The sequence below is a fragment of the Vibrio sp. 14N.309.X.WAT.E.F5 genome, assembly GCF_030397615.1.
GTDB lineage: Bacteria > Pseudomonadota > Gammaproteobacteria > Enterobacterales > Vibrionaceae > Vibrio > Vibrio lentus.
In genome coordinates this window covers 57,672-115,342 of the sequence record NZ_JAPNXR010000013.1, presented here as the reverse complement: position 1 = coordinate 115,342, position 57,671 = coordinate 57,672, and the positions used below count along the sequence as shown (strand labels likewise).

At 43.2% G+C, this 57,671-nt stretch carries 48 protein-coding genes (2 of these 48 cut by a window edge); 31 read left to right on the top strand and 17 right to left on the bottom strand.

What is annotated here, in order from left to right; translation table 11 throughout:
• From trpS to OW495_RS15260, 9 genes are all read left to right on the top strand, one after another.
• Window positions 1–997 carry the 3' portion of a tryptophan--tRNA ligase gene (gene trpS, locus OW495_RS15300; protein WP_099166706.1) on the top strand. The gene continues 26 nt to the left of window position 1, outside the view, so 997 of the gene's 1,023 nt are visible here — the last part of the coding sequence; its start codon lies beyond the left edge, outside the window; its stop codon occupies window positions 995–997.
• A gap of 222 nt (window positions 998–1,219) precedes the next feature.
• Window positions 1,220–1,576: a hypothetical protein gene (locus tag OW495_RS15295; protein ID WP_102513345.1), complete on the top strand. Its 357-nt coding sequence runs from the start codon at window positions 1,220–1,222 to the stop codon at window positions 1,574–1,576.
• Between the two features lie 393 nt (window positions 1,577–1,969).
• Complete coding sequence (locus OW495_RS15290) at window positions 1,970–4,006, top strand: M4 family metallopeptidase (protein WP_289887287.1); 2,037 nt, start codon at window positions 1,970–1,972, stop codon at window positions 4,004–4,006.
• Window positions 4,007–4,199: 193 nt separating this feature from the next.
• Window positions 4,200–4,577 carry a VOC family protein gene (locus tag OW495_RS15285; protein WP_102352203.1) on the top strand — a complete coding sequence of 126 codons (378 nt, stop codon included), beginning with the start codon at window positions 4,200–4,202 and terminating at the stop codon, window positions 4,575–4,577.
• Between the two features lie 133 nt (window positions 4,578–4,710).
• On the top strand, window positions 4,711–5,184 hold the full coding sequence (locus OW495_RS15280; protein WP_289887286.1) for a hypothetical protein: 474 nt from the start codon (window positions 4,711–4,713) through the stop codon (window positions 5,182–5,184).
• 379 nt (window positions 5,185–5,563) lie between these two features.
• Entirely contained in the window at window positions 5,564–6,424 is an 861-nt protein-coding gene (locus OW495_RS15275; protein WP_102513342.1) for a delta-class carbonic anhydrase, read from the top strand.
• 255 nt (window positions 6,425–6,679) lie between these two features.
• Entirely contained in the window at window positions 6,680–7,306 is a 627-nt protein-coding gene (locus OW495_RS15270; protein ID WP_102513341.1) for a LysE family translocator, read from the top strand.
• Between the two features lie 504 nt (window positions 7,307–7,810).
• Entirely contained in the window at window positions 7,811–9,337 is a 1,527-nt protein-coding gene (locus OW495_RS15265) for a methyl-accepting chemotaxis protein (RefSeq protein ID WP_170960670.1), read from the top strand.
• A 360-nt stretch (window positions 9,338–9,697) separates the two neighbouring features.
• On the top strand, window positions 9,698–10,258 hold the full coding sequence (locus tag OW495_RS15260; RefSeq protein WP_102513340.1) for a type II secretion system protein: 561 nt from the start codon (window positions 9,698–9,700) through the stop codon (window positions 10,256–10,258).
• Window positions 10,259–10,354: 96 nt separating this feature from the next.
• Here the strand turns inward: OW495_RS15260 and OW495_RS15255 are convergent, their stop codons facing one another.
• Window positions 10,355–11,737 carry an MATE family efflux transporter gene (locus OW495_RS15255; RefSeq protein ID WP_102513339.1) on the bottom strand — a complete coding sequence of 461 codons (1,383 nt, stop codon included), beginning with the start codon at window positions 11,735–11,737 and terminating at the stop codon, window positions 10,355–10,357.
• Window positions 11,738–12,122: 385 nt separating this feature from the next.
• Between OW495_RS15255 and OW495_RS15250 the strand changes: the two genes are divergently transcribed.
• Together OW495_RS15250 and OW495_RS15245 are read left to right on the top strand one after the other, a co-directional pair.
• Entirely contained in the window at window positions 12,123–12,569 is a 447-nt protein-coding gene (locus OW495_RS15250) for a hypothetical protein (RefSeq protein ID WP_076670255.1), read from the top strand.
• A gap of 428 nt (window positions 12,570–12,997) precedes the next feature.
• Complete coding sequence (locus tag OW495_RS15245) at window positions 12,998–13,831, top strand: alpha/beta fold hydrolase (protein ID WP_102514559.1); 834 nt, start codon at window positions 12,998–13,000, stop codon at window positions 13,829–13,831.
• Window positions 13,832–13,976: 145 nt separating this feature from the next.
• Here OW495_RS15245 and gcvP read toward each other — a convergent pair whose 3' ends face one another.
• The 3 genes from gcvP to OW495_RS15230 all read right to left on the bottom strand — a co-directional run bounded on the left by gcvP (window position 13,977) and on the right by OW495_RS15230 (window position 18,669).
• Window positions 13,977–16,856 carry an aminomethyl-transferring glycine dehydrogenase gene (gcvP, locus tag OW495_RS15240; RefSeq protein ID WP_289887278.1) on the bottom strand — a complete coding sequence of 960 codons (2,880 nt, stop codon included), beginning with the start codon at window positions 16,854–16,856 and terminating at the stop codon, window positions 13,977–13,979.
• A gap of 88 nt (window positions 16,857–16,944) precedes the next feature.
• Entirely contained in the window at window positions 16,945–17,325 is a 381-nt protein-coding gene (gcvH, locus tag OW495_RS15235) for a glycine cleavage system protein GcvH (protein ID WP_004730871.1), read from the bottom strand.
• Between the two features lie 51 nt (window positions 17,326–17,376).
• On the bottom strand, window positions 17,377–18,669 hold the full coding sequence (locus tag OW495_RS15230; RefSeq protein WP_017105928.1) for a serine hydroxymethyltransferase: 1,293 nt from the start codon (window positions 18,667–18,669) through the stop codon (window positions 17,377–17,379).
• 440 nt (window positions 18,670–19,109) lie between these two features.
• Here OW495_RS15230 and OW495_RS15225 point away from each other — a divergent pair, with 440 nt between their 5' ends.
• From OW495_RS15225 to OW495_RS15215, 3 genes are all read left to right on the top strand, one after another.
• Complete coding sequence (locus OW495_RS15225; RefSeq protein ID WP_102294852.1) at window positions 19,110–19,733, top strand: XRE family transcriptional regulator; 624 nt, start codon at window positions 19,110–19,112, stop codon at window positions 19,731–19,733.
• A 492-nt stretch (window positions 19,734–20,225) separates the two neighbouring features.
• On the top strand, window positions 20,226–21,359 hold the full coding sequence (gene gcvT, locus OW495_RS15220) for a glycine cleavage system aminomethyltransferase GcvT (protein WP_029225803.1): 1,134 nt from the start codon (window positions 20,226–20,228) through the stop codon (window positions 21,357–21,359).
• Window positions 21,360–21,623: 264 nt separating this feature from the next.
• A complete protein-coding gene (locus OW495_RS15215; RefSeq protein ID WP_102514557.1) occupies window positions 21,624–22,682 on the top strand; it encodes a trypsin-like serine protease in 1,059 nt (352 codons plus the stop codon).
• Between the two features lie 100 nt (window positions 22,683–22,782).
• Here OW495_RS15215 and OW495_RS15210 read toward each other — a convergent pair whose 3' ends face one another.
• On the bottom strand, window positions 22,783–23,109 hold the full coding sequence (locus OW495_RS15210; RefSeq protein ID WP_102514560.1) for a hypothetical protein: 327 nt from the start codon (window positions 23,107–23,109) through the stop codon (window positions 22,783–22,785).
• Between the two features lie 201 nt (window positions 23,110–23,310).
• Between OW495_RS15210 and OW495_RS15205 the strand changes: the two genes are divergently transcribed.
• On the top strand, window positions 23,311–23,628 hold the full coding sequence (locus tag OW495_RS15205; RefSeq protein ID WP_102514556.1) for a helix-turn-helix transcriptional regulator: 318 nt from the start codon (window positions 23,311–23,313) through the stop codon (window positions 23,626–23,628).
• A 95-nt stretch (window positions 23,629–23,723) separates the two neighbouring features.
• Here the strand turns inward: OW495_RS15205 and arfB are convergent, their stop codons facing one another.
• Entirely contained in the window at window positions 23,724–24,134 is a 411-nt protein-coding gene (gene arfB, locus OW495_RS15200; protein ID WP_004730912.1) for an alternative ribosome rescue aminoacyl-tRNA hydrolase ArfB, read from the bottom strand.
• 87 nt (window positions 24,135–24,221) lie between these two features.
• Between arfB and OW495_RS15195 the strand changes: the two genes are divergently transcribed.
• A complete protein-coding gene (locus tag OW495_RS15195) occupies window positions 24,222–24,827 on the top strand; it encodes a beta-phosphoglucomutase family hydrolase (protein WP_102514555.1) in 606 nt (201 codons plus the stop codon).
• Between the two features lie 91 nt (window positions 24,828–24,918).
• On the opposite strand, the gene OW495_RS15190 is transcribed toward OW495_RS15195, so the two are convergent.
• From OW495_RS15190 to OW495_RS15175, 4 genes are all read right to left on the bottom strand, one after another.
• Window positions 24,919–26,823, bottom strand: coding sequence for a diguanylate cyclase (locus OW495_RS15190; RefSeq protein ID WP_017105921.1), 1,905 nt, complete (start codon window positions 26,821–26,823; stop codon window positions 24,919–24,921).
• A 223-nt stretch (window positions 26,824–27,046) separates the two neighbouring features.
• Window positions 27,047–28,795, bottom strand: coding sequence for a formate--tetrahydrofolate ligase (locus OW495_RS15185; protein WP_102514554.1), 1,749 nt, complete (start codon window positions 28,793–28,795; stop codon window positions 27,047–27,049).
• Between the two features lie 294 nt (window positions 28,796–29,089).
• Window positions 29,090–30,394: an inosine/guanosine kinase gene (locus OW495_RS15180; RefSeq protein WP_289887273.1), complete on the bottom strand. Its 1,305-nt coding sequence runs from the start codon at window positions 30,392–30,394 to the stop codon at window positions 29,090–29,092.
• A 116-nt stretch (window positions 30,395–30,510) separates the two neighbouring features.
• Entirely contained in the window at window positions 30,511–30,987 is a 477-nt protein-coding gene (locus OW495_RS15175; RefSeq protein ID WP_017111959.1) for a CreA family protein, read from the bottom strand.
• A gap of 248 nt (window positions 30,988–31,235) precedes the next feature.
• On the opposite strand from OW495_RS15175, the gene OW495_RS15170 reads away from it, so the two are divergent.
• The 3 genes from OW495_RS15170 (at window position 31,236) to OW495_RS15160 (ending at window position 34,616) form a co-directional block, all read left to right on the top strand.
• Complete coding sequence (locus OW495_RS15170) at window positions 31,236–31,730, top strand: hypothetical protein (RefSeq protein WP_289887271.1); 495 nt, start codon at window positions 31,236–31,238, stop codon at window positions 31,728–31,730.
• 60 nt (window positions 31,731–31,790) lie between these two features.
• Window positions 31,791–33,587, top strand: coding sequence for an HD domain-containing phosphohydrolase (locus OW495_RS15165; RefSeq protein ID WP_289887269.1), 1,797 nt, complete (start codon window positions 31,791–31,793; stop codon window positions 33,585–33,587).
• Between the two features lie 300 nt (window positions 33,588–33,887).
• Entirely contained in the window at window positions 33,888–34,616 is a 729-nt protein-coding gene (locus OW495_RS15160; protein WP_017111961.1) for an HAD-IA family hydrolase, read from the top strand.
• Window positions 34,617–35,097: 481 nt separating this feature from the next.
• Here the strand turns inward: OW495_RS15160 and OW495_RS15155 are convergent, their stop codons facing one another.
• Both OW495_RS15155 and OW495_RS15150 read right to left on the bottom strand, forming a co-directional pair.
• Window positions 35,098–36,522 (bottom strand): methyl-accepting chemotaxis protein, encoded by a 1,425-nt coding sequence (locus OW495_RS15155; protein ID WP_065112968.1) that lies wholly within the window; start codon window positions 36,520–36,522, stop codon window positions 35,098–35,100.
• 148 nt (window positions 36,523–36,670) lie between these two features.
• Complete coding sequence (locus OW495_RS15150) at window positions 36,671–37,894, bottom strand: aromatic amino acid transport family protein (RefSeq protein WP_102514551.1); 1,224 nt, start codon at window positions 37,892–37,894, stop codon at window positions 36,671–36,673.
• 446 nt (window positions 37,895–38,340) lie between these two features.
• Between OW495_RS15150 and OW495_RS15145 the strand changes: the two genes are divergently transcribed.
• From OW495_RS15145 to OW495_RS15135, 3 genes are all read left to right on the top strand, one after another.
• Window positions 38,341–38,469 (top strand): hypothetical protein, encoded by a 129-nt coding sequence (locus OW495_RS15145; RefSeq protein ID WP_017059831.1) that lies wholly within the window; start codon window positions 38,341–38,343, stop codon window positions 38,467–38,469.
• A gap of 222 nt (window positions 38,470–38,691) precedes the next feature.
• Window positions 38,692–39,303, top strand: a complete 612-nt coding sequence (locus OW495_RS15140; protein WP_102311973.1) for an ACP phosphodiesterase — start codon at window positions 38,692–38,694, stop codon at window positions 39,301–39,303.
• A 57-nt stretch (window positions 39,304–39,360) separates the two neighbouring features.
• Window positions 39,361–40,632 (top strand): DEAD/DEAH box helicase, encoded by a 1,272-nt coding sequence (locus OW495_RS15135; RefSeq protein ID WP_065105705.1) that lies wholly within the window; start codon window positions 39,361–39,363, stop codon window positions 40,630–40,632.
• 128 nt (window positions 40,633–40,760) lie between these two features.
• On the opposite strand, the gene OW495_RS15130 is transcribed toward OW495_RS15135, so the two are convergent.
• Entirely contained in the window at window positions 40,761–41,495 is a 735-nt protein-coding gene (locus OW495_RS15130; protein ID WP_102513945.1) for a TetR/AcrR family transcriptional regulator, read from the bottom strand.
• Window positions 41,496–41,651: 156 nt separating this feature from the next.
• Between OW495_RS15130 and OW495_RS15125 the strand changes: the two genes are divergently transcribed.
• Genes OW495_RS15125 through OW495_RS15115 form a run of 3 tightly spaced genes read left to right on the top strand, consistent with a single transcriptional unit; the run spans window position 41,652 to window position 46,851 of the window.
• Window positions 41,652–42,740, top strand: coding sequence for an efflux RND transporter periplasmic adaptor subunit (locus OW495_RS15125; RefSeq protein ID WP_102513942.1), 1,089 nt, complete (start codon window positions 41,652–41,654; stop codon window positions 42,738–42,740).
• Complete coding sequence (locus OW495_RS15120) at window positions 42,740–43,795, top strand: efflux RND transporter periplasmic adaptor subunit (protein WP_102513941.1); 1,056 nt, start codon at window positions 42,740–42,742, stop codon at window positions 43,793–43,795. Before OW495_RS15125 ends, OW495_RS15120 begins: the two co-directional genes overlap by 1 nt.
• Complete coding sequence (locus OW495_RS15115; protein WP_289887263.1) at window positions 43,792–46,851, top strand: efflux RND transporter permease subunit; 3,060 nt, start codon at window positions 43,792–43,794, stop codon at window positions 46,849–46,851. Before OW495_RS15120 ends, OW495_RS15115 begins: the two co-directional genes overlap by 4 nt.
• Window positions 46,852–47,024: 173 nt before the next feature.
• Here the strand turns inward: OW495_RS15115 and OW495_RS15110 are convergent, their stop codons facing one another.
• Together OW495_RS15110 and OW495_RS15105 are read right to left on the bottom strand one after the other, a co-directional pair.
• Complete coding sequence (locus tag OW495_RS15110; protein ID WP_102383175.1) at window positions 47,025–47,762, bottom strand: EAL domain-containing protein; 738 nt, start codon at window positions 47,760–47,762, stop codon at window positions 47,025–47,027.
• 597 nt (window positions 47,763–48,359) lie between these two features.
• Entirely contained in the window at window positions 48,360–48,995 is a 636-nt protein-coding gene (locus OW495_RS15105; RefSeq protein WP_017105905.1) for a hypothetical protein, read from the bottom strand.
• Between the two features lie 285 nt (window positions 48,996–49,280).
• On the opposite strand from OW495_RS15105, the gene OW495_RS15100 reads away from it, so the two are divergent.
• The 3 genes from OW495_RS15100 to OW495_RS15090 all read left to right on the top strand — a co-directional run bounded on the left by OW495_RS15100 (window position 49,281) and on the right by OW495_RS15090 (window position 50,785).
• On the top strand, window positions 49,281–49,526 hold the full coding sequence (locus tag OW495_RS15100; protein ID WP_017059821.1) for a DUF2164 domain-containing protein: 246 nt from the start codon (window positions 49,281–49,283) through the stop codon (window positions 49,524–49,526).
• 153 nt (window positions 49,527–49,679) lie between these two features.
• Window positions 49,680–50,219 carry a cytochrome b gene (locus OW495_RS15095; protein WP_102513939.1) on the top strand — a complete coding sequence of 180 codons (540 nt, stop codon included), beginning with the start codon at window positions 49,680–49,682 and terminating at the stop codon, window positions 50,217–50,219.
• A complete protein-coding gene (locus OW495_RS15090) occupies window positions 50,216–50,785 on the top strand; it encodes a YceI family protein (protein WP_029223680.1) in 570 nt (189 codons plus the stop codon). The genes OW495_RS15095 and OW495_RS15090 overlap by 4 nt, the downstream gene beginning before the upstream one ends.
• Before the next feature lie 293 nt (window positions 50,786–51,078).
• On the opposite strand, the gene focA is transcribed toward OW495_RS15090, so the two are convergent.
• On the bottom strand, window positions 51,079–52,530 hold the full coding sequence (gene focA / locus OW495_RS15085; RefSeq protein ID WP_102339173.1) for a formate transporter FocA: 1,452 nt from the start codon (window positions 52,528–52,530) through the stop codon (window positions 51,079–51,081).
• A gap of 274 nt (window positions 52,531–52,804) precedes the next feature.
• On the opposite strand from focA, the gene OW495_RS15080 reads away from it, so the two are divergent.
• Window positions 52,805–53,710, top strand: a complete 906-nt coding sequence (locus OW495_RS15080; protein ID WP_017105900.1) for a LysR substrate-binding domain-containing protein — start codon at window positions 52,805–52,807, stop codon at window positions 53,708–53,710.
• Between the two features lie 467 nt (window positions 53,711–54,177).
• Window positions 54,178–54,672: a DUF1097 domain-containing protein gene (locus OW495_RS15075; protein ID WP_017105899.1), complete on the top strand. Its 495-nt coding sequence runs from the start codon at window positions 54,178–54,180 to the stop codon at window positions 54,670–54,672.
• 180 nt (window positions 54,673–54,852) lie between these two features.
• Here OW495_RS15075 and OW495_RS15070 read toward each other — a convergent pair whose 3' ends face one another.
• On the bottom strand, window positions 54,853–56,619 hold the full coding sequence (locus tag OW495_RS15070) for an ATP-dependent endonuclease (protein WP_102513938.1): 1,767 nt from the start codon (window positions 56,617–56,619) through the stop codon (window positions 54,853–54,855).
• 238 nt (window positions 56,620–56,857) lie between these two features.
• On the opposite strand from OW495_RS15070, the gene OW495_RS15065 reads away from it, so the two are divergent.
• Window positions 56,858–57,671, top strand: partial view of a bifunctional UDP-sugar hydrolase/5'-nucleotidase gene (locus OW495_RS15065; protein WP_102513937.1) — the 5' portion only. The gene runs 926 nt beyond the window's last position; 814 of the gene's 1,740 nt are visible here — the first part of the coding sequence; its start codon is at window positions 56,858–56,860; its stop codon lies off the right edge, out of view.

Sequence of the window (57,671 nt, the reverse complement as noted above, 5' to 3'; positions counted from 1 at the left end):
ACCTGAAATTATCTTAACGGGTGACCGCGCGACAGGACCACTGCATCTTGGTCATTATGTCGGGTCATTACAGCAACGCGTGTCTCTTCAGAACCATCACGACCAAACAATACTGGTCGCTGACATGCAGGGCCTTACCGACAATGCTCATAACCCAGCAAAGGTTTCGTCCAACATTCTTAATGTCGTCGCTGACTATCTTGCGGTAGGTATAGATCCGACAAAGACAACCATTTGTCTCCAATCACAGCTGCCAGCATTGGCTGAGCTCACTATGTTCTACAGCAACCTTGTTTCTATTGCTCGCTTGGAACGCAATCCCACTGTTAAAAGCGAAATTCAGAATAAGGAATTTGGCCGCTCAATCCCTGCTGGCTTTCTGACTTACCCCATCTCACAAGCGGCTGATATCACGGCGTTTAACGCAACCTTGATTCCTGTTGGCGACGATCAATTGCCAATGCTAGAACAGACCAATGAGATTGTGAGAAAAGTAAACTCACTCGCGGGCAAGCCCATCTTAAATGAGTGTAAACCGCTGCTTAGCAATGCTTCAAGACTTCCGAGTACTGACGGAAAAAGTAAGATGTCTAAATCAATGGGCAACGCTATTAACCTTGGCGCGACAGAAAAAGAGATTCGTGCAGCAGTCAAATCCATGTATACCGACCCAAATCATCTAAGAATCGAAGACCCGGGCCAAGTAGAAGGGAACATCGTGTTTACTTATCTTGATGCTTTTCACACTGACGCTGACTATGTCAATGAACTAAAAGATCACTACCGCAGAGGCGGGTTAGGTGATGGTCAAACTAAGAAGGTGTTGGAAGAATGCCTACAGGATATGATTCGACCGATTAGAAAGCGCCGAACTGAACTGTTAGACGACAAGGCTCAGCTGATTGATATCTTACGCAAAGGCACGCAGGTATCGAGAGAAAGAACAGCAAATGTATTATTTGATGTAAAGGGCGTGTTTGGGCTGAATATACTCTGATTGCAAGGCTATTTATAGCACACAAATGCTGGTGCTTAACATTCAAATTATCAATGGTTTTGGTGTGGGTTATATGTAAATAAAGTCAATTACGTTGAATGGGAATAGTGATTAATTTATAACATCGCTTTTGTAACGGCACTTGTTACTCGCTTGCTGATTTTTTCATGCTTTTATGGCTGGGCGAGTGAATGAGGCCTTTTCTTCAAATGATGGAACTAAATGAAAACCAAATTATTACTCCCAATCTTACTTCTAGCCTCGGGCTGTTCTGATGTGGTCAGTGACGAGTACGCAACTTACCAATTGGCTCAACAAGATCGTTTGTTTGATAGAGGTTGGTTGCCCGACATCTTGCCTAGCTCAACGTTGCAGATTGAAGTGAATAACGACTTAGACATCAACACCTCTGAGGGGAGTTTTCGTATATCCGAGCCTCAGTTATCCGAGTTCATCGCTAAGCTGACGCAAACCCCGTCCAAGGATGAGTATCTGTTTACCGACAACGATAATACTTGGATGTTTAAGATAGCGGACGATAGCTTGGTCACTTACACGCTCAACAAAACTAAACACTAAGTCCGAAACACCGCCAACACACCCTCATCATTATTTTACTCGATACCATCTTTTGTGACTGCGGGAGTTGAATCTTGTGAGGGTGAGTTGGTGCTGCTAATTAACAATCGATATCGATACTGAATCTCGTAACGATTTGAAGCATGAAATTTGTGCATATCATCGAAAATTAGATACCCCTCCATATTTTAGGTCTATTTGTTGAGTTGTTGATAAGTATAAGAAATTATTGATTTTTGACTGCCATTCTCATTTTTAATTGTACTAGGAACTATGTTCTGAATCGATATCACATATGCAATTAGGTGTATTTATTTATATGGATTTTCTATCGTTAAGATACGCGCTCATCCAGTGGATGAATTTATAAAAACATAATTATAAAGGTGACGTATGCGTGGTGCACATTTACTAATGCTATTTCCGATAGCGTTTACTTCTCAAGCTGCCAATGTTGTCGACTACTCGCAAGTCGATTTATCTACAGTACTCAATCAAACAACACAGGGTTTTACCGCTGTAAGCCAACCACTTGCTTACCAAGATGCAAGTCGTGTGGATACTGGTACAACAACACTCCTACGTAAGAAACAACTCCACTATGGGATTCCGGTTTACGGTCAATCGGTAGTGGTTGATCTTTCCCAGAAGGGCATTGCTAAAGCAGTAGATGGACAAGTGTTAACGGATATCGAAGCTGATATCGGCTCAACATTGCCAATGATCAACGCTCAGCAAGCACTCGCTATTGCTAAATCACAATATCAAGGTGTAGCGGCAGCGACCATTCACAGTCCAAATACTGAACTTGGAATTTGGCTTGATGAACAGCAACAAGCCCGCCTTATTTATAAGATTGACTTCCTACAAACGAAAGGTATGGCGCCGTCACGACCGATTACACTCGTTGACGCGAAATCTGGCGAGTTGCTCGACCAGTGGGAAGGAATTGCATTCATTGAAGCAGAAGGGCCTGGAGGAAACCAGAAAAGTGGCCGTTATTACTTTGGATCGAATACGCAGTTTGGCGGATTCCAAGTCAACTCGTATTGCCAGATGGACAGCCAAGACGTAATAACGCTTAACATGAACAACCAGCAGAGTTCAGGTCAAGTACATCAATTTAGTTGTAACGATAATGGTGGGAGCAACGTTAATAATTATCGTGCCGTCAACGGTGCGTATGCGCCAATGAACGATGCACATTACTTTGGTCAACGTGTGTTCGACATGTACCAAGATTGGTTGAACACACGTCCTATTCAGCAAAAGCTTACTATGCGTGTTCACTATGGTTCGAACTATGGAAACGCATTTTGGGATGGTCGCCAAATGACGTTTGGTGATGGCAACCAATCCATGTATCCATTAGCGACGTGGGACGTGATTGCTCATGAGGTGAGTCACGGCTTTACTGAGCAAAACTCGGGTCTTGAATATCGTGGCATGTCGGGCGGAATGAACGAATCTTTCTCGGACGTGGCTGCAGCAGCGTTAAGTGAATATGTGCACGGTAGTTTCAATTGGAAGATGGGCGAACATGTAATGAAGCATAGCGATGCAATGCGTTATTTCATTAAACCGAGCCAAGATGGTATGTCTATCGGTCACGTCAACCAGTATTACAATGGCATTGATGTTCACCATAGTTCAGGGATCTTTAATAAAGCGTTCTACCACCTAGCAACAAGCAACAGTTGGGACATCAAAAGAGCCTTCAAGGCTTATGCAACGGCTAACCAACTTTACTGGACACCAAACTCAGATTTTCAACAAGGTGCCAACGGGGTGTGCAAAGCCGCTGAAAAGCTAGGTTATGAGACCTCTGCAGTGAAATCTGCGTTTAGCGAAGTGGGTATTGATGTACAAAACTGTGGTTCTGGTCAGCCAAACCCGAATCCTAATCCACCAACACCTGGCGTCGTGGATCTAGAGATAAACATGCCGACACCTATTCAGGCAGAAGGTGATGATCAGCAACAGTTTGTACTTAAGAACGTACCGGCCGATGAAGTTTGGGTTCAAACTTACAATGGATACGGTGATGTAGACATGTACGTTGCAGTCGGTCGACCAGCATCACTAAATGATTACGATTGCGCCTCTACCAATCAAGGTAATCGTGAATATTGTGGTCTAAATGGCGTGCAGGGTGCTGATATATATGTGATGGCTTCTGGCTCTAAAGGCTCGATGGATGCGTATGTTGCGGTTAGTGCTGACTTAGAATTACCACAGCCAGAGCCTCAACCAGAACCTGAGCCACAAGGCTTGTGCGATAACGTTCAAGAGTGGAACCCAAACTACTATTATCCAGCAGGTACGGCAGTTCAATACTATGGCAACAGATTCTCAGCGTCTGCGGATAACTGGGGAGCAGACCCGTTCAATAACTATTGGTATTGGGTATTTGAAGGTGCTTGTTACTAGTTAAAACGACTTAAAGTGATTTAAGTGAGCTAAAACCGATGAGAAGGGAGTGCAGTTTGTGCTCCCTTTATTCGTTCAAAGTGAGAGGTGAAGATGTATGCTGACCTTGTGTCAGCACGTCCAACATTAGAATATGTGCCTTAGGCTTATTCAGCATGCAATATCTAGTAACGACGAAACAAGGATGAATAAATTGGAAATCAGTCATTTAGATCACTTGGTGTTAACCGTTAAAGACTTAACCGTGACGGTGGATTTTTATCAGCGCGTGTTAGGCATGAACCCCATCCAATTTGGAGAAGGTCGCTTAGCTTTATCATTTGGTAGCCAAAAGATAAACCTTCATCAACGAGGTAATGAGTTCGAACCAAAAGCGCAGCACGTGCAAGCGGGTAGTGCTGATCTTTGTTTTATTACCAACACACCAATGGCAAAGGCGATAGAACATATTGAAGCTCAAGGAGTCACTATAGAAGAAGGGCCAGTACAACGAACAGGTGCGACGGGGAAAATTGTCTCCGTTTATGTTCGAGACCCTGATGGCAATCTGATTGAGATTTCGAATTACTAGGTTTCAGAGTCAAACTCCATTTTTTGGTTTGTTTACGAGCAGATAACTTCGCACTCAAAGCCGCTTGAGCTAGATGTTGCAAGGCAAATAAATTACAATTGAACAATGTTTTATTAATTCGAGCCTTATCGTCATGGTGCGCAACCTAGTCACATTCATCGTTAGTCTGTTTTTCTTAACCGCTTGCTCCACAACGAGTAATGAACAAATCGATGAAAAGACATTGAGCAACGAAGACACTCAATCTAACACTATCGAAGAAGAGACGAATCTAAACGTCATTGCTGAGTCTACTGATGAGACAAATGCTGATTTAGTTAAAGAATCCAATATAAACGGCAAGACACAAACTGAACCAGTTGAATCTTCTCAAGCTAATGCTATTCAAGGAAGTGCACCTCAAACTCACGCTTCTGAAGTAAATGTTTCTAAAGTAGCAGCTAAACAAGTGACTGAAGATAAAGTCGAGACCGACAATGAGAAAGGGCTTGGAAGTTACCTATTACTTAACAATGAGCCGACTAAGAAAGTCATTAAATCGTTAGAGGGTGTGACAGACACATTGAACATCTTGACCTTTGGAATATTTGCCACAGGTCATGGTTGAGTGAAGAGCTCAGAACGAAGAACATCGAACCAGTCAATAAGGCGAGCCAAACGGTTCGCCTTTTTTATATCAGAAGCTTACTGTTAGCTCTGGTCGTAGCTCTGGTCGTAGCTCTGGTTATAGCGTGTCGTTCGCTTGTCTGTCGGCTTGAGTCAAGAGACAGTCAGCAAAGTAGGTATTTGTTTTTTCTGGAATGGACACGCCGTATTTACCGTAGTTGACTTGTTATATGCATCAAGGGTTTTAATACTCTCCCCAAAGTAAGCCGTGAAATCTAATCTTACAAAGACAATGTCTGATATTCACTTGTGAGCATAGTAGTATGTTTGCGGTTAAGTCCGTTATTTAGGTTTTGTTATCAATATTCTAGGGAAGAGATATGAAGAATAAGAGTGCATTTTTAAGCGTCGCGATGGTTATGTTAGCTGCTCAAGCGAACGCATCTGAGGGGAGCCATGAGTCTGTAGCAGACAGTTTTATCGCTGAGCAAAGAGCGAATCTATCTGAAAATACTCAAGGAAAAGGTTTTGGCCCACAAGCTCCTCGTGACTTGGGTTCACTTGAGGGTACTAATGCTCGCCTGTTTTCGGATGCGCCAGATTCAACTGCCATGAACTTATGTAATATTCACTTCCATAAGAACGCAGAGCATAAAGGTGGCGAGTTTACTCAATACGCTGGCAACGGTGACGGGAAAGGTTTCCAGAGTGGCTTTAAATACACAGGCAAGCTAAGTTCTGCTGAGCTGAAACCATTTGAGGGCAAGGTTTGTCCGAGCGATCATGGTTCTTTGCATTCGGGCGACACCATCGAGGTGCATTACGTGTATTCAACCGCACAAGTCGAACCGGGTGAAACACTTGGTGCTTGCTTCAACGATGCGATTACCAATCCGCAATTGCGTGTAGAAACCCAAGTTTACGTATTGGTGAATGACGACAAAGCACTCGATTTTGAAGCACTGGCTAAGCACTCTAAAGTCAACGGTTTGCACCAAGCACCAAATATCCCACAAGATACTGGCTCAGCGATTCAATACGCAGGTTCTACAACGGGCCCAGGTTACAACGAGCAAGGTTCGCCATTCCAAGTGACTTGGAGCGTGCGTCCACAAGTGGCGAAAGTGAATATCGCGACGGTTGGTAACTGGTGTGAAGGAAACGATTTTAACGAAGACCATGCACACGGTGTGAGAAATATAGTCGTAAACCCTGAACTGTTGTCACCAATAGCGAACTAATCTTGTTACGTTGATTTGTAGTCAATATTTTGCAACGGCGAGCCACTAGGTTCGCCTTTTTTATGTCTTAACGAAAAACACGTTGGGTTTAGCTTTTAGCTTTGCGGGTCATGCTTAGCGGGGAAATTACGTGTGACACTTGTTCAAAACATGAATCGTTTGAATCGCTCCTGTTAAAAAGCGTTCTTTACTCGAATCAAGGCTCCATGATACGTTCGAAACTAATAATGTTGAATGATATTTGAGGGTAGGCGGATGTCACTAGAAGGGGCTGTTACATTCTTTATTGCCATGTTTATATTTGGTATTACTCCGGGGCCTGGCGTATTCGCCATTTTGGCTCGCGGTATGGTTCACGGATGGCGTAAATGCATCACTCTTTCGTTAGGAATGATATGCAGTGACCTTATTTATCTTGTTTTAGCCTGTTTTGGTCTAGCGACGATTGCTGATAATTGGTCTTTTGCGTTTGAGGTGATTCGCTACGTTGGTGCAGCTTATTTGATTTACTTGGGCTACAAGATGTTTAAGAGTCTGCCTGAAGTGCAAGGTTCAGCGGAGCTCGCTGCCAAACAAAGTCAGAAATCGGCACTTGCGAGTTTCGCACAAGGCTTTTTGATCTCTGCATCAAACCCTAAAGTGATTCTTTTTTATATTTCGTTCTTACCGACTTTCGTTGATCTGACGGTTTTACGTTCACAAGATATCGTCTTGGTGTCCGTTTTAGCGTCTGTTGCGCTGATGTCCAGTTTAATGTTGATTGCTTTGGGCGCGGGCAGAATGTCTGCGTTACTTAAAACGCCACGCGCACATAAAAGATTAAACCAAAGTGCTGGTGGGATAATGATTGCGGCTGGGTCTTATCTCGCGATAAACAGATAAACACGACTTAATTTAACTAAAAAAGCGAACCCAAAGGTTCGCTTTTTTGTTATCGCATCAACTAGAGGCGAGAATATTAAGTACTCACAAGTGAACGATTTACATCAAGCCCCCCAACATTTCACAAGGTACTGGTTCTGCGGGTCAATACGCGAAACCTACTCTTTATTTTCTATCCTCTATTTTCTATTCTCTATTCCGTATTTTCTACTCGCTATTCACCTACACCTCTTAAGCAGGGATGTTATTTGTTAATCAGATTTCCAAGTGCTCGTTTCGCGTTGAATGCACTCACATGTTAAATAAGTGTGATTAACATATGTTTTTCGTATGATTTAGCTAAAGTTATCGGGATTTTTACAGATAAAGGGCTAGTGGGGAGCTCTAACACGAGATAAAACGTGCGAGCTTTGGTTTCGCTTTTTGAAACCTTTAGAGAACTTTTAACAAACTTGCGTCGAGACAACCTAAATGAAGAAAACAATCCTATTTGCCGTTTTTATTATGTTTGGCATTGCAGTCGCTGCGAGTATGGCGTCAACCTATTTCATTTCAAGCGAAAAAATTGATGAGATAATATTAAACAAATCTCAAGTTCAAGCCGAATTTTTGGCTGGAAACGCTGGGTATATCTTAGAGAATTCGGATAATCCAGTTCAGGACTTACAAAAGTTGGTGGGGGAGCTGAAACAGCGATCTGATGTTACTTATGCCATTGTTATTGATAGTAACGTAAGCGCTGTTGCACACAGCGACAAAAATAAACTGAATAAAGTTTATGAAGATAGCTATACCGTTAAAGGCGCAACCCAAGGCGTCCAACAGTATTCAAAATGGTACGCGGATGTTCAACAAGTGTGGGTGTTTGACATTATGGCACCTATCTATGTCAACGGTCAGCTGTACGGTACCTTTGATATCGGTATTCCGATCACGGAAGTGAGCCAAGCAACGAATGGTATTATTAGCTATCAGCTCGCTTCAATGGTTTTCATTTTTGTTGTCTGCCTCATTGTTTTATCGCTTCTTCTTAGCAAACTGATGCAACCTCTCTTGGTGTTGAAAAACACATTACACGATATTTCTGAAGGTGATGGTGACCTATCAGTACGTCTGCCGATCAAAGGGAATGACGAAGTCGCTCAAATCTCATCGGCTTTCAATGTGTTCGTTGGCAAGGTACACGAGATAATTACACAAACAGTGAATACGGGTGTTGAATTAAACAGCACCGCGATTGGTCTTCGTGAACAGTCACAACAAGCGTTGCAAAGAGGGCAAGAGCAGAATCAACAAACTATGTTGGTCGTGACGTCTATGAATGAAATGATTTCTACAGTTAATGAAATTGCGTCTAGCGCGGCAGGTGCAGCAAGTGCGGCAAACATGGCCGCGAGTGAAACTCAAGAAGGTCACAAGACAATCGAGAAGACCACAACTTCGATTGCCAACCTTGAAGCCGAGATGAATAGTGCTTCTAACATCATCGTGAGCCTTGCTGATAATACTCAGTCGATTGGCACTATTCTTGACGTTATTCGAGGTATCTCAGAGCAAACAAACTTGCTTGCACTTAACGCTGCAATTGAAGCAGCGCGTGCTGGTGAAGCAGGCCGAGGCTTTGCTGTCGTTGCTGATGAAGTTCGTAATCTTGCGACAAAAACAGCACAGTCGACCGATGAAATTGACACCATGATTAATCAACTTCAAACCGAAGCTAAGAACGCAGTCAGCTCGATGAGTAACAGTAAAAGCTTAATTGAAGAGGGTACGTCCGAAACGGAAATGGCTCGCCAAGCTTTGGAAAAAATTTCTACACAAGTATTGGCTATTCTTGATATTAACACTCAAGTCGCGACGGCAACTGAGCAGCAATCAGCGGTTGCGAATGAGATAAACATGAACATGGATACGGTTAATAGTTCAGTCAAAAATGGCTTGAACGCAAGTGAGAAGTTAGAGCAATCAAGTCAGAAATTGGCTGAGTTATCACAAGTTCTCGACCGTTATGTTGGTTCATTTAAAATCTAGATTTCCCAACACGCATCTTTAAGAGATGTGTGAATATCCAGTTGTTTAATAGCGCTTATGTCATACATAAGCGCTATTTTTTTGCGACATGCCGACGTAGACACACCAATAGCGAACAACAGAAATGAATAATGTCACCGCATCGCTACATCGTGACAATTTAGTTTATTCAAAACAATGTGAATAAATAAGACAGTAACAATGAGCTACTTACCTTTACCTCACATGCGCAAGTTCAAAAAATCGACTAAACAGCAGCTTTGACGCGACACATAAGGTGTTACGCATCTCATCGCGATGTATAGTTATTGATAGTTTATTCAGTAATTGTATCTATAGCTGTCATTTGATGTGGGTGTTATGAAGAAAAACGGTTTTACGTTAATGGAGTTGATCGTCGTTATCACCATACTCGGGATTCTTGCTGTTACGGCAGCTCCGAGGTTTCTTAATATCCAAGAGTCAGCGAGAGAAGCGGTACTTGAGGGCGTCGCTGGTGCGATGGAAGGGGTCATTACTCAGGTAACCTCTAAGGCCATTATCGCAGGGCTTGATCCTGACGCAACAAACCCAGGTGATCAGAGTAACTATGTGATTGACTTTGGTATCGGTAGTGTTGAAGTTGACTGGGGAACGCTATGCCCTGAAAGTCAAGGAGAGTCTGGTGATAAACCATTAAAAATGCTCGATTTTCTTACCTTGTCAGACGATGACAGCTTAACGTCTGACTTTGCTAATAGATATACAGTGATTGGTTATGAATACCCGTTTACCACTGGAGATCTTGGCGGCGCGATAATAGACGATCTTCCATCCGGTTGTTACGTTCTCTATGATTCTTTTGGTGGTAGAACAAGTGGAGATACATGCCCAGTTAATGGTTGTGTATGTACAGTTCAAGTAGTTAACGATGAGTGTTAAACCAAACACATTAACTGATTTATAGAAATTCAATAAAAAGCGCGTTATTACCGGTTGGTAGTAACGCGCTTTTTTGTATTAGTTTATTGGTCTGTCTTAGTTTGCTATTGCAGCATCTGCTGGTGGCAAGTCACGCTTCTTAATCACGTATCGTAAGCGAATTAACATCAACGTCGCTGAAACGCTCAAGCCCGTTAGAATACCAATCCAAAAGCCTTCTTCACCCATTGCAGGAACAATGTGGTCTGTTAAGCCTAACACCATACCCAGTGGTAGTGCCAAGCCCCAGTATGAAGCGATAGCTAAGATCATCGGGATCTTAGTGTCTTTATAGCCACGCAATGCGCCGTTAGTAGACGTTTGCAATGCATCGCTGAATTGATACATAGCTGTAAAGGTCAACAATACCGCTGCCGTTGCGCTTATCGCAGGGTCGGTGGTGTAAAGCCTAATGATCCACTCAGGGAACAGAAGGAACATCGCAACCGAAAGCAACGATATCAACGCCGCAACCAAGATACCGACTTTGCTGCGTTCAATTGCGCCTAGTTCGTCTTTCTCACCTAATGCATGTCCAACACGAATCGTAATGCCAAACGAAATACTCATAGGAATCACGTAAGTCAGGCTCGAGATGTTAAGTGCAATTTGCGCTGCTGCCACGTTCTCTGCACCAATACGGCCGATCATAAGAGCGATAACCGCAAAGATACTGCCACACACCGCGATATTCATCCCGATAGGTAAACCTAATCTTAGAAGGTGAAGCATCTCTTTTGCTTTTGGTTTTGCATCTGCAAAGCTGATAATGGTTTTGTAGTGATGATGGCCTTTAATGTAGGAATACAGCATTCCCGACATTAACCAGTACACCAAGCTTGTCGCCCAGCCACAACCTACAGCGCCCATTTCAGGGAAGCCGAACTTACCGTAGATAAGCACGTAGTTGACCGGAATATTTACCAACAGACCAACAACGGAAATGATCATTGGAACTTTGGTGTTGTTCATCCCTTCACAGAAGCCGTTCAAAGTGTAGAACAGGGCAATACCTGGCACACCAAAGGCTAGGGCAAACGCATAGTCACTGCCGATAGGGATGATCTCAGCGGCTACCCCAATCCATTCTAAGATCGGTTTAGCACTCACCAAGTAAGCGATAAGTAGCACACTCGCGATTAATGCCAACCAAACCATCTGGAAGAATTCAACAGAGATACTCTGGAAGTCACGTGCACCGCGATGGTAAGCAACAACGGGCGTTAACGCCATAATCACGCCACGCAGTAGCAGTAACACTGGGATCCAAAGGCTAGTGCCAAGTGCAATAGCAGCAAGATCGGCAGGGCTTACTTGTCCAGCCATTGTCGTATCGACAAATCCCATCGCTTGGGTAGCTATTTGAGTCAAAATGATTGGAATCGAAAGATGCATAAGCGCACCCGATTCACGAGTAAAAGGACGAAATTTCGTTAGCATGGAAGTTCACAACACCAATATAAATACACGAATGATGGCAGGATGGCCGGTGTGCATTTTAGGATGTGCCCCGTTGGGCGGGCGATAATATAAACACCTTACTGTATAGGGTCAAGCTTTGGGTGAAGTTAGTCGGATTGTTCAAATATAGAATTAAATTCTATGAATGCTACACAAAGTTCAATCATATTAATCAATGATTGATAACGCTCTGAACTGGACTAAACGCTTATTTTTAAAATGAATATTTATAAATTTGATATCATTCTATGTTATGTAATTACAAGTGAGTGTACAATCAGTAGCATAAGATTTTCAGAAGAAGTCTTTACCTTCAAGCACAGAGATTCTGTGGCTGTTCATTACAATTAGATTAAGGGTAAAAATGAAAAACAAAAAGGCGCTTGTCGGCACTCTGTTAAGTGTTCTAGTTTCTGGCAATGCTGTGGCTGGTGTTTATACCGATGAACTTACGAAATGTTTGGTGAGCTCAACAACTAAAGAAGACAGGGTTGAGCTTGTAAAGTGGATGTTTTTAGCTGTGTCTGCTCATCCTGCTGTAGACAAAGTTTCTGCAGCTACTCCCAGTCAAATGGATGAGTCAAACAAAAATGTCGCTAAGTTATCTATGCGCCTGACAACTGAAGCTTGCTTGGAGCAAACGAAAGATGCAATCGCTTATGAAGGAGATGTTGCGTTGGAAAAAAGTTTTCAAATCTTGGGTGAAGTGGCAGGTAAAGAGATGTTCTCACATCCTGAAGTAATAAAAAGCATGGCGGGACTAGATAAGCATTTAGATAGCCAAAGAGTAATGGCTCTTTTGAAGTTGTAATAACTTAAAGAGGATATCACCAATAAAAGTATTCTAAATGAGGTGTGGGTAATTATTATAAGCCCTCCTATGCGCGCCCGGAGAAGAGTTAATTTATCACCCGGGCAATAAACAGTTAGAAGCTATAATCTGCAAGCTTTTTGTAAGTGAAACATTTATCTATTTACTGCCACAAAGCCAGCAGAAACACGAAAAGACCAATCCCAAGCGTGACTTTTAAAAGTAAGCCAAGAGGGGCTCCACCTTTTGGCGCTTTGTTACAACATCCCATAATTGATTCCTAATTCAGTGTTGGTTTAGTTCAACCTTAAACCTTTCCCTTACGGTAAGGTCAATGAATTTATAAAACTTCACCAAATTAACCTTTATTATCTTGTTGGATTCGTTAAGATAAATTCAAATTCTGCGATTAGACGTGAGAGGGTAAGTTGCTGATAGAAAAGCGGTTAGAGATTGATGGTGACCAGCTTTATTGCTTGTCGACCAACATCAAAGAATCTCAGGAAACACTGGTGTTAATTCATGGGTTGGGTGAGTCACATGTATGTTTTGCCGACGCGTTAGATTGGCTCCCTAATTACAACTTAGTCATGTTCGACCTTTGTGGTTATGGCTATTCTCCTGCTTCGAATATATCCCACTCAACAGAAACTCAAGCAAATCGAATATTGAAAGCACTCGACCTATTGAGCATCCATGATTGCTTTCTACTTGGGCACTCTTGGGGAGGCGATACATCGACGTTGGTCTGTGAATACGATACGAAAGGTATCGTGCGTGGTTTCATTAATGCTGAAGGCGGGCTGCATGAAGAAAGCATCATCCTATCCCAGATTATTGCAGACACATACTCTGAACTAAGCACTGACAAATTTGCGAACTGGGTGAAAGGAGAAGGTTTCGCAAAACGTTTTGCCATGGTTTGGGGGCACGGAGCGGGTGTTAAGTATCTTTCGTCAGTTAGACGATGTGAGCCAGAGGTTCTTGGGCAAACCGCCAGTGAAATCTACGGGCAACATGCGACTCAAGATATCCGTGGCGTGGTTGGCTGGGGACAAATCTTCGAAAACTTATCCATACCTAAAGTATATTTTTGGGGTACTGACAGCCTAGAGGGTTGTGAACGTGCGAAAGTGTTTATTAGTACGTTAGACAATGTTTCATTTGAGGGCGCAAACCACTGGGTGCAAAACGATCCGGCCAAGTTCTATACGGAAGTAGATAAGTTTATTACTGGCGTTACAAATAGCACCAAAACTTAGATATTCAACAACGATAATAGAAAGTTGATATGTGGATTGTTGGTTAGCTGGCGCGATCTTTACCTCTCAGCTTGAAATGATTGATTCTCCAAAAACAAAAAAGCGAACCAAGTGGTTCGCTTTTGTTTAGCCAAAATCTACAAAATTAGTCTTCGTAGTTGTCGATGCTTGGGCAAGAACAGATTAGGTTACGGTCGCCGTATACGTTGTCTACACGGTTAACAGTAGGCCAGTACTTCGAGTTCTTGGTTGCTTTCGATGGGAAGCAAGCCAGTTCGCGAGAGTAAGGACGATTCCATTCTGCGCCTGAAAGGTCAACTTGTGTGTGTGGTGCGTTCACTAGAGGGTTGTTGTCTAGTGGCCATTCACCGGCTTTCACTGCTGCCATTTCGTGACGGATTGCGATCATCGCTTCACAGAAACGGTCTAGCTCTTCTAAATCTTCTGATTCGGTTGGCTCTACCATTAGTGTGCCAGCTACTGGGAAAGACATAGTAGGCGCGTGGAAACCGAAGTCCATTAGACGCTTAGCAATATCTTCTTCGCTGATGCCTGTGTCTTCTTTCAGTGGACGAATATCGATAATACATTCGTGCGCTACGCGGCCGTTAGTACCACGGTAAAGAACAGGGTAGTGAGGACGTAGTTTCTCCATCACGTAGTTCGCGTTCAGAATTGCTACTTTCGTTGCGTCTGTTAGGCCAGGTTCGCCCATCATTGCGATGTAAGCCCAAGAGATAGGTAAGATTGAAGCACTACCTAGATCTGCAGCTGATACCGCGTAGTCAGAACCTTGTACACCGTTTTCGATGTGACCTGGTAGGAAAGGTGCTAGGTGCGATTTAACACCGATAGGACCCATACCCGGACCGCCACCACCGTGTGGAATACAGAATGTTTTGTGTAGGTTCAAGTGAGATACGTCTGAACCGATGAAGCCAGGTGAAGTTAAGCCTACTTGAGCGTTCATGTTCGCGCCGTCTAGGTAAACCTGACCGCCCGCTGCGTGTACTTGTTCACACACTTCTTTCACTTGCTCTTCGTATACGCCGTGCGTAGAAGGGTAAGTGATCATGATGCTTGATAGGTTTTCTTTGTGCTTCTCGATTTTCGCTGCTAAGTCTGTCATGTCGATGTTGCCATCTTCATCACACTTAACAACCACTACCTTCATTGACACCATTGATGCTGTTGCAGGGTTAGTACCGTGCGCAGAGCTTGGAATCAAACAAACGTTACGGTGACCTTCACCTCGGCTTGCGTGGTAACGTTGAATCGCAATTAGACCTGCGTATTCACCAGATGCACCAGAATTAGGCTGTAGTGAGAAATCGTCGTAACCGGTGATTTCACATAGCTTCTCTTTAAGATCTTTCGCTAGCGCAGTGTAACCCGCTGCTTGATCAAGAGGTGCGAATGGGTGAATTGAACCAAACTCAGGCCATGTTACTGGAATCATCTCAGCAGCAGCGTTCAGCTTCATCGTACAGCTACCCAGTGGGATCATGCCGTGCGTTAGTGAGAAGTCTTTATTCTCAAGCTGTTTCAGGTAACGCATCATTTGCGTTTCGCTGTGGTGCGTATTGAATACTGGGTGAGTTAGGAACTCTGATTCACGACGGCAGTTTTCTGGAATTGCTGCAAACTCGTTTGATGCAATGTCAGAAGAGAGTGCTTGAACGTCTTCTTTCACGTCGAAGATTGCAAACAGTGAGTTCACGTCGTCGATCGTTGTTGTTTCATCTAAGCTGATACCGATCTTACCCTTAAGAAGGCGAAGGTTGATGTCTGCTGCTTGCGCTTTCGCGTACAGTGCATCTGTCTTCTCTTCAGAGTTGATCGTGATGGTATCGAAGAAGCTGTTATTCGTTAGCTCGTAACCCGATTTAGTCAGGCCAGCTGCTAGGATAGCTGTCATGTGGTGTGTACGACGAGCAATAGTACGTAGGCCTTCTGCACCGTGGTAAACCGCGTAGAAAGACGCCATGTTTGCTAGAAGTGCTTGAGCTGTACAGATGTTCGATGTCGCTTTCTCGCGGCGGATGTGTTGCTCACGAGTTTGCATTGCCATACGTAGCGCTTGGTTACCGTGAGTATCGATAGATACACCGATGACACGACCTGGCATTGTACGCTTATGCTTTTCACGAGTACCCATGAATGCAGCGTGTGGACCGCCGTAACCCATAGGAACGCCGAAACGTTGCGCTGAACCGATAACTACGTCTGCGCCCATTTCGCCAGCAGGCTTAAGTAGAGCAGAAGCAAGTAGGTCAGTAGCCACTGTAACCAGTGTTTTGTTAGCTTGAGCTTTCGCAATGATGTCTGTTAGGTCACGAACTTCACCCGTTGTACTCGGGTATTGAAGAAGCGCACCAAATACGTCTTGCTCTGGAAGTGTTTCAAGAGCACCAACCATGACTTCAAAACCGATGTACTCAGCACGAGTTTTAACAACTTCTAGTGTTTGAGGGTGTACATCATCAGCAACGAAGAATACTTTGCTCTTGCTTTTGCCAGCACGCTTACACAGTGTCATTGCTTCGCCAGCCGCTGTCGCTTCATCAAGAAGGGACGCGTTCGCGATTTCCATACCGGTAAGGTCCATTACCATTTGTTGGTAATTGAGTAGAGCTTCAAGACGACCTTGAGAAATCTCTGGTTGGTATGGTGTGTAAGCTGTGTACCAGCCTGGGTTCTCTAAAACGTTACGTAGAATAACGTTTGGAGTGAATGTGTTGTAGTAGCCTTGGCCAATGAAAGTACGTTTCACTTGATTTAGGTTAGCGATCTCTTTAAGAGAGGTCAGCATGTCCATTTCGCTCAGTGGCGCAGCAAGTGTCATTGGTTTTTCAAGACGGATTTGTGCAGGAACCGTTTCGTCGATCAGTGCGTCTAAGCTAGTCGCGTTGATCGCTTCAAGCATTTTCTGCTGGTCTGCTTTATTTGGGCCGTTATGACGAGCAACAAACTCGTTTTGAGTACCCAAGTCTTTTAGTAATTGGCTTTGAAGTAATTCAGTCATGATATGTTCTACTTTCTCTTTGGAGCCGTGAGCTAGCCCCTAAAATTAAGCTGCTCCAAAGAGCAGCTTTATCGTAATGAGGAACCTATTAGTCTTCTTCGATAGAGCTTAGGTATTCTTCCGCATCTTTAAGGTTGTTTAGTTCAGACGCATCAGACATCTTCACTTTTACAATCCAACCACCTTCATAAGATTCTTCGTTAATTAACTCTGGGCTATCTTCTAATTCTTCGTTGATTTCTACAATTTCGCCAGAGATTGGTGCGTAGATATCAGAAGCTGCTTTCACTGATTCAACTAGAGAGAAGCTTTCGCCAGCTTCGATTTCGTCTCCAGTGTCAGGCAGGTCAACAAACACAACGTCACCTAGCATCTCTTGAGCGTGCTCAGAAATACCGATAGTTACAGTACCGTCACCGTTGTCTTTTACCCACTCGTGGCTGTCTGCAAACTTTAGTGTATTGTCCATTGCTTATTCTCCAAAAATTTATGAGGTTTTAATTTAAATCTTAAAAACGGTTTAACGATAAAGAGGGAAGCGTTTGCAAAGCTCTTTAACTTGCTTGCGAACACGTTGCTCAACTTCAGCGTTGCCTTCAGGGCTTTCAACTAAGCCATCAAGTACATCGCCGATCCATTCACCGATAAGTTTGAATTCTTCAGTGCCAAAACCACGACTGGTTCCAGCTGGCGTACCTAAACGAATACCCGAAGTAATCATAGGCTTCTCTGTGTCGAATGGTATGCCATTTTTGTTACATGTGATCCCTGCACGCTCTAATGCTTCTTCAGTTACGTTACCTTTCAAGCCCTTAGGACGAAGGTCAACCAACATTAGGTGCGTGTCTGTTCCGCCAGTCACAATGTCACAACCGCGAGTTTGCAACACTTCAGCAAGAACTTTTGCGTTGTCGATCACTGAATCAATATAAGTATTAAATTCTGGGCCAAGTGCTTCGCCAAACGCCACTGCTTTAGCCGCGATAACGTGCATTAGTGGGCCGCCTTGAAGGCCAGGGAACACTGCAGAGTTGATTTTTTTGTTGATGTCTTCGTGGTTCGTAAGAATCATACCGCCGCGTGGGCCACGAAGTGTTTTGTGCGTTGTTGTTGTAACAACGTGTGCGTGTGGTAGTGGGCTAGGGTGAGCACCTGTCGCGATAAGACCCGCGATGTGTGCCATATCAACCATTAGGATAGCGCCAACTTCGTCAGCAATTTCACGGAACTTAGCGAAATCAATAACACGTGGGATAGCACTACCACCAGCAATAATCATTTTAGGTTGGCTTTCGATTGCTAAAGCGCGAACTGCTTCGTAATCGATTTCTAGAGTTTCGCGGTCTACGCCATATTGAACAGCGTTGAACCACTTACCAGACATTGCAGGGCGCGCACCGTGTGTAAGGTGGCCACCAGCGTCAAGAGACATACCTAGGATCGTGTCGCCAGGTTGAAGTAGGGCAAGTTTAACTGCGCCGTTTGCTTGAGCGCCAGAGTGAGGCTGTACGTTTACGTATTCACATTTGAACAGCTGTTTAGCACGTTCAATCGCGATAGCTTCAACGGTATCTACGTGCTCACAACCACCGTAGTAGCGACGGCCTGGGTAGCCTTCTGCGTATTTGTTGGTTAGGCAAGTGCCTTGAGCTTGCATTACTGCTTTAGAAACGATGTTCTCAGAAGCAATAAGTTCGATTTGTTCGTTTTGACGAGTGTTCTCTGCTTGGATTCCAGCAAATACTGCGTCGTCAGTACCAGATAAGTTCGTAGTGAAAAAACTGTCTAAGCTATGGTTTTGGTAAGCGTTCATTGTCGAGACCTTTCATTAAGCTAATGGTGATTGTTTTTATAGTCCATTAGGTCTTAAGTTGATTTCTGCATCGGTATCGTTTGCGCTATATAGGTATAGATAAACGTGAATTGCGTTATAAATATACTCTTACAGCGTCTAAGCGATCGTTGTAGGGTCAATGCAGCACGAATTGTTTCCCAAAAGTTCGGGTAAAAAACAGCTCTTACAAATGTTAAATCTATCATTTGCTGCAAGCTGAAGTAGCATCTCTTCATCTAACAAGTCGATAACATAGCTCCGATAAAATCAATTTTCAACAAAAATTTCCAATAGGAAACAACTTTTCTTGTTTTGCTACGGGGAGCACGCTTTATTTCTCTGCGTGCTCTTTAATCAACAAAGCGCTTCATGCAACAATGAAATTAATAGACAGGAAGCAAGAAATTAATGAGGGACCTATGTCAGAAGACATTTATGATGAGTACCCATCTTTAACGTTGGCGAAGGAAACGTTAGACCAGAATATTGAACCACTTAGGCTTGGCCAGCGCATTAAAGATATCCGCGGCAAGCTTGGGATTACGCTAGAAGAAGCAAGTCAAAGAACAGGTTTAGCGCGTTCTACGCTCAGCAAAATTGAGAACGAACAAATCTCGCCAACCTTTCAGGCTATGCAAAAACTGGCGATGGGCTTGCAAATTGATATGCCTCAACTCTTTGAACCACCAAGGAAAAAAGTTGCAACGGGACGTCGTGACTTAACCAAAGCAGGGCAAGGGAAGCCACACCCAACACCGACTTACGAACATGAGTTGCTTGCCACAGAGCTTTCTAATAAGAAGATGATGCCGTTTAAGAGCCGCGTGCGAGCACGTACTTTTGAAGAGTATAATGATTGGGTTCGCCACGACGGGGAAGAGTTCTTAATGATCATATCTGGCGATGTGATGTTCTACTCAGAATTTTACGAACCCGTACCGATGAGTGAAGGTGATAGCATGTATTACGATGCCAATATGGGCCATATGCTTATCTCGACCAGTGCAGACGACGCGCTCATTTTGTGGGTGACTGCAAAATAAATTAACAATCTTAGAATTTCTTATAGTGGATGCAAACGTTTGCTTTTGTTTCGAACGTTAGGCATTAGACGCGATATTGGTGTGATAATCATCAATATCGCGTTTTTGTATGTATCGAATAATTGTTTTTAAATTGTTAAATGTCACATTTTGAGCTGTTTGACTATTGTTAAGGGTGTAAAACTGACGCAGGCTTGTTTATTATAGTGAACACGGTTTACTCATGTTGATTGAAGTTTACTGAAGTGAATTCTTAGAAAGTGACTTGTAGAGCTTTTGTACAGCTAACCTGATTTATCAAGCTAACGATATAAGCCTATATAAAAGACATCACTTTTTACTATCTACTGTTTCTAAGGTTAAGACGCTAAGGTGACTGACGCGAATACGCTGAAGTGACTAATGATGCAACTTACGTTAGAAGCGACTCTAAATAGAGATATAAGCGGCAGACTCGATTTGGAAAGCCTGCAACGCTTCATGGAGAAGAAAATGACTCAAGAACACGCTAATCAAGACCTACTAACAACACCACTGCATGCACTTCACGTTGAAGAGGGTGCAAAAATGGTTCCTTTCGCTGGCTACGATATGCCAGTTCAGTACCCACTAGGTGTAAAGAAAGAGCACTTACACACTCGTGATGCTGCCGGTCTTTTTGATGTTTCTCACATGGGGCAACTTCGTCTTCATGGCGCGAACGCAGCTGCTGTCTTAGAATCTTTGGTTCCTGTAGATATTATTGACCTTCCTTCTGGTAAGCAGCGCTATGCGTTCTTTACTAATGAGCAGGGCGGCATTATGGATGATCTGATGGTTGCTAACCTAGGCGATCACCTGTTTGTTGTTGTGAACGCAGCATGCAAGACACAAGATATCGACCATCTAACTGCGCACCTTCCTGCTGACGTAGAAATGGAAGTGATTGATGATCGCGCTCTACTCGCACTTCAAGGCCCTAAAGCGTCTGAAGTTTTAGCTCGTTTCCAGCCAAGCGTTGCTGACATGCTGTTCATGGATGTGCAAAAAGTCGATATCGATGGCGTTGAATGCATCGTGAGCCGCAGTGGTTACACCGGTGAAGATGGCTACGAGATTTCGGTACCGAACGATCACGCAGAAGCGCTAGCGCGTAAGCTAACTGCAGAAGCTGAAGTAGAGTGGATTGGTCTTGGCGCACGTGATTCACTTCGTCTTGAGTGTGGTTTATGTCTATACGGTCACGACCTAGACACAACGACAACACCAGTAGAAGCAAGCCTTCTATGGGGTATTCAAAAAGTGCGTCGTACTGACGGTGAACGTGCAGGTGGTTTCCCTGGCGCTGATATCATCCTTGAGCAAATCGCAACGAAAGATGTTCAACGTAAGCGTGTCGGTCTAGTGGGTCAAACTAAAGCTCCAGTACGTGAAGGCGCTGAGCTGTTCGATGCTGAAGACAACAAGATTGGCGTTGTAACAAGCGGTACTGCTGGCCCTAACGCTGGTAAGCCTGTTTCTATGGCGTACGTTCGTACAGACCTAGCAGCAATTGGTACTGAAGTATTCGCTGACGTTCGCGGCAAGAAACTACCAATGACAGTAGAAAAAATGCCTTTCGTACCTCAACGTTACTACCGTGGTTAATCTCTTTTAAGAGAAACCACTAAGTTAAATGAAAGCCTATTGTTTACATCTTTGTATTAAGATGTTTGACGGTAGGCTTTTTTGTATTTGGTAACGTACATAACTTTGAGTATTGGCTAAAGACACGTCGTCTGACATTTCGTTTATAAAATGAGAGATGTGGCCATATCGTTACAAATACTTACTATACTCAGGGTTATGCCGTGTTATGGTGGCCACATATCATTTTTATAAATAAGTCGTAGTGGTTACAAGGAGTTAACTATGAATGTGAACTATACAGTGAGTCCGGTTCGTAAAGCCGTTTTAGTGCTATTAGCACCGTTGATTTATACATCTAGTGTATTGGCGACGGAAAACACGGCCGAGAGTGCTCCTGATGTGGGTGTCACACCTTATATCGTGAATGGTAGTGACGCTTCTGTGACTGAATTTCCTTCAATGGCGAGCTTGTTCATTGATCGTATTGACTATGATGGTGTTTACTCTACAGGCCCTTACTGTGGCGCGACCATTTTAAACCCGACTCATATTTTGACGGCAGCACACTGTATTTACGGCAATGAAGAAGGGCAGCTATTTACTACTGTAGTCCCTCAAATTGAAGATACGTCTCAATTCCCTAACGGTAACATTCAAAAAGCACGAGTTTCAGAAGTTTATTATCGCAGTGACTATTCAAATGCGTTGAGTGATCTACTCCGTAACGATGTTGCCATTCTTAAGCTAGAAAGCGCACTGAATATCGATTCAGTTAATGATATTGTAAAACGCCCGAGTTCGGATGGTTATCGTAGTTCTTCAGAGGTATTTACCGCTGTGGGTCATGGCGATACACGCACTGGTTTTGACGGAACCACTTTACTACAAAAAGCAAACCTCAATTATGTAGACAATGCGACTTGTAAAACGGTATTCGCTGCTGGTGATGAGTTAACAGAGAATCAAATTTGTTTTGTTGGAGATGTAGCAGTTTCTGGCTTGTACGGGGGCACTTGTCAAGGTGATTCTGGCGGTCCGGTTTACTGGAAGGATGGTTCCATTTACAGACAAGTAGGGATCACCAGTTTTGGTCCTGAAACGTGTGGTGGTAGCTCAAGAGTAACGTCAGTATTCACTGAAATTTATGATTATGAAGCTTGGATAGACAGTGTTATTGCTGGTACCGAAACCGCTAAGTTTGTTTCTACTGATGCTAAGCGAACAGCTTATGTGAATGCACGGACATCATCTGGCTCTGGTAGCAGTGGTGGTAGTGTTTCATTTGGTTTACTAGGTATGCTGATGTTGTTCGCGGGTCTTAGAAAAGCCGTGTTACGTTAGAACTGCAATGTTTTGAACAAGTCGACGCTTTATCTAACGATAGCGTCGACTTTTTTATTTCTGCAGGTTTAGCTGTTTAGTCATTTACCCGCTTAGTTGCTTAGTTGCTTAGTTCTACAACCGCTTTTCGGCTGTACCTTTCTAGAATCTCATCCATCTCTTTTATCGCATCATTGATGCTTTTGATGCCACCTTGCGCGACACTTTTCTCACTTTGGTTCAATGCAGAAAAAGCCCGTTTCAATTCCTTGTCTTCCAACATGTTTCCGTGCAACAACACTTCTTTGTAAGTGAGTAGCCTTTGCTGTACCGCGACAATTTGATTGCGGGTATCCTCTGATTCTAAAGCGCGCTTTATGCAAGGAAATGCCAAAGTATAACGATTCGCAATTTCCAATTTGACGTCTTTGTTATTCGCAATTTGCAATTTTTCTAATTTCCCAACACTTGAGTAATCAAGTTTACTAGCCTGCACGTTCACGACCGATCAAAGTGCGAAAGTTTATGAAACGTAACGTTTTTTAATAATCGCATAATATGCCTTTGATGGCGTATGTAAACCGTTACGAGTCAATATGGTCTGCTTCTTGCTGAAATTAGGTCATAACTGTCTATTGAGGATAAGCTTATGTCACAAGAACCCATAATCATGGCGCTGATTGATCGCAGGAAGCTCGCTAATTTGTCGCAAGAAAAATTGGCCTCAAGTGCGGGAATGAGTTTAAAAACCTATCAACGTATTGAACGTGGTGAAGCTGACATCAAAATGTCCCAGTATCGTTCTATCACTAGAACCTTAAAAGTGACGGATTTGGATGTCGTGCTTGATATTGTTGGTGCATCGCAAGCCACGGCGGAAGATGTTGCAGCGGTCAGCCGTTTACTGACCAGCGAAGAGAGAATATTGTTGATCAAACTGATTTTATCGGTCAAAACACAGCCGTAGCGTTTTGGTCTAATAGGTCTCGTATTTTATCTAAATAAATAGAGTTAGATCGGTTGTTTTCATGGGTGACGTGTTCACTGGGTGACATGAAACAATTATTCTACTCTTCCGCGGAGTTGTTTAGTGGTACTTCTTTGCTTCTTTCCTTCTAAACGTCTTTTCTGAGAGCCACGCGTCGGCTTAGTTGCTCGTCTTACTTTTTGAACCTTTGTTGCTTCCAAGATCAGTTCTTTCAATCGCACCAAAGCATCATCTCGGTTTTGTTCTTGAGTTCTATACTGCTGCGCCTTAATGATAATCACGCCATCTTTAGTGATGCGGCTATCTTTGTGCGCTAGGAGTTTTTCTTTATAGAAATCAGGTAGGGTGGAGTGCTTGATGTCAAAACGTAAATGTATCGCGCTCGATACTTTATTGACGTTTTGGCCGCCGGCTCCTTGTGCTCTGATCGCAGTTAACTGGAGTTCCCAGTCTTGAATCGAAACAGAGTTAGATATTTGTAACATAAACTTCCATTTTGGACGGTAATATGGAGTCATGATACTGAATATTGGTTATGGTATCAGTAACTTTCTTAAAGAGTGGTAGTAGTGATGAAAATAGATTTAACGGCGTATGAAGGATTAATCTTTGATATGGACGGTACGTTGATCGATACAATGCCAGCACATGTAAAAGCATGGCAGCAAACGGCTGAAGAGTTCGGTTTTCATTTCGAGGCATCTTGGCTGCACAGCTTAGGTGGTATGCCGAGTTATAAGATAGCGGGTGAAGTGAACAGTAAATACGGTTTGTCACTCGACCCACAAGCGGTATCTACGTTTAAGATGGCGTCGTTTGCCGCGATTGAAGACAAAGGCGATATTATCCCTTGTACGTATTCTCTTCTAATAGAACATCTAGGCAATAAGAAAATAGCGGTAGGAACAGGCAGTCAGCGTAAAAGCGCAGAACAGCTATTAGATAAAACGGATATCTTGAACAAGCTGGATATCTTAGTGACAGCAACAGATGTGAAGAATCATAAGCCAAATCCAGATACCTTCTTGGACGCGTGTTTCGGTATGGGGTTACAACCTCAGCAATGTGTTGTGTTTGAAGATACCAATCTTGGTAAGCAGGCAGCTCACGCGGCGAACATGGACTGTATTCTGGTGGTCGAAGGGAATAAGTTAGAGTTCTATCCTGCACCAAGCTGATTGCTAAATGGTGAGGTTACTGAATGATAAGGCTGCAAAGTCAATGGCTCTCGGTCTGATTAACAGCCTAGCGGGACGGTGTAGACTCTTGCTAGGCGATTTCGCTCATTTCTTTGTCTAGAAATAAACAGACTTGGTTTCGGCCTGCCGCTTTGGCCTCATATAACGCCAAATCGGCGCACTTGTAGTTAAGCGCAGGATCGCTAGTGATGTTGGTGATCCCCCCACTCACAGTCACTACGTTGTCGAGATCAAGACTGACAGCAACTCTCAACCTGTTAAGGACGTATTCAGCTTCTTCTGTTGAGGTGTGAGGCAGGATAACACCAAACTCTTCACCACCAATACGAGCAACAAAATCGGTTTCACGACATTCGCGTTGGAGCACTTTAGCGACCGTTTGAATGACTCGATCACCGTAATCATGCCCAAATCGATCATTAATGCGTTTGAAGTAGTCAATATCCAAAATAGCTAAACAAGACTGCTCGCGAGTAGGGTAACGATTAACACGAGAGCATTCATCGCGCAGCTCAAGATCGAACTTGCGACGGTTCCAACAGCCTGCTAACGAATCTTTTTCACTTAGGTTTCTCAGTTTATTCTCGAGCTCTTTGTGTTTACTGATATCGACAAATGACGCGACATAAAACTGAATTACATCTTTAGAATCTTTAATCGTTTGGATTCGCAGTATTTCAGTGATCAGAGAACCGTCTTTACGGCGATTTACCACTTCGCCTTCCCATACTCCGGTCTTAGTAATAATGCTCCACATCTTTATGTAGAATTCTTGGTTGTAGCGACCAGAGGCAAACATAGACGGTTGATGACCTTTTACATCTTCCAAGCTGTAACCACTTACGCGGGTAAATTCTTGGTTTACTTTGATTATTCGGTTGTTTCTATCGGTGATGACCAAGGCCGACATACCATTCATTGCTGCTTTAGCCAGTTGACTATCGATGCTGTTCTTCTTGTGGTTTCTATTCCAAAGCACAAACCCAGCAGAAATCATTGATATCAGTATCGTTAAGGTAATGATCTGTACGATGATTGCGTGGCGTTCTTGTTGATACTGGTTATTAAACTGATGGTTTTTAACGTGAAGAACCATATAAATAGGCCCTTCAAATTGATCTATCTTCGGGCTGATATCTGAGTGGAAATACCAGTTTTCGCCATCAAAATAGCTAGAGGAAGTGTTGTCTTTAATTGCTTCCCATAATTCTGGGTAGCGCTTTGCGTAAGTGATCTCAGCACGAGACTCAAGAACATGACCAAATGATTCTTCTGGGTCGGGCCCCATGATGACATGACCTGTTTTATTCAGGAGTATCGGCACAGCAGAAGATGTTCCGATTTGATAATGCAGGCGATCATAAATTTCGAGCATATTGAGGTTAGCAATAAAGTAACCAATGATGCGATCTTTTGATGTTACAGGCGTCATGATACGAAGCGCCGGAATTAACGGATGGACTATTTCCCCGTATTCGACTTCTAGATCGATACCATTTGAACTGACTTGCCCAATTTCAAGTTTTTGAAGAGTGTCAAAGTAACTGCGCGCTGATTTGTTTTGTAGTTCCTTGTCTGCAACGACTGTGGCTTGATTGTCTTTGTAGTTGACGCGGAACACTTCATTCCCTTGAATATCGAGATAACGAAGTTGTGAGTAATATTTTTGCCCACGAGCGAGCATCACCCACAAGTCTTGCAGCGCTTCTTTGTGAATCGTTGAGGGTTCTTCAATGGCACGAAGAAGGGTTTGTGAATTTGCAATAGAGGGAACGGAGTTAGATATCTGCTCTACGATGACAGAAAGCTCGTGGAAGCTGTATTCAATTTGGTTTTGACTTGATTGCTTAATATTTAGCGTGTGCTGAGCGTCTATCCGATCAAATTCAGAATTAATATAGAGGGCAGGGACTAGTCCTAGGGCAAAAATGGTACATAGAAATTGGCTGACTAGTTTTTTTATACTCGTATTCATCACTGTCCTTAAAGAATCAGCGCAATACTATATATTTTATGGGGTTTTTAATGTGATCTTGACCCAGAACTTAGAACAAGCTTTGCATATAACTATGGTTTTAGTGCAACTTTTTGCAATTAAGCTTGCTAATCGAGCAACCATTCCTTTCAGAAATGACGGCTCGAAGTAGCATACTGGTCAAGTATATCGGTTAGATCGAAAATGAATTCGCCATCATTATTCAGCTAAGGCCAACGATATTTCCTTTTTCATCAACATCTAACGACATGAACGCCGGTTTATCCGGTAAGCCCGGCATGGTCATTACATTGCCACACAAAGCGTAGATGAACCCCGCACCGGCACAAAGCTTCAGTTCTCTAACTGGTACATCAAACTGGGTAGGAGCGCCTTTAACTTGTGCTTCTGTTGAAATAGATAGCGGTGTCTTTGCCAAACATACCGACAATCTGCTGTATCCATGTTGGTTGAATTCAGCGAGTTGTTGCTTGGCTAAAGGTGATAGCGAAATACTTGCTGCGCCGTAACCGACCTCGGCGACTGCCATCAACTTTTCTTCCAAGCTCTGTTCAGATTCATAAAGTGGTTTAAAGTCGCTCTCATTTTCACAAGCATTGACCACGGTTTGAGCTAATAACGTCGCACCTTCTCCGCCTTTACCAAAAGCTTCGCTGATTTCAACGGTCACATTAGGGTCAAAGTCGGTGATCAGTTGTTTCAATGTGTTTAACTCTTGAATTGAATCTTGTGGGAATTGGTTGATGGCGACAACGGCAGGCACTTGGTATTGCTTAACATTGTTGATGTGCCATTTCAGATTCTCAAAGCCAGCGATAAGGGCGTCTTGGTCATCATTGAAGATTGATTCTGGTAAAGCGGTGCCTGGTCTTAAATCGTATAAGCCTGAGTTGGCTTTTAGACCGCGTAATGTAGCGACTATAACAGCGCAATCAGGTTTTTTATTCGATGCTTTAACTTTGATGTTACACGCTTTTTCAAAACCCATGTCGGAGCCAAAACCGCCTTCAGTCACTACAAAATCACTCAGTTTGAGAGCAATCTTATCGGCAATAATTGAAGAATTACCATGTGCAATGTTTGCGAACGGGCCTGCGTGAATCAGCGTTGGCACACCCTCAAGTGTTTGCATTAATGTTGGTTCAATTGAATCTTTCATTGTTACAGTCATTGCGCCTGCAACGTTGAAGTCATCTGCGGTTAATGGCATGCCGTGGTGGTTATAAGCGAGTACCGCTCGGCCAATACGCTTACGTAGGTCTTGAAGGTCGTCAGCCAGCGCAAGAATGGCCATTAACTCTGAAGCAGCAGAGATATCAAAGCCATCTTCGCGCTCAAAGCCGTTGATTGTTTTGTCTGCCTCGTTCTTACCTACAGTGATCATGCGCAGTGCGCGATCATTATGGTCAAGCACGCGTCGCCAAACGATTCTGCTTGGGTCTATATCTAATGCTTTTAAGCCAGAGCGCGCTTCAAAGGCTTCTAATCCTTCACGTTGCTCATGATATAAACGAGCATCAATCGCAGCAGAGGCGAGGTTATGAGCCGCTGTTACTGCATGAATATCACCTGTTAAGTGGAGATTTAACTGCTCCATTGGCGCCACTTGAGAGTAACCACCGCCAGCAGCACCGCCTTTGACACCAAATACTGGGCCCATAGAAGGCTGACGAATACACGCCATCGCAGATTGGTTTATTTGGGCGAGACCTTGTGCAAGGCCAATTGTGGTGACCGTTTTTCCTTCACCGAGTGGCGTAGGTGTAATCGCAGTCACAACGATTAACTTACCATCTTGTTGGTCAGAGAGGCGTTCAAGTGACGTAAGAGAAACCTTAGACTTGTAAAGCCCAAGAGGTTGATGTTCGTCATGATTCAGGCCAGCTTGCTTGGCAATCTCACTGATGTTTTTAAGGGGATTTGAGCGACAAATATCAATATCAGATAGCATATTTGCTCCTTATATCAGAACCGAAAGGTGTTACGTAAACGTTTGCGTGGCGATGGTACTGTATAATTTGACCAAGTAAAGGCAAACCACACGAATTATGTGCTGGAAGATAACAGATCTAAACAGTCATTGCGCGAGATCAAATCTTAATCTGGCAAAAAATTAGATTTGATTAGGTGTTGCGCTATTCACATTAGTCACCAATAGAAAAAGGGCTGCATATAGCAGCCCTCTTAGGAATTGGTCATCTTAGAATGATTCACTAACCCGTTGGAATCAGTGCCTCAATCTAGATTAGCGATCCCAGTATGTTTCTTCTAAGCTATCTTCGCGTTCCGGTAGAGCACGAGAAAGGCGAGGTGAGTGTTGAGTCAATACCTCGTAGCTTACACGGTTTGCGTACTTACAAATTTGAGACAGTGACGAGTAAGTTAGACAAGCGTGCTCGTGTTTCTCTGAGTTTGGTACATTTACGTAGTGGTAGCTGTTTGCTGCCATATCGTGTAGCAGTGCAGAAAGTGCACCGTCGCCTGCGCCATTGGTGTTCTTAATCTCAAGTGGGCCACCTAGATAAGGGCCAATGTGAGAATATACTTTTACTGGGTCTACACAATCTTGCTTACGCATAGCACGGCTGAATTCGTATTTATTGAACTCAGGGATGTTACCCGGTAACAATGGCAGTGTGGTTTCGCGTTTCGCTGGTTCGTCAGTGTAACCTGCCATGTACAAGCCAACAGGGCCCGCAGTACATAAAACAAGGTCAACCCACTCAAGCGCTTTATTCGCAGCAAGTAATGGATCTTTCTCGCCCGTTAATGCTTCACCTTCGTCTTCGTTCATCGCGACTATAGTAACGTTTTCTTTCAGGTACTCTTGCCACCATTCAGCATTACCTTCGATCACGTATTTAGTACCAAGCGTCAGTACAACAGGCACATTGTGTGCTTTCGCATATTCAATCGCTTTTTGTACGGCTTTTGGCATTGGATCTTCAGGCTTACCGCGCATTAGGTATGAAGATACAACTAATGCAGAGGCTTTTTCGAAAATTTGCTCAGGAATACTTTCAGGAAGCAGTTGATTCATGTGTCCTTCGTTGATCGCAAACGTACGTTCGCCATCTTCGGTAATTAGCGTATAACAACGACCAATTGGACCATCAACTGTTTGTAGGTGGTTTAAGTTCATGCGAGAAGAGGTACGGCAAAGGTAGCGGTAACCGAACGAACCCACTTCGATTTTCTTAGACATAACGCCAAGCAGAACTGATTTGCTGTCTGCAAGAACAGAGTAGTTGTGTAGCGTGTTACCAATGGTATCGCCAGGGTATTGATGCGTAATCAAACTACGTTCAACTAGCTCTTCGTAAAGGGCATCGGCTTTACTTTCTTCCAATACAAGCGAGTGACCTTTACTCAGCTCATATTTTTCAAGGAACTCGTTGTCAACACGGGCTTCGATATCAACAATCGTTTGACCTATACCGACAACTGTTGCGCGGTGTAGCTTAGGTGTTTGTTGAATTTGGTTGACCAACGGATCACGGGCGTGAGTTGGAAAGTAGTGCTTAGATTTACGCTGTCCAGGAAATTTCATATGACAAATACAGTGAAAAAATTTTGCCGCATGATATCACATTTTGTTTCTGTTTCTTTCATTTTTATTACATTTTGAATCACCTGCACAATGTCTGTACAGGTGATTCAAGCTCGTTATTCCGTAGGGACTAACGTAGCTGGATCAACGTAAGCCTTTGTACCCCATAGAGGAACAGTGGAAAGGCTGTGTTTGAAGCTACCCTCTGTTTCTTTTGTGGTGTAAGACAAGTAGAGCAATGATTGATTCTCTGCGTCGTAGATGCGGCGAACTTTCATTGTTTTGAAAAAGATACTTTTCGATTGCTTGAATACCACTTCGCCGGATTTGCTCTTGTCTATTTGAGCAATCATTTCTGGTGTGATTTCACCTGTTTGACGACAAGAGATAGAGCTATCACTTGGATCTGACAGGCTAAGGTTTGCTTCGATGGATGCGATATGACAAGTCACACCTGCGATCTTATCGTCATCTAGAGAAGACATTTTGATATCTTTCATTGTGAAGAAACCGAGAGATACGTCGCCAACTTCATTGTCTGAGCAGCCAGCCAATAATGTCATGATACCAACTGCTATTAAGGCTTTTTTCATAAGAAGTCCTTTTTATTTATATAGTTCTGTTTACTATAGGAATATTGAAAGCGTGAATACGAGTGTAGAGCTTTTCACCGAGTTCTTAAAGGATGTTGTTGGAGAATGAAAAATATGAAGCATTTAAAGTACTTGTTGGCCTTGGTCATGCTCTGTATGCTCTCTGCTTGTAGCTCGGCACCTCAGTCGACCATATGTCTTCCAAATAACTGTGATATTTGGGGATACTAAACGTAGGTACTAATAGAATGAATAACGAAATACCTGAAAATGCACATAAGAAAAACCAATGGCTATTCAGCCAACTCGACATTGCGTACCCCGCAAAAGAGAGCCTTCTCGGTCGAGACCTCTATAAAAGCAAACTTCCTCAAAAAACATATCAACTTCTTCCCCAAGATCAAAATCCTACCCAATTAGATGAATTACACAAAGTCGACTTTCATAAGCTGACGGTCCTATTCTCGCTTAACCAAGCTAGCGCGTATCAAGATGAAACGGAAAGAGCGCATATTTTGGAGTTCTTAAGCCAAATAATGCTATCGGAAGAACATGAACTATTTGTAGGTACCAAGAACGGTGATGTGGTAGCGAGTGCGATTGTTACAGCGACTGACGATTCACTGCTGATCTCAGATGTTGTAAACCAGCATGATCAAGACTGTATTGGGTTTGCTAAACAGTTACTCGAATTTTGGGCACAAGATCAAGGTTCTAACCATAAAGTATGGTTGGAAAGCTAAAGAACCTTTGATAAAGCGTTAATCTGAGTACAATACACCGTCTTTTAAACAGGGTCCGGTATGTACAAGCTATTGATATCAATCGCTGTATTGTGTGTTAGCGCTTTTTCTACAGCTACTTACGCTAACAACTGGGATATCAAGCACATCCTAGTTATCCACTCCTATGGACCTTCCTACCAATGGACCGCCGACTTCCAAAAGGGAATCGATAACGCGTTCAATCAATCTCAAGTCGAAGTTAAACTTTCAATTGAGTATCTAGATACTAAGCGTATCAATAGTCCAGAATATTACGACTCGCTTGTCGATTACTTTAAAGCTAAGTATTCAGGTTATCACTTGGATGGCGTCATTGTTACCGATGATAACGCAGCAAATTTTCTTGAATCCATCAACTCTTTAATTGACCGAAATACACCTGTAGTTGCGGTTGGCATTAATGATACCAGTAACGACATGTACGCGATTACTGACAGAGCAACCGTGCTTCACGAGAATGATCATATCGACATTAACATCGAGTTGATTTCCCAGTTAAGGCCAAACCTTAAGAACCTGTACTTTGTAAATGATTACAGTGTCACTTCTGAGTTGATTCGTAAAGAAGTACAAAAGGTGATGGTTGGTTTTCCCGATATCAATTTGGTTGAAATTCGAGATCAAACCCTTGAAGAGACGAGACAGTACTTAAAAACTATCTCAGTTGATGATGCTGTTCTGCTCAGCCACTACAACACGGAACTCGCACAAGGCGTTTATCACTCTTATCAAGAGATCGCTGAAACCTTGTCAGTATCGAGCGCGGCTCCTGTGTTCGCACTATGGCAGTTCAATATCTTAGGTGACGTGTTGGGCGGTTATGTTAATCACTCACAAAGTATGGGCGAAGAAGCCGTTGATGCGTTAGACAAGTACGTATCGCTTGGTTTCTCTTCACCGTTGGTACCGGGTGACAACATACGTTTCGTATTCAATTATCCGGCGATGAAAAAGTTCGGTATCGGTGAGAGTGCGTTACCTGAAGAATCTGTTGTCATCAATGAACCTTCTTCTTTTATTCGTAAGAACTTCCAACTGCTGATGGGCTTGACCATGGTGATTGCGGGCTTAAGCCTGATTATCTTGATGCAGTTCATTACGTTGCGTCAAAAGAAAGAGCTGGCAAAGAAGAACAAGCGGATTCTCGCTCTGCAGAAGCAAACACTGAACGTTCAGAAAGACATGATTCATGTATTAGGTGAAGCCATTGAAACGCGCTCTGGCGAAACCGGTAATCACGTAAAGCGTGTTGCGAAGTTATCAGCACTTTTGGCGAAACATCGAGGTTTAAGCCACCGTGAAGTAGAAATGCTTGAGATTATCAGCCCGATGCACGATGTAGGTAAAATCTCAGTGCCAGAATCGATTCTCGACAAGCCAGGTAAACTAACGGATGAAGAATGGGAAGTGATGAAGTTGCACACCACGGCAGGCTACAATTTGCTGATCAGTGGAGCGGGTGACATCACTAACTTAGCAGCGATTATCGCCAATGAGCATCACGAGCGATGGGATGGTGAAGGATACCCAAATGGTAAGGCTGCTGATGAAATCCATTTGTTTGCACGCATTACTGCCGTAGCCGATGTTTTCGACGCATTGTTGAGCGCACGTTGCTATAAAGAGCCGTGGCCGTTAGAAATGGTTGTAGACCTATTTGAACGAGAGTGCGGTCGACAGTTTGATCCTGAGCTTGCCAAGCTATTGCTGGATCATTTACCAGAGTTTGTTGCGATCAGAGACACTTACCCAGATAGTTCCAATTCAGAATCGGCTGCTTTAGCTGCTACTATTCAACAAGCCAACTGTGCGTGATTTTAGCTTATCATAGGGTGAGCTAAACCATTTCTCCCGCCATTCTTTCTACGCGACGTATTCTACCTGTTTATATTTGTGCTTGAGACTAATTATCATTTATAAAATATCGGACTGAAAACACTATTCATATATCTCTAAGTTAGATGAAAATGCTTAAGCATATTGAATCATAAGGTGATCAGCTGCATATTTTGCAAAGAAAAATAACTAAGTTTAGGTAAAGTGTTAGCTCAATCATGCCGAGCCTGAAGATAACCTTATAGGATAAAGCTTGGATTCAAAGCGAGTGAAATTTCTATGCGGTTGGAACAAACTAAGTGTGTGATTTTTGATTGTGACGGAACGTTAATCGATAGCGAAAGACTGTGCTGCCAAGCTCTAGTGAACGTATTCTCGAGTTTCGGCGCTGATTTAAACGTGAACGACTGTTACGCCCATTTTCAGGGGGGAAAGTTGGCTGATATATTGATGGATACACAAGAACGCCTTGGACTGTCGATATCCGTTGATACGCTTGAACCACTTTACCGTTCAGAACTCGAAGCACTTTTCCAGCGCCATTTGAAACCTATGGACGGCGCTATTGAGTTGATTGAATTTCTAAAACGACAAGATATCGAATTTTGTATCGCTTCAAACGCTCCGAAATCGAGAGTTGAATCATCACTAGCGATGACGGGTATGCTTGATGACTTCAAAGGCAAAGTGTTTTCGGCATTTGACGCTAATAGTTGGAAACCTGAGCCTGATCTGATCATGTATACCGCAATGAATATGGGCTTTTTACCAAACGAATGTATTTATGTTGATGACACGGTGAAAGGTATTGAGGCTGGGGTTCGAGCGGGTATTCAATCTTTTAGACTGCGACCAACGATTGAAGATTCACTGAATGATGATCCAGAAGCCGACATAGCAGAGCTAGCGGCTCAGGATATTTACAGTTTGGAAGAAATTTCAGTTTGGATTAATGGCAAGCATTGCTCAATGAACGGTATACCGAACTCTGGAGTTTTGGTGGGGTAGTACCTATTTGAAGGCTGACTATTTTACTAAATTGTTTGGTGTGGAAACCGCAAGATGCGCACGTAAACTTTTCTCCGCTTTCTGAGAGCAGATATTCGTCGTGTTGGCATAGAGGGCATGTGATGTCTTCGTTGTTTGGTGCTTCTGTATTATTCATTATGTCACCTGCAGCAAGAGGGTAAGCGAAAATAAGACCCGTTTAATTAGATTACTCCTAAGCTCGATTATTAGACAGTTTTGCCCCTTCATAATCTCTCCTTTGCGACTTGCTTCATGGTAATGATAATCTCATCTTTAAAGACCGCGTATATAACATGGTTATTGGTGGGGATTGTTATTAATGGAAGTTGCTATTAACGATCGTCAATAAAAAAAGGACTCAGTGCGAGTCCTTCTTAGTTTGTTTTCTCTTAACGTTAACTGGAAGCCACTTTAGCGTTGGCTTTGAACGTTATGACTTTGAAGTTTATAGCGTCGAGCCTTAAGTGCGGTATCTTGCCAAAGTTTGAGACAGAGACACTGAGGCTTCAGTTAGCTTAGATACACCATTTGAAGAATTTTGAGCCACATCTTTAATCACATCTGATTGACTGCGGATATCGTTAAGCTCTGCCGCGATGGTATTCGCTACATTACTTTGCTCATCTGCAGAAGTGGCTATCTGAATGCTCATGTCCATCAAGGTATTCGCGGAAGCCGCGATAGAATTCACGTCATCACCGATATTTGAAATCAGTTGGCTGCTGGTTTGAGCCTGATCAACCGTTTGTTCCGTGATTTTAGCGATGTTCTGGCTTTCTTGTTGCAGGCGCTCAATCATCGCTTGAATCTCAACGGTCGCCGACTGTGTTCTGCTTGCCAGCGTTCGTACTTCATCCGCAACAACCGCAAAACCACGGCCTTGCTCTCCCGCACGAGCCGCTTCGATCGCCGCGTTTAGTGCAAGTAGGTTAGTTTGCTCTGAGATTGCGTTGATCGTCGTGATCACTTCATTAATTTGGCTGGTGTTGACATTTAAGCTGGTCACCGAAGATGAGGTTTGCTCAATCAGAGAAGAAAGTGTGCTGATCTCTGAGATGGCTTGTTGAACCTTCGAGTGGCTATCGTTGATTTGCTGCGCATCTTGTTCTGTTTGTTCAGTTGAACGTGCAGAGATATTCGATACTTCGTTAGCTGATGCCGTCATCTGGTCCATTGCCGTAGCCACAGAGTCCAAAGACGCGTTTTGGCTCATGATTTGTGTTTCGCTTCGCTTCATCTCTGTTTCGAAAGAAGCCGACGTTTCACTGAGTGTCGCGGCACTGTGGTTTACGTTGTTCACTAGTTCACTTAGCGTGTCCATTGAACGGTCAAGTGCACACCCAATAGTACCAAACTCATCACGGCCTGGGTGGAAGCCAAGGCGTGAGGTTAAGTCACCGTCACCAATCTTTTGAGTCGTTGAGTAAAGAACCCATAACGCACCACCTAGGAAGGTCGCTACCCAGTAACAGAAAAGGCCAAAAGGCGCACACCATAAAAGACTGAGTAATAAAGTGTACAGTGCTTGCTGCTTTTGGTTTTGTGTATCGTTATTTGAAACGGTCAGAGAGTAGTAGTTACCATCTTGTGCAAGAGCCGTTGCGGTAACCGCGCCACTGTTAGAAATGATGGTTTCTTGAGGACGAGTTTGTTGGCTAACAGAACGAACAGAGGAAGGGGAATCTGACGCTGATAAAATGCCTTTGAGTTGATACTCAACCTGCTGTTTTGCACTCGCGTCAATTTGTTCCATTTTGTTGACGTAGTTGAGTCCAGCTAGGCTTGCCACAGCGGCAAAAAAGATTAAGAAAATAACCCAAAACTTGTCGTTGATAGACATTTTGATAAACAGCTTGTCTATCGTTCGAAATTGTACTTCTTTCATAAAAACTCCACGGTAAATCCTTTACCGTGGACTCTAAATAACCGATCTCAATAAAAATGTGATACCAATCGACTAATTGTGAAAATTAATGATACCAACATATCGTTTATGAGACCTCAATCAAGTATTTATACCGTGTATAGGTTTATTAGCCTAGAGAAGGTAGTAACCCTACTGAAATAAGGATTTGAATTGCAATGATAAACACACCAACGCTACCCGCTAAAAACAACGCTTTGCTTCCTCCTAATACTTGGTAAGTCTCTTGAGTATTTTGGCCATTAACGGCGAAATCAGTGTAACGAACTTTGTAAACCATCACTGTTGGTAACAGGATTGCAAGCACTGCTAGCGCAATTGCTGCGTAACCCAGAGCCATGATAAAGCCTTGTGGGTAGAACAAAGCAAAGCCGAGTGGTGGAACGAAAGTGATCAATGCCGTTTTGACGCGCCTAGCGCTGCCTAGCTTATTGCTCAATGAATCGCCCATGAATTCGAATAGGCCCAAGCTCACGCCAATAAATGAGGTTAACAGTGCAAGATCGGCAAATACACCAACGATTAGGCTTAGGTTTGATTGATGTACGGTCTGCGACAGTGAGACTAACAGTGCGCCCAAGCTGGTGTCTGACAATAGCTGCTCTTGGCTAATTACACCTAAAGTCACGCTCTGCCAGAAAACATAGATGACCAAAGGCAGTGCAGAACCAATGATCATGACCTTACGTAAAGAACGGACGTCACCATCAAGGTATCGAACAATCGAAGGGATGCTGCCGTGAAAGCCAAAAGAGGTGAACACAACCGGAATCGCCGCAACAATCAGGCCTTGTTGTAAAGGCATGCTCATTAGGTACTGAGAAGTGATGTTAGGTGCTAGAAAGCTAAGTACTAAAACCATCGCGATTAGCTTTAAGCCAAACAAAACACGGTTAACTTTATCAACACTGTGTGTACCAATCGTCACAACACCGGCAACTAACAGAGTAAATAGGAGGGTTGTGATTTGGCCGTTGAGTTCAATGCCTGCAATATCCGAAATACGTTGGTTGAATTGAGCACCACCGCCCGCAATGTAGGCTGCGCATAAAGCGTAAAACAGAAACATAACGGCGAAGCTCGCAATCCACTTTCCTTTGTTCCCTAAAATTGTGTGAGCTAAAGTGTGTAGGGTTGCGTCCGATTCTGCGAATTGATGAAGCTCTACCATTAATAAAGCGGTAAAGGCCATTAATGCCCAAAGACACAGCATTAAGAAAAGCGAAGTTGAGAAGCCAATACCTGCAGAAGCAAGTGGGAGAGCGAGCATGCCTGCACCAATAGTGGTGCCTGCAATGATCAAAGTACTACCAAAAACCTTTGATTTATTCATTGTATATAATTCTTTACGTTAGAGTGTGTTTTCATTGTAATTCTTCTAGCTTAAGCGCATAAACCCAAAGAATATCTCGATTTTTAAGTATTCTGATTGAGTTTAATTCCAAATGCAATCTCTAATGTAATTAAAAATATCCACTGTAAATTAATGTTTACGATGGCGAGTGGCAGGGCATCAGAAATGTCTAAGCAAACGTTTGACCATGATCTGCTTCAAAATTTGTAGAGTAATTTGTTGTACTTGGTGTAAGGTAGCAGTACATATGTCGTTCGCGTATACCCCTTTAACGTAAATAAGCGTTAATGATCGCGAGTAGCTTCAAGCTATAAATATGGAATGGGTAGAGTAGAGTGCGTTCATCAAAGTGACATAATATAAGTCCAAGATGGTGTACTAGTTAACAGGACATTATGTCCACATCAAGGAATAGAGGGGGCACTATGAGTGACCAATCTTATAATGACGAAAGTCTTGAGTTGTTAGATGCTATGGAAATTGGCATTGATTTATCTGACTATGAACAAACAGTTAAACAATTAGCAGAAGAACTTTTTAAGTCTTCAAACTAAGCTTTTAAACCTTTAACTTGAGCTTTTTAAGCAAAAGTACTTAAACGAAAGCTTCCTTAGCTAAAAGTGTTTTGTAGTTCAACGTTCCCAAATTAGACAATTCTAAACTGAGCAAATCTCATTCGCTCACACGTCATATCAAAACTATCCTCATTAAAGTTCGCGAAGATAAACGAGTACGTTTACCATGTTACTTAGTTCTCGATACTTTAATGAGGTTCAATGAACTTTCTCGCACACCTACACATCGCCCAACACTGCAACAGTAACTTAGCCGGTAATCTGTTAGGTGACTTCGTTAAGGGTGACCCGAATAAACACTATTCAGATTCGCTTTCTAACGGAATAAGACTTCATCGATTCGTCGATAGCTATACCGACCGTCATGATGTGTCTCGCTCTGCAAAATCTCTCTTTTCAGATCAAACAAGACGCTTCGCTCCTATCGCACTCGATGTCTTTTGGGATCATTGCTTAGCCAATCATTGGGGCCAGTTCTCGACACAATCGTTAGAGCACTTTTGCTCAGACAGCCATCAGAAGATTTTCGAACATCAAGAGCCTCACTGGCCTGAAAACTTCGTTACTATTCATCAGAAGATGGCAGAACAGCGGTGGTTGGAAAGCTATCAAGACATGTCTTCCATTGAGTTGGTATTACAACGAATGGCTTTAAGAAGGCCTAAGCTAGGCATGCTCAAAAGCTGTTACGACGACCTAGAATGCCATTATGATAAGTTGCAGTGTCACTTTAATGAGCTGTATCCAAGCGTTTTAGAAGAAGCAAACCAGTTTAGTGCGCTTCAATTGACGAAAAATCAAAAGGAAAGGTAAACAGCGTAATGCAGGTTTGCTACAATCCGCGCCTATTTAATCTTTGAGCATCATACTATGTCTGAACCTACTAAATCTTTTAACCAACTTGGATTGTCTGACCAACTGCTTACAACACTCACCGAGCTTAACTTTACGGCTCCAACCAGTGTTCAAGAGCAAGCGATTCCATTGGTGCTAGAAGGCAAAGATGTACTGGCTGGTGCGCAAACGGGTACAGGTAAAACCGCAGCTTTTGGCTTGCCGATTATTCAAAGATTAATCGAGACTAAAGATAACGTTATCCCAAACCCTAAGTTAGTTCGTGCATTGGTATTAGTGCCAACGCGTGAATTAGCACAACAAGTATTTGATAACGTAACCAGTTACGCGAAAGGTACCGACATTAAAGTGGTTGTCGCTTACGGCGGCGTTAGCATGAAGGTGCAAACGGATAACCTACGTGGAGGTGCAGATATCTTAGTGGCAACGCCTGGTCGTCTTATCGACCACATGTTCACTAAGAACATCATACTGAGCCACACCGAAGTGTTGGTGCTTGATGAAGCGGATCGCATGTTGGACATGGGTTTCATGCCTGACATCAAGCGCATTCTTTCACGCATGAATGAAGTACGTCAGACTCTGTTCTTCTCTGCGACCTTCGACAATAAAATAAAAGCGCTTGCGCATCGTATGATGCAGTCGCCAAGTGAAATTCAAGTGACGCCAAAAAACAGCACCGCGGACACAGTTACCCAGATGGTTTATCCAGTTGATAAATCGCGTAAGAGTGAGCTACTGGCTTACCTGATCGGTTCCAAGAACTGGCAACAAGTGTTGGTATTCACTAAAACTAAACAGGGCACTGATGCACTAGTTAAAGAGCTTAAGCTTGACGGCATTAAAGCAGCATCAATTAATGGTGATAAGAGCCAAGGTGCGCGCCAAAAGGCACTGGATGATTTTAAATCAGGCAAGGTACGCGCGTTGATTGCGACTGACGTGGCAGCTCGTGGTATCGATATTCAGCAACTAGAACAAGTTGTGAACTACGACATGCCATTCAAAGCTGAGGATTACGTTCACCGTATTGGACGTACAGGCCGCGCAGGCAACAGCGGCTTAGCCATTTCTTTGATGAGTCAGGATGAAGCTTACCTACTGGGTGATATTGAACGATTGCTGGATACGCGCTTGCCTCAAGAGTGGCTCGAGGGTTTTGAACCAAGCCTTGAAAAAGATGTGGCACCGGACCGTGGTGGTCGCAGTAAGAGTCGTTCATCAGAGAAACGTAAGATGAAAGCTAAGCTTAAAATCCATCAAAACCGTGGTAAAGCACGTCGCTAATAAGCTGACCTAAAGAACTCGATTAAAGATCTATACATATAAAAACGCGCCGTTACAGTTGCTTCTGTAACGGCGCGTTTTTATATTAAGTCAATTAATTTACGATCAAGACAGACAAGAGCATTCGATTAATGGTGTTCTTGATTGCACTTCCACACGCAAGGGACTTCGTAAATCAGCTCTTCAATCGAGCTTGGATTCAAGATCCATTCTTCACTGATATTGAACATACTGATCATTTGCTTGTTGAACAATTGCCAATGTTTTAACAATGCTTCTTCAGGCGTCGATTGCATTTCACCTTCATTCCACGTGCTTTCCATGAAAGGGGTTAGGCATACCGCTCCGTGCGCATACATGATCATTTGCCATTTTATTTCATAAATGTTGATCAAGTTATCTGGATTCGCATCATTATATTCTTCTGCCAACATATGGATTTGTTTTTCGACATTACCAACATTGTCGATAAAGTAATCGACCAAGTTGTCTTTTTGACGAACAGAATCAGTGATAAGTTGCATCGGTTTACGTGAGTGAATCATGTTGCTAAAGAGACGCATACTAAATAAATAGATAGTAATGTTTGGCGCAATGCCTTTTGGTAACTCTTCCACTATCTTAGCAATGTAAGACTGAAAATATTCATGTAAACAATCACTTATAGCATGCCAGATCTTTTCTTTGCTACCAAAGTGATGGCGGATAAGGCTATGCGAGACGCTTGCTTTTTCACTGATGTTTCGCAGCGAAACGCTATCATAACCATGCTCACAGAACATATCCGCAGCAACACTCATGATCAAAAATCGAGTCTCTTCGGCGTCTTTTGCGCTTCTTCTACCTTGTTTCTTTTCTGTCATCTTCTTTTCACACATTTACCTGATTACCACATTCTACACTGTTTTCCTTAAAATAAAAAATACTGCACAGGTGGAAAGTAAAGCTTGAGAATTCTTTAATATTAAATATACTGCCCATCTGTGTAATAAATCATAATAATTAAATGGAGATGCATCATGCAGTCCAATTTGTCTATTCAAGCCAAGACGGGTAAGCAGATAGGAGTGGCGTTTGCTGCACTATTACTCGCAGGCTCTTTGACCGGATGTAACAAGGTTCAGTCAGAAGAAACGGTTCAAGTTGTTAAGCCAGTAAAGCTGTTTGAGATCCCTCAGCAGACGGATATCGAGCTTGATAGCTTTATCGCAAAAGTGGATGCGACTGACCGTGCCGCGCTTTCTTTCCAAGTGGGCGGAGATATTGAAACGTTCTCTGTGCGTATGGGACAAGAAGTGAAGAAAGGCCAAGTACTCGCTGTGCTAGATGCAACGGACTACCGTATTGCGGTTGATGCGGCACAAGCGAAATTTGACCTGGCGAACAGCCAATACAAACAAGCGTCTGAGCTGTACTCGAAGAAGCTTGTAAGCACGGATTACTACGACCAAGCCGTAAACACCTTTACTGCCGCTGAAGTTGAGTTGGACCAAGCACAAACAAACCTTGGTTACACCACATTAGTTGCTCCATTCGATGGCGTGGTATCGATGGTGTTTGGTAAGCAATATCAGTTAATCGCTGAAAAGCAGCCGGTACTTAATATTTTGAATCACAGCGAGATGGATGTGACTTTCTCCATTCCTGTGTCAAAGCTTGAAGACCGTTCTATTCAAGACCTGACCAACTCAAACATGTGGGTTGTGATGGATAGCCACCGCGGCATTCGTATCCCAACACGTTTTAAAGAGATCTCAACGCAACCAGACGAAGACACCAACAGCTACCAAGCGGTTGTGTCTATCGAGAAACCTGAAGGTATTAATCTGCTTTCTGGTATGACGGCACAAGTTGAAGTTCAGAAAAACAGATCGGACTACGGTATTGGCATTGTTGATTCAGCTTGGTTAAGCAAAGAAGCAGACCAGGGTGAACTATGGCGCTACAACCCAGAGTCTCAATTGATTTCTAAAGTACAAGTCACCCTTGATGGGCAAGGCAAGGTTATTGAAGGCTTGTCTTCTGGCGACCTGATCGTAGAAGCGGGTGTCGATGTGTTATCTGATGGGCAACAAGTAAAAGCTTGGTTACGTGAGGGCGGTATTTAATGAACCTTTCCAAATTATCAGTTGTGGTTGTCTCTGCGTTATTGCTTCAAGCTTGTAACAATGGAACCGACCACCGTGAGCAGCCTTCACTTTTGGTTTCAACCTTTGAGGTTGGCGCACCACTGACTGACCAATTCAGAAGTTTTAACGGACAGGTGATGCCTGCGGAACTTACACCATTGGCATTTAAGCTTGCTGGTGAGATTCAACAAGTATTGGTTGAAGCTGGTGACAACGTAGAAAAAGGCCAGCTACTGGCGACCTTAGACAACGCAACATACCTTCAAGATCTGACAGACGCTAAATCTCAATTCAAATTGGCGAGCAAGCAACTGGCGCGTGGTTCTGAGATGTTTGACAGCAAGATGTTGTCGCAATCGGAACACGATCAACTGACCGCTAACTATAAACTGGCATCGGCTAATTTGGCTGCGGCAGAGCGTAAGCTGAGTTACACAGAGCTTTTTGCCCCATTTTCTGGCACGGTTTCAATCGTCGATAAGCAACGTTTTGAGAACACCACACCGGGTGAAACGTTACTCAGCGTGTACCAGAACGACAAGGTGTATGTGCGAATTCAAGTATCAGATTCGATCTTAGCGTCTATCAGCCCTGATATGCGTTCGAACAGCTATCGACCTGACGCAACCTTTGGCGGCCACTCCGGAAAATACCCTCTGACTTACCTAGAGCATACCAGTGAACTGCACCCGCAATCTCGCACTTACGAGTTTTGGATGCAGATGCAACAACCTGAAAGTGAAATTCTGCCGGGTACGAGCGTTACGGTAAATGTGGATATGGCGAAAGCCGGCTTGAGTGATGTTCAAGGTTATCAGTTACCGATGACGACACTACAAGCGGGCGCCGAAGCGAACCAATTTTACGTGTGGAAAATGGAAGACGGCCAAGCATTCAAAAGCGAAGTGGAAGTCGACAAGATCAGCGGCCAAGGTGCACTTATCGCGCATGGCGTTGAACAAGGTGAGCTACTCGTCAACTCGAATCTAAGAAAACTCCGTGACGGAATCAAATTGTCAGGAAAAGCAGAATGAACATCGCAGAATATTCAATAAAGAACAAAGTAATCAGCTGGCTGTTTCTAGTCATTTTGGCCATTGGCGGTGTGACGTCTTTTGGTAATCTATCCCGTTTAGAAGACCCAGCTTTTACCATTAAAGATGCAATGATTATTTCAACTTACCCTGGCGCTACGTCAATGGAAGTTGAGGAAGAACTGACTTACCCCCTTGAGAAAGAGATAAGACAGCTGCCTTATATCGACAAGATCACATCGACCTCGTCGAATGGCATGTCTCAAATTATGGTTAGCATGAAGATGGACTACGGCCCAGACGAGCTACCACAAATCTGGGATGAAATGCGTCGTAAAATCAACGATCTACAGCCAACACTACCAAGTGGTGTGAATTCCGTTCAGATCATTGATGATTTTGGTGACGTATTTGGTGTGATGATCATGCTGACCGGTGATGGTTACGATTACGTTGAGCTGAAACAGTACGCAGACTACCTAACGCGTGAAATCGAATTGGTCGATGGTGTCGGAAAAGTAAGTATTGCGGGTGACCAACAAGAGCAATTGTTTGTTGAGATGTCACTTGAGCGTTTAGCGGCGCTGAACCTAGATATGTCGATGGTAACGTCACTGTTAGCACAACAAAACAGTGTGGTATCGGCAGGCGAGGTAATGTTGAATGGTCAAAGCCTAACGATCAAACCTAACGGTACGCTGAGCACAGTTGAAGAGCTAGAAAACCTAATCATTCATGGTCGTGACACTGGTAACCTGATTCGTTTGAAAGATGTTGCTGAGGTCACTCGCGGTATCCAAGAAAAACCGGGCAATGTATTAACGTACAACGGCAAACCAGCTATCAACCTAGGTATTGCGTTCTCTTCAGGCGTAAACGTCGTCGAAATTGGTAACGCGTTAGATGCCGAACTGGATCGTTTAGAAAGCATTAAGCCTGCCGGTGTAGAGCTGAACTACTTCTACAACCAAGCGCAAGAAGTAGACAAATCAGTGGCTGACTTCCTAATCAGCCTGGTAGAAGCCGTTGCTATTGTTATCATCGTACTGCTTTTTGCAATGGGCTTACGCAGTGGTTTGATCATCGGTTTAGTACTGCTACTGACCGTATTCGGTACGTTCATTCTTATGGACTACAACGATGTTGAACTGCACCGTATCTCACTGGGTGCACTTATCATCGCGCTCGGTATGCTGGTGGACAACGCGATTGTTGTCGTTGAAGGTATTTTAGTTGGCTTGAAGAAAGGAAAGACTAAACTTCAAGCAGCAAAAGACATCGTGACACAAACGCAATGGCCACTATTGGGTGCGACCGTTATTGCTATTACCGCTTTTGCACCTATCGGCTTGTCGAAAGATGCAACGGGCGAGTTCATGGGCTCATTGTTCTGGGTACTGTGTTTCTCGTTATTCTTGAGTTGGGTAACGGCGCTAACACTCACGCCATTCCTTGCTGAGATGCTGCTTAAAGAAGAAGATAAAGTCGATGAGAACGAAGACCCATACAAAGGTATTCTGTTCGTTGTATTCGGTGCGTCTCTGAAATTTGCATTGCGTTTTAGATGGTTAACTGTGGTCAGCATGATCGTATTACTCGCCGTGTCTGTTGTTGGTTTTGGTAAGGTGAAGCAACAGTTCTTCCCGCCATCAAATACTCCGATGTTTTACGTGGATATGTGGATGCCAGAAGGTACGGATGTACGTGAAACGATTAAGCAGACTAAAAAGGTTGAGAGCTACATTCGTCAACAAGACGACGTAGAGTTTGTAACCACAACGGTTGGGCAGGGCATGCAACGTTTCGCTCTGACATACCAACCAGAGAAAAGCTATGAAGCGTACAGCCAGTTACAAGTAAGAACCACTGACCGTGACACCATGTTTAAGGTTCTAGCTGAGTTGGACAAAGACTTAGCGAACGAATTTGAGCAACCGACGTTCCAGTTCAAACTGATTGAATTTGGTCCGTCACCAGCTTCGAAGATAGAAGCGCGTATTATCGGTGCTGACCCTCAAGTATTGCGTAGTATTGCAGTTGAAGTCGAAGACGTCTTACTTGCCGATCCAGGCTCACGAAATGTTCGTCACGACTGGCGTGAACGCACTAAAGAACTAGTGCCATTGTTTAACGAATCAAAGGCACGTCGCCTTGGTATATCAAAAACTGATCTGTCTGAGACGTTACAAATGGCGTTCGGCGGTTACAACATCGGCTTACTGCGTGATGGTACTCATATGTTACCTATCGTTGCGCGTTTACCTGAAGAAGAGCGTTTTGACTTTGAATCACTGAACAATGTGAAAATTTGGAGCCCATCGCTACAAACTTACATTCCAGTTGAGCAAGTGATTGATGGTGTAGAGCTTCAATGGTCTGAACCACTGATTCAACGTCGCGATAGAAAGCGTACGTTAACCGTGCTTGCTGACCACGATGTATTGGGTGATGAAACGCCAGCGAGCTTGTTTGCGCGTGTAAAACCAAAGATAGAAGCATTGGATCTACCAGAAGGCTACAGCATCAGTTGGGGCGGCGAATACGAAAGCTCTAAAGATGCACAAGAGTCTCTATTTGGTTCACTGCCAATGGGTTACTTGCTGATGTTTATCATCACTATGCTTCTGTTTAACTCGCTTCGTAAGCCACTTGTGATTTGGTTTACGGTACCACTCTCTATCATTGGTGTTTCGATTGGTCTGCTAGGGACTAATATGCCATTCAGCTTCACGGCGTTCTTAGGCTTGCTAAGTCTAAGCGGCATGATTTTGAAAAACGGTATTGTGTTGCTTGACCAAATAAACACTGAGCTTTCAACAGGTAAAGACCCATACTTAGCGGTTGTCGACAGTGCGATTAGTCGTGTACGACCGGTATCTATGGCAGCTTTGACGACTATCTTGGGCATGATTCCCTTGGTATTCGATGCATTTTTCGGCTCGATGGCGATTACCATCATGGCAGGCTTAGGCTTTGCTACAGTACTAACGCTAATAGTAGTACCAGTGATGTTCGCTATTCTATATAGAATCAAACCGTCCACTGCGGGTTATTAGGGAATGATATAAAACAGATTCTTTTAAGCCAGCCCAGTCAATTTTGACTGGGCTTTTTTATGGGTGTGATTTGGTCTACAAGGTTGGCGCTACAAGAAAGCCGCTTACTATGAACCACTAACCACTAACCACTAACCAAAGGTCAGCGGCTTCAGGAAGAATAGGGGGCAGTTCTAGATTGCGAGGCGGAGATCTAATTCAATCGGCTTTGGCATCGCCAAGTGATAGCCTTGATACATATCGAAGCCTAAGCTTTGCATTGCTGCGAGTTGTTGCTGGGTTTCGATACCTTCGATTACGGTCTTAGCACCAATTTGATTAGCAAGATCGAGAACCAACTCCATTTCGCTTGTGTCGCCTTGTTCAAAATTTAACATGACAGAGCGATCTATCTTGATGATATGTGGGTTGATATGACGAACACGCTGCTCTGTTGACGCTTGAGTACCAAAATCATCAACAGCAATTTGAAAACCATTTTCAGCTAGAGAGTGGGCTGCATCTTTCAAACGCTCTTCACTTTCGGCATTCAGTTCCACCAATTCCATCACGATTTGTTCACATGAAAGGTTGAGTTCATGAAGGCGTTTGGCCAACAGGCTGTCACTGACTTTTTCTGCAGCAAACAATTCACCAACGTTTGGAAGAACATTCAAAAACAAGTGTAAATGGCGGATATTCGATTGTGCGAAGTTACGGATATGGATAGCGCGACTCAGCCTTTCTACATTGATCTTGTCAGTGCACAAGGTATCGTCGGAATGGAAGAAGTGATCAGGACGAACTACATCCCCTTTGCTATTCGAAATACGAACCAAAGCCTCAACGCCTATCTGAGTCATTGAACTGTCAAATATAGGTTGATAGACACTTCTAAGTGTTAAGTCTTGATATTTCGCAATAAACTGCATATCGGCATCCACAGATATACAGCTAATAAATTCACTTCTGTCTGATAAAATCATAGTCGCTAATAAAGGTGTTTATTTAATGACGAAAATATACGTCATGGCTGTCACAATATTGACAGGTGTAAGTAAATTGTCAATTAATAAAAATTCATTTGTAGGGTCAATATTTAAATAAATATAATTAACGAAAAATCAGCATGATAAATGACATTGAGCATTAAATTTACTTATCATTCACTGTGTTTGACAGTTGCTGTGAATTTAATGGCTAAGTAACGTCTCTCATATTAACCCCAGCCAATATAAGGCTAGAACGCTGATACACCAGAGAAAAGTAGGGTTAAAGGCTTAGATTGTGGGGGAATGTCAAAGTTACAAAATGGAGAGGCAACGCGAGTTACATAGAAATGATATCTATCTCTCAAAATCGAGACGGCGAGTACAACAACTATTAATAATTAAAACAGAAGGTTCGAATAATTAAAACAGAAGGTTCGAATAATTAATGAGCAGGGAATGAGTTATCTTTTATAAAATATTGGGATGAAGGTCTAACAATTTACTTTCAATATTGAATGAAAAAGTTGACCCGTATTATCACTGCCATTGAAGTACCGCATAAAGTTGCAGGTATTTACGAACCAATTGTTGATTTCCTGACCGTTTGAGTGGGTGCCCGAATTTAATAAAGCAAGGGCTGATTCTGAAGTTATTATTTAAATCGGAAGCGAATTGAGAATCACTCTCTCTTAGAGTGATGCCTTGCTGGCTGTATTCCGTCATCTCGTCTGGGAGTTCTCCCATCCACCAATGTAACAACTCACTACTGTTTTTACTTCGGCTTATCCAATGGTCGGAAACAATGATCAATACGTCATTTGGCTGAATGGCAAATCCATACTCTTGCTGCCAGTTATGAATGTCTAGCATCAACTTTTTACGACAGGTTTTTCCTGCGCTCACCATATGATGGCTGATCATCCAAACGGTACCGATTTCAGAAGAGATTCGGAAGTGTCGAGGGTTTTCACCAGAAGAGAGCATTTCGAGTGGGCTGATGTTGCTTGCATGGTTAAAGCTAACAAAGGTGTGTTCCATTCGTCGGGCAAAGGCTTTGCCGATGTGATGCTCACTGATTCCTTGATTGTGTACCGTAGGGTAGTGGCGTTCACATAGCTTTAGGCAGTCGTCTTGAAACTGATTGACGCTTTTAATCACTAGATCTAATAACAATGAAGTCCCTTATACACAGCTACTATCTTATTGATGGGCAATAGTACGGTAATTGAGGTTCCATTACCTATCGCCAAAGTGCGAGTTCTTGATCCCTCTATCAAAATTAGCTATTGCCGAGCGATTTTATGGATAGCACTGGCACTTCGCTAGTCTGTATTCTAAATTATGAGGAATTCTAATTAGTTAGAAGGATTAAGCTTAGTTAGCAAAGTTACTGGTGGCTAGCTTAATCTTAGTCAGCTAATCACAATTGATCTACTTACTCTTTATTTGGAAACATTCATGACCATTCAATTAGATTCGAAACAAAAGTCTGAACTCACTCATACGCTTCAAAAGTACCTTCAAGATGAACTCGATGTGGAACTTGGTCAGTTCGACACGGAATTCTTGGTCGACTTCATAAGCAAAAAGTTTGGTGCTGTTTACTACAACAAGGGGATAGAAGACGCGCAAAAAGTGATGGAACGTAAAATGTTAGACATCTCAGATGAGCTTTACGAGATCGAACAAATCGTTGAAATCTAACGTTTAGCCCAAACTTGTTCAAATAATTTGAATAACTCGTTTAATTTGAAATGATGTTACCAATGTAAAGCTTGGTAAATAATATGTTACACAAACTTGGTGTAGGGTACGCTTTTCAAAACTACACTACTCGTTAACATTCGGAACAGATTCATGGACAACAACGTTAGAAATTACAACCCTTTAGCAAGAGCGATGCATTGGATTTCAGCACTCGCGATTTTTGGCTTATTTGGTGTAGGCCTGTGGATGGTTGATCTTTCATATTACAGCGAGTGGTACAAAACAGCGCCAGACTACCACCGTTCGGTAGGTATTCTTTTGGCTGCCGTTACCATTATCCGCTTGCTTTGGAAGCTAGTTACCGCGTCACCTAAGGTGGAAGGGAAAAGCTATGAAGTTGCAGCAGCGAAGATTGCTCACGGCTTTATGTACATTAACTTAGCGGTTTTATTTATTTCAGGTTATTTGATTTCGACATCAGATGGCCGTGGGATCGAGGTATTCAATTGGTTCGCTGTACCAAGTATGGGTGAACTATTTGCAAACCAATCTGATCTCGCAGGAACGGTTCACTACTATGCTGCATGGGTACTGATCATTATGGCATCAGTGCACGCCTTAGCGGCGATAAAACACCACGTTATCGACAAAGACGATACGCTACGAAAAATGATAGGAGCTTCAAAATGAAAAAGTCAATTATCGCTACAGGATTAGCATTTGCTATGGCAATGCCTTTCGCTGCGAACGCCGCTGATTACGTGATTGATACAAAAGGAGCGCATGCTTCAGTTAACTTTAAAGTTAGCCACCTAGGTTACAGCTTTATCCAAGGTCGTTTTAACACATTCTCAGGTGACTTCTCATTTGATGAGAGCAACGTTGAAGCATCGAAAGTGAACGTAACGATTGATACAACAAGCCTTGATTCAAACCACGCAGAACGTGATAAGCACATCCGTAGCTCTGACTTCATTGATACAAGCAAATTCTCAGATGCAACATTCAACAGCACAAAAGTAGTTGATAAAGGTGAAGGCAAACTTGAAGTAATGGGTGACCTTAAACTTCACGGTGTAACTAAGCCTATCGTTATCGAAGCTGAATTCATCGGTGCTGGTCAAGACCCATGGGGCGGTGAGCGTGCTGGTTTCGTTGGCACAACTCGTCTAGAACTTGCTGACTTCAACATTCCAGTAATGGGCGCTTCAAGCTATGTAGATATGGATCTGCACGTTGAAGGTGTAAAGAAGTAATCTAGCTATCAATAATTGCTGACTGGTATCAACATTTTTAGAAACATCAAAAGTTTGGTCGATATCAACTAGCAGGTTAGTTAGAAAAAGAACAAGTAGCTAGAAATAGAGAAAGGCGCAAAGTAATGACTTTGCGCCTTTTTTATTGAGGTAAATGGCCACGCGTTTAGATCTGTTTTGTGTCAAACCTTGAGTTGCGTTTTAAGCCTCCATTTACTTCTAGCCAGTCAACGTTGCCATGACTGAGTTATCTAGCTGAACGACTAATCCCTAATAGTTCAGCTTTAGATTAGTTAAGCTGTTTCTAGTTCAGCTTGTGGAACCACGTTTAGGCGGTCGCCGTAGATTGGACGTAACGCTTGCATCACTTCTGTGCGAGTCAGCACACCGACCATTACGCCATTTTCTAGCACTGGAAGCATGTGTGGTTGGCTTACTTTCATTGCTTTTGCACGTTCTTCTAAAGAAAGAGAAGTCAGGCGAGTGGCGTAGCCCATGCTTGTGGTCGGGTACAGTTGTTCTTTGTCGATACATAGGAACTCAGCAACATCAACCAGCTTGTCGTTTGCATCAATAGCCACAACGTCACGGCTCATTAGGTCTACCACTTTCTGACCTTTAGTCGGGATGTAGTCTTGGCACCAAAGATCAACCATTACGTCGTGAACAGATAAGATACCCACTAGTCGGCCTTCAACATCACACACAGGAGCGCTAACAAGGTGAGCGTCTAAAAGTGAATCAATTGCAACTGATGTAGGCATTTCTACGCTTAGTGTAATTGGTTGAGTGTTCATGATTTGCTTGATAGTTGTTGTAGTGTTCATAGTGATTTCCTTAACTGACGTAATTTCTGTTGTTTGAGTTATTGCTGTAATTTTTGCTGCTTTAAGTTGTGGGCGACGGTAGATGCTCCAATTGGCTAAGCCAACCAATACCGAACCACCTACGATGTTGCCGATTGTCACTGGTATTAAGTTTGCGGTGACAAATTTCATGACGTTTAAGTCTGCATACTGCGCTGGTGTTGCGCCTATTTGCATCCAGAAGCTTTCTGGTGCGAATGCTTGAATAGTGATGCCTAGCGGAACCATGAACATATTCGCCACACAGTGTTCAAAGCCTGAGCTAACGAACATTGCAACGGGTAACACGGTCATCATTGCTTTAGTCATGGCGTTAGCAGAGCTGAACGTTAACCAAATTGCTAAACACACCAACAAGTTACAAAGCACACCCAAAGCAAACGCTTGAACAGGGCTGTGGTGTAGCTTGTGTTGAGCAATGTTTAGAGCGTTTAAACCCCATTGGCCACCATCTAATTGATATAAGCCTGCTGCGCTTACCAAAGCCAAAAGGAACATGGCTCCGATAAAGTTACCGACGTAAACCTTGCCCCAGATAGACAGCATCTTAGTGAAGGTTATTTGCTTGTTAGCCCATGAGATGCTTGATAACACTGAGCTGGTAAACAGCTCGCCACCGCAAATTACAATCAGGATTAACCCCATGCTGAATGCAAGACCGCCGGCTAAACGACTCAACCCCCATCCAGCATCAGCGCTACCTGTGGTTACCGTGATGTAGAATAAAAAAGCAAGCCCGATGAATGCGCCAGCCATGATTGCCAAACTCAATGTCATGCTGCTGGTTTTATTTGCTTTGCTTAATGCAAACTTCTCGGCTTCCGCCATCATTTCTGTTGGCGAGAACAGTTGCTGATTTTCAGAAGTGCTGGTTGCCATATCCCCCCCTTGAACAATCCGTCATGTGTAATTCCTAGTGTTAATGACTTAGTTAATCCGTAATGGTTAATCAGTAATGTTTTGCAGGGCTCGTTTGTGTCCTGCCATTCCAGATTAGGGGGTTGAGGGGTAGAGGTAAAATTGATAATTTTTAGAAACCACATCAAAATTATTGATATAGATTTGGTTACGCGTAGAATGAAATCAATTGCTCATCGGCTTAACAAAAAACGAGCAGCAGGACATAAGTTATTAAAAGAATTAAGGATGAATTTTGCGTTATTCATTAAAACAACTTGCGGTATTTGATGCAGTGGCAGATTCCGGGAGTGTTAGTCAGGCAGCAGACAAATTGGCGTTGACTCAATCAGCGACAAGTATGTCTCTTGCACAGTTGGAAAAAATGCTCGGCAGGCCTTTGTTTGAAAGGCAGGGCAAGCAAATGGCCCTTACTCATTGGGGTATGTGGCTAAGGCCTAAAGCGAAGCGTTTACTGCAAGATGCTCAGCAAATTGAGATGGGTTTCTACGAGCAGCATTTACTGAGTGGAGAGCTCAAACTCGGTGCTAGCCAAACCCCGGCAGAACACCTAGTTCCAGACCTCATCAGTATTATTGATAACGACTTTCCTGAGATGCGAATCTCGCTTGGCGTGCAAAGTACCGATGCAGTGATTGATGGCGTATTAGATTATAAATATGACTTAGGCGTTATCGAAGGTCGCTGTGACGACAGTCGAGTTAACCAAGAAGTGTGGTGTACCGACCATTTAACGGTCGTTGCGTCAGCACATCACCCATTCGCGAAGCGTGAGCGTGTGAGTTTGGCTCAGTTAGAGCAAGCGAAGTGGGTATTGCGCGAACATGGCTCTGGTACGCGCAAAGTTTTTGATAGCTCTATTCATCATTTAATTGGTGATCTTGATGTTTGGCGAGAGTATGAACACGTTCCTGTTTTAAGAAGTTTGGTTGCAAACGGCCCATATTTAACGTGTCTACCTTATCTCGATGTCGAGCAGTTTGTTGAATCAGGCCAACTTGTTACCTTGAATGTGCCTGAGCTTGAAATGGAACGTACGCTTTCGTTTATTTGGCGTGCTGATATGGCAGAAAACCCGCTTGCTGAGTGTATCAAGCGAGAAGGCAAGCGCATGATGAAAGGCAAACCGTCAGTTTTGTAAGGTAGATTTGATAAAGGCTAGGGGCTGTTGACCTTTCGTGGTTAAGTTTTGTTCGAGGTAAATCGTTTTAGGCGCGGCGAAGAGTATGTAGCCTAGTCATTCTAAGCAAATATTCTTCAACAAAGCATAAAGCGATTTTAACCGAACCCTTCGGGCAGCCCTTGTGGTTCATTTCTACTGCGTTATCGCCTTTTCATGTAGGCTAACTACACATCAAAGCCTCTGCCTTGTATAAATTTCCCACAAGAGCTGCAAAATAAAGCTCGAAAGGTTAACAGTCCCTTATAACTAAATGTGTTGAATAAGCGATTCCGGTCTCCATCTGATGATAAATGCACATCGGCGTACATTATTAATGTGATCGTGATCGGCTAAAAGAAGGCGTTCTTCCCATAATATGCTTACTTGATTTTAAGTGAGGCTAAATCCGGTTGCGATGAATTGCGTAATTAGGCTTTAGAAATAGTATGAGTACATTAGTCGCGATATCATTAACAACAGGTATTTTGTCAGGTCTATGGGGATGGATAGCTATCTCTTTCGGCTTACTGTCATGGGCAGGTTTCTTAGGTTGCACCAGTTATTTTGCTTCGCCAACAGGCGGTGTTAAAGGACTAGCAGGTAGCTTACTGACCAACATGACGGGCGTATTCTGGGCAATGGTGATTATCGAAAGCTCAACCTTCGCAGGGTTAGAGATTCTAGGCTATGTGATTACTGCTATTGTGGCTTTCTTCATGTGTATTCAAGCAAAACAAGCGTGGCTAGGTTATATCCCAGGAACCTTTATTGGTTGCTGTGCGACGTTTGCGGCTGGTGGCGATTGGCAACTTGTCGTGCCATCTTTACTGCTTGGTGGTGTATTCGGATACTTGATGAAAGCAACGGGGCTATGGCTTCACGAAAAATCGACCCAATCTTCGGAAGCGGTTGAACAACACGCTAAGCAAGTTAAGGCTTAATTCGTTAACCTAACCTTAGTTTAGTCACTGTGAACTCTTGCAAGATAACCCCCAATTAATTTGTATATCGATTTATACAGGCACACCACTTGGTGTGCCTTTTTTGGTTTTGGTTTAGGTAATCAGTTAAATAACTTATCTGCAGAAGAACCAATAGCACCTATCAATTAATTAAAGCGCTTAGGTGTTGCCGTTTGCCATGGTGATAACACGTTTTAACGTCCACCTTAGTAACAGCGGAATGCAGTTTTGTCCCTGATTCTCGCAGTGAGAAACGATCGCCAGTGCAAGATCGGGTTTCGCGTGCTTCTTAAGAACCTTAGCCACCACTTTCTTCGGAGGAATCGGGTGATCGTAAGGAATCTTAACCATATCTCTGAAAAAGTTTTCGAAGCCATTCATATACAAGTAATGTTCGATATCTTTATCGGGCAGTTCAGTCAGGCGGTGTCTTTCCTGATCATTACCAAGCTTAGATAACACAGTCGCAGCGTACTTCTTACCAGCAGCGTCTCCGTCAGTCACCACGTGCCAATCGATGCCAAACTCTTGTGCTACTTTAATGAGCGCTTTAAGACCAGACTGCGCGAACTCGATAATTTGCACACCTTCTGCTGCAAGGTTATAGCCACACTGGTTGGCTAACTCATTAAACAACCAAACCTCTGTTTCACCTTCCACTAATAACCAACAACGAGCATACAGAGCCCCTGAACGATGGAAACGAATATGAAAACCAATTCGACGAAGCTCATCTTTACTGAAATGGTTCATGTTCAGTTGATTAGCGATAGTTTTGTCTGATTGACGAACCAGTCGACGAATAGACTGAAGAGGCACGGCAGCAAGAAGATCACCACTGTTGGTCGTGAGGATTTTCTGCATCGGCAGCTTTTGCATTAAGCTCCAAGCCCTTGCCAAGTGTGTTGGGTGCAGTCGACCTTCTGGATCTTCAAGGATCAAAAGAGGGCGCGCGCATCGTCTTAGATCGGTAGGGCCTTTGGCTTGTAAGTATGCGTTGAGCAAACCCATGAATAGTAAGCGCGTCTGTTTATTCTTGGTCTCTTCGACAAGTTGATGAATGCTCTTGTCATTTGCCCCTGCAGAATAAAGCAAACCATCCCTCTGTTTTCTTGGATTTCGTCGAGAAGTACTTTTGAAAGAAAAGTAATGCTCAATCAGGCTTTGCATCGATTCTAGGCTACTGCGCATCTCGCCTTTATTTACATGGCCAGGTATTGCCATTAAGCGACGACAGGTGTTGTCGATGCGCTTTTCTATCCTTGCCTGACGCCCATTTCCGTTATTACCGTTTCCATTGCTGCCATTACCATTGGTTGTTTGACTCTGGCCGTTACCATTTCCATTCACATTATTAGCGTGACCGTTACTAGCATGAACATTGGCTGGTAGGTGAGCATTGTGGTTCAGCGATTTACTGTTGAAAGGACGATCAAAGTGCCTTGCATCTCGCAAACGAATCACAGGATGTAACGTCATTAACTCTTGCGCCAGTTTTTCAGAATGGTGAAGCTTTAAAGGGTTGCCATCGATACCTAAGAAGGCGTAGTGGGTGGTCGTTTCATACTGTTCTAACGTCGCACTGATTCGGTAATAGATACGATAGGTGCCAAACTCATCTTGAACCCAGATAGGTTTGAGTTTGCGATAACGACCGGCGTTGAGTTCGCTCTTGTCGTTGGCTTTTAATGCGAGAACAATTTGAAGATGTTGAGATTGTGGATGTGAAACAGAGTAATCGACATGAAAATCAGTCATTTCGAAGTGATATGGGACTCCGTCTGAGGGAAGAACGACGGACAAAGCATCAAGTAAAGAAGACTTACCCCAAGTATTTTCACCAATCAGCGTAGTTAGCTCGTCAAACGCGAGTGACATACGCTTGATACCTCGAAAGCCAGAAATCTCGATTCTTTCTAGTTGCATAGGCTTACTCCTAACGGAAGGCTCTGCTAATTGTTTGAAAGCTAACAGATATCTTTAATCATAATCGAAAAGTTGTTATCCGGTATGCTCAGTTGTCACAAAACCCACTCTTTATTCATACGGATCAAAACGAGATTTTTGATCTATCTTGAGTATTTTTTTGCAGTGCAGTTTCATAAAATTCACGATTCTGTCATGATTCTCAACCTAGTATGAAGGGACAAAGAGAGAAGAAAATATGACTAAAAAGAATAAGCCAACAAAAATAGTGTTGGCACACATCAACGACACCCACTCATACTTTGAACCAACCTCGTTACAGCTATCACTTAAAATGAACAACCACATCATTGAACCTTATGTCAGTGCTGGTGGCTTTGCTCGAATCTCAACACGCTTTAAACAATTAGAGCAAGATGCTAAGCGTCAGAAGGTCGGAACATTGTTCCTGCATGCTGGAGACTGCTTCCAAGGCACGTTGTACTTTTCTTTATTCAAGGGAAAAGCCAACGCCGACTTGTTGAATGCCCTTAATATTGATGCCATGACCCTTGGCAACCATGAGCTAGACATGGGCAATGAGCCTGTCGCCATTTTCGCTAAAAGAATCAGATTCCCATTGTTGGCGGGTAACTGGAATTTGTCGAATGAGGATATCAATAAAACTCATACCTTAGCGGACAACGACATTGTTAAGCCTTATCTAACTGAAACGCGAAGTGCTTCTTTTATAACGAAAGAGTTTGATGGCGAGAAGGTCGCAATATTCGGCTTAAGCATCGACAAAATGGCGGGCATTGCGAATCCAGACTTTGATACACCATTTGAAAACGCGCTAGAAACGGCAAAAGCAACGATAGAACAAATTCACCAGGCTGGTATTAACAAGATAGTGCTGCTTAGTCACCTTGGTTATGAAGCTGATTTAGAGCTAGCTTCGAATGTGCAAGGCATCGGTGTGATTGTTGGCGGCCATAGCCATCGTTTGCAAGGCGATTTCTCAGATATCGGCTTATTGAAAGACGATGACTACGGCGTAAAAATTGGCGACA

Excerpts from the sequence above, each read along its gene's own strand:
- OW495_RS15110 (WP_102383175.1), bottom strand. The coding sequence starts at position 47,762 with ATGCAGTTTATTGCGAAATATCAAGACTTAACACTTAGAAGTGTCTAT.
- gcvH (WP_004730871.1), bottom strand. The coding sequence starts at position 17,325 with ATGGACAATACACTAAAGTTTGCAGACAGCCACGAGTGGGTAAAAGAC.
- OW495_RS15180 (WP_289887273.1), bottom strand. The coding sequence starts at position 30,394 with ATGAAATTTCCTGGACAGCGTAAATCTAAGCACTACTTTCCAACTCAC.
- OW495_RS15100 (WP_017059821.1), top strand. The coding sequence starts at position 49,281 with ATGACCATTCAATTAGATTCGAAACAAAAGTCTGAACTCACTCATACG.
- OW495_RS15255 (WP_102513339.1), bottom strand. The coding sequence starts at position 11,737 with ATGCTAACGAAATTTCGTCCTTTTACTCGTGAATCGGGTGCGCTTATG.
- OW495_RS15165 (WP_289887269.1), top strand. The coding sequence starts at position 31,791 with ATGTACAAGCTATTGATATCAATCGCTGTATTGTGTGTTAGCGCTTTT.
- OW495_RS15175 (WP_017111959.1), bottom strand. The coding sequence starts at position 30,987 with ATGAAAAAAGCCTTAATAGCAGTTGGTATCATGACATTATTGGCTGGC.
- OW495_RS15135 (WP_065105705.1), top strand. The coding sequence starts at position 39,361 with ATGTCTGAACCTACTAAATCTTTTAACCAACTTGGATTGTCTGACCAA.
- OW495_RS15090 (WP_029223680.1), top strand. The coding sequence starts at position 50,216 with ATGAAAAAGTCAATTATCGCTACAGGATTAGCATTTGCTATGGCAATG.
- OW495_RS15250 (WP_076670255.1), top strand. The coding sequence starts at position 12,123 with ATGAAAAACAAAAAGGCGCTTGTCGGCACTCTGTTAAGTGTTCTAGTT.
- OW495_RS15215 (WP_102514557.1), top strand. The coding sequence starts at position 21,624 with ATGAATGTGAACTATACAGTGAGTCCGGTTCGTAAAGCCGTTTTAGTG.
- OW495_RS15145 (WP_017059831.1), top strand. The coding sequence starts at position 38,341 with ATGAGTGACCAATCTTATAATGACGAAAGTCTTGAGTTGTTAGATGCT.
- OW495_RS15185 (WP_102514554.1), bottom strand. The coding sequence starts at position 28,795 with ATGCTATCTGATATTGATATTTGTCGCTCAAATCCCCTTAAAAACATC.
- OW495_RS15225 (WP_102294852.1), top strand. The coding sequence starts at position 19,110 with ATGTCAGAAGACATTTATGATGAGTACCCATCTTTAACGTTGGCGAAG.
- OW495_RS15155 (WP_065112968.1), bottom strand. The coding sequence starts at position 36,522 with ATGAAAGAAGTACAATTTCGAACGATAGACAAGCTGTTTATCAAAATG.
- OW495_RS15265 (WP_170960670.1), top strand. The coding sequence starts at position 7,811 with ATGTTTGGCATTGCAGTCGCTGCGAGTATGGCGTCAACCTATTTCATT.
- OW495_RS15190 (WP_017105921.1), bottom strand. The coding sequence starts at position 26,823 with ATGAATACGAGTATAAAAAAACTAGTCAGCCAATTTCTATGTACCATT.
- OW495_RS15230 (WP_017105928.1), bottom strand. The coding sequence starts at position 18,669 with ATGAACGCTTACCAAAACCATAGCTTAGACAGTTTTTTCACTACGAAC.
- OW495_RS15150 (WP_102514551.1), bottom strand. The coding sequence starts at position 37,894 with ATGAATAAATCAAAGGTTTTTGGTAGTACTTTGATCATTGCAGGCACC.
- OW495_RS15120 (WP_102513941.1), top strand. The coding sequence starts at position 42,740 with ATGAACCTTTCCAAATTATCAGTTGTGGTTGTCTCTGCGTTATTGCTT.
- gcvT (WP_029225803.1), top strand. The coding sequence starts at position 20,226 with ATGACTCAAGAACACGCTAATCAAGACCTACTAACAACACCACTGCAT.
- OW495_RS15270 (WP_102513341.1), top strand. The coding sequence starts at position 6,680 with ATGTCACTAGAAGGGGCTGTTACATTCTTTATTGCCATGTTTATATTT.
- OW495_RS15075 (WP_017105899.1), top strand. The coding sequence starts at position 54,178 with ATGAGTACATTAGTCGCGATATCATTAACAACAGGTATTTTGTCAGGT.
- OW495_RS15095 (WP_102513939.1), top strand. The coding sequence starts at position 49,680 with ATGGACAACAACGTTAGAAATTACAACCCTTTAGCAAGAGCGATGCAT.
- OW495_RS15070 (WP_102513938.1), bottom strand. The coding sequence starts at position 56,619 with ATGCAACTAGAAAGAATCGAGATTTCTGGCTTTCGAGGTATCAAGCGT.
- OW495_RS15115 (WP_289887263.1), top strand. The coding sequence starts at position 43,792 with ATGAACATCGCAGAATATTCAATAAAGAACAAAGTAATCAGCTGGCTG.
- arfB (WP_004730912.1), bottom strand. The coding sequence starts at position 24,134 with ATGTTACAAATATCTAACTCTGTTTCGATTCAAGACTGGGAACTCCAG.
- OW495_RS15170 (WP_289887271.1), top strand. The coding sequence starts at position 31,236 with ATGAATAACGAAATACCTGAAAATGCACATAAGAAAAACCAATGGCTA.
- OW495_RS15295 (WP_102513345.1), top strand. The coding sequence starts at position 1,220 with ATGAAAACCAAATTATTACTCCCAATCTTACTTCTAGCCTCGGGCTGT.
- OW495_RS15280 (WP_289887286.1), top strand. The coding sequence starts at position 4,711 with ATGGTGCGCAACCTAGTCACATTCATCGTTAGTCTGTTTTTCTTAACC.
- OW495_RS15205 (WP_102514556.1), top strand. The coding sequence starts at position 23,311 with ATGTCACAAGAACCCATAATCATGGCGCTGATTGATCGCAGGAAGCTC.
- OW495_RS15260 (WP_102513340.1), top strand. The coding sequence starts at position 9,698 with ATGAAGAAAAACGGTTTTACGTTAATGGAGTTGATCGTCGTTATCACC.
- OW495_RS15130 (WP_102513945.1), bottom strand. The coding sequence starts at position 41,495 with ATGACAGAAAAGAAACAAGGTAGAAGAAGCGCAAAAGACGCCGAAGAG.
- OW495_RS15195 (WP_102514555.1), top strand. The coding sequence starts at position 24,222 with ATGAAAATAGATTTAACGGCGTATGAAGGATTAATCTTTGATATGGAC.
- OW495_RS15160 (WP_017111961.1), top strand. The coding sequence starts at position 33,888 with ATGCGGTTGGAACAAACTAAGTGTGTGATTTTTGATTGTGACGGAACG.
- OW495_RS15290 (WP_289887287.1), top strand. The coding sequence starts at position 1,970 with ATGCGTGGTGCACATTTACTAATGCTATTTCCGATAGCGTTTACTTCT.
- OW495_RS15140 (WP_102311973.1), top strand. The coding sequence starts at position 38,692 with ATGAACTTTCTCGCACACCTACACATCGCCCAACACTGCAACAGTAAC.
- OW495_RS15275 (WP_102513342.1), top strand. The coding sequence starts at position 5,564 with ATGAAGAATAAGAGTGCATTTTTAAGCGTCGCGATGGTTATGTTAGCT.
- gcvP (WP_289887278.1), bottom strand. The coding sequence starts at position 16,856 with ATGACTGAATTACTTCAAAGCCAATTACTAAAAGACTTGGGTACTCAA.
- OW495_RS15125 (WP_102513942.1), top strand. The coding sequence starts at position 41,652 with ATGCAGTCCAATTTGTCTATTCAAGCCAAGACGGGTAAGCAGATAGGA.
- focA (WP_102339173.1), bottom strand. The coding sequence starts at position 52,530 with ATGGCAACCAGCACTTCTGAAAATCAGCAACTGTTCTCGCCAACAGAA.